This window comes from Streptomyces sp. NPDC037401 (assembly GCF_055602345.1).
The window spans coordinates 54,256-110,296 of record NZ_JBVJWO010000016.1; the positions used below are offsets into that span (position 1 = coordinate 54,256).

The 56,041-nt window shown below is 71.1% G+C and carries 51 protein-coding genes and 9 pseudogenes (2 of these 60 running past the window's edge); 30 read left to right on the forward strand and 30 right to left on the reverse strand.

What is annotated here, in order from left to right; genetic code table 11:
• Both ACZ7H1_RS19020 and ACZ7H1_RS19025 read right to left on the reverse strand, forming a co-directional pair.
• Positions 1-1,038 carry the 5' portion of a hypothetical protein gene (locus ACZ7H1_RS19020; protein ID WP_470788030.1) on the reverse strand. The gene continues 177 nt to the left of window position 1, outside the view, so 1,038 of the gene's 1,215 nt are visible here — the first part of the coding sequence; it begins with the start codon at positions 1,036-1,038; its stop codon lies beyond the left edge, outside the window.
• Positions 1,039-1,104: 66 nt separating this feature from the next.
• The gene (locus ACZ7H1_RS19025; protein WP_470788032.1) at positions 1,105-1,890 is read right to left on the reverse strand and encodes a hypothetical protein; all 786 of its coding nucleotides are present in this window, start codon (positions 1,888-1,890) and stop codon (positions 1,105-1,107) included.
• Between the two features lie 167 nt (positions 1,891-2,057).
• Between ACZ7H1_RS19025 and ACZ7H1_RS19030 the strand changes: the two genes are divergently transcribed.
• Positions 2,058-3,665: a hypothetical protein gene (locus ACZ7H1_RS19030; protein WP_470788034.1), complete on the forward strand. Its 1,608-nt coding sequence runs from the start codon at positions 2,058-2,060 to the stop codon at positions 3,663-3,665.
• Between the two features lie 292 nt (positions 3,666-3,957).
• Here ACZ7H1_RS19030 and ACZ7H1_RS19035 read toward each other — a convergent pair whose 3' ends face one another.
• Positions 3,958-4,257: a DUF6342 family protein gene (locus ACZ7H1_RS19035; RefSeq protein ID WP_319317860.1), complete on the reverse strand. Its 300-nt coding sequence runs from the start codon at positions 4,255-4,257 to the stop codon at positions 3,958-3,960.
• A gap of 431 nt (positions 4,258-4,688) precedes the next feature.
• On the opposite strand from ACZ7H1_RS19035, the gene ACZ7H1_RS19040 reads away from it, so the two are divergent.
• The 4 genes and pseudogenes from ACZ7H1_RS19040 to ACZ7H1_RS19055 all read left to right on the forward strand — a co-directional run bounded on the left by ACZ7H1_RS19040 (position 4,689) and on the right by ACZ7H1_RS19055 (position 9,503).
• A complete protein-coding gene (locus tag ACZ7H1_RS19040; RefSeq protein WP_470788036.1) occupies positions 4,689-4,832 on the forward strand; it encodes a hypothetical protein in 144 nt (47 codons plus the stop codon).
• Positions 4,833-5,096: 264 nt separating this feature from the next.
• A pseudogene (locus ACZ7H1_RS19045) lies at positions 5,097-5,574 on the forward strand (helix-turn-helix domain-containing protein); the annotation flags it as partial.
• A 636-nt stretch (positions 5,575-6,210) separates the two neighbouring features.
• On the forward strand, positions 6,211-8,508 hold the full coding sequence (locus ACZ7H1_RS19050; protein WP_470788038.1) for an alpha/beta fold hydrolase: 2,298 nt from the start codon (positions 6,211-6,213) through the stop codon (positions 8,506-8,508).
• Complete coding sequence (locus ACZ7H1_RS19055) at positions 8,508-9,503, forward strand: GDSL-type esterase/lipase family protein (RefSeq protein ID WP_470788040.1); 996 nt, start codon at positions 8,508-8,510, stop codon at positions 9,501-9,503. Before ACZ7H1_RS19050 ends, ACZ7H1_RS19055 begins: the two co-directional genes overlap by 1 nt.
• Positions 9,504-9,611: 108 nt before the next feature.
• Here the strand turns inward: ACZ7H1_RS19055 and ACZ7H1_RS19060 are convergent, their stop codons facing one another.
• Complete coding sequence (locus ACZ7H1_RS19060; protein ID WP_470788041.1) at positions 9,612-10,826, reverse strand: macrolide family glycosyltransferase; 1,215 nt, start codon at positions 10,824-10,826, stop codon at positions 9,612-9,614.
• A 275-nt stretch (positions 10,827-11,101) separates the two neighbouring features.
• On the opposite strand from ACZ7H1_RS19060, the gene ACZ7H1_RS19065 reads away from it, so the two are divergent.
• From ACZ7H1_RS19065 to ACZ7H1_RS19080, 4 genes are all read left to right on the forward strand, one after another.
• A complete protein-coding gene (locus tag ACZ7H1_RS19065) occupies positions 11,102-12,466 on the forward strand; it encodes a cytochrome P450 (protein WP_470788043.1) in 1,365 nt (454 codons plus the stop codon).
• 184 nt (positions 12,467-12,650) lie between these two features.
• Positions 12,651-12,815, forward strand: a complete 165-nt coding sequence (locus ACZ7H1_RS19070) for a SpoIIE family protein phosphatase (protein WP_470788044.1) — start codon at positions 12,651-12,653, stop codon at positions 12,813-12,815.
• A 121-nt stretch (positions 12,816-12,936) separates the two neighbouring features.
• Positions 12,937-13,128: a three-helix bundle dimerization domain-containing protein gene (locus ACZ7H1_RS19075; protein WP_470788045.1), complete on the forward strand. Its 192-nt coding sequence runs from the start codon at positions 12,937-12,939 to the stop codon at positions 13,126-13,128.
• Between the two features lie 788 nt (positions 13,129-13,916).
• Positions 13,917-14,246: a hypothetical protein gene (locus tag ACZ7H1_RS19080; RefSeq protein ID WP_470788046.1), complete on the forward strand. Its 330-nt coding sequence runs from the start codon at positions 13,917-13,919 to the stop codon at positions 14,244-14,246.
• On the opposite strand, the gene ACZ7H1_RS19085 is transcribed toward ACZ7H1_RS19080, so the two are convergent.
• From ACZ7H1_RS19085 to ACZ7H1_RS19100, 4 genes are all read right to left on the reverse strand, one after another.
• On the reverse strand, positions 14,243-14,692 hold the full coding sequence (locus ACZ7H1_RS19085) for a transposase (RefSeq protein WP_470788202.1): 450 nt from the start codon (positions 14,690-14,692) through the stop codon (positions 14,243-14,245). The genes ACZ7H1_RS19080 and ACZ7H1_RS19085 overlap by 4 nt on opposite strands.
• A gap of 184 nt (positions 14,693-14,876) precedes the next feature.
• The gene (locus ACZ7H1_RS19090) at positions 14,877-15,170 is read right to left on the reverse strand and encodes a hypothetical protein (protein WP_361763542.1); all 294 of its coding nucleotides are present in this window, start codon (positions 15,168-15,170) and stop codon (positions 14,877-14,879) included.
• Between the two features lie 34 nt (positions 15,171-15,204).
• Positions 15,205-15,549 carry a hypothetical protein gene (locus tag ACZ7H1_RS19095; RefSeq protein ID WP_361763539.1) on the reverse strand — a complete coding sequence of 115 codons (345 nt, stop codon included), beginning with the start codon at positions 15,547-15,549 and terminating at the stop codon, positions 15,205-15,207.
• Between the two features lie 249 nt (positions 15,550-15,798).
• Positions 15,799-16,149 carry a DoxX family protein gene (locus ACZ7H1_RS19100; RefSeq protein WP_470788047.1) on the reverse strand — a complete coding sequence of 117 codons (351 nt, stop codon included), beginning with the start codon at positions 16,147-16,149 and terminating at the stop codon, positions 15,799-15,801.
• A 112-nt stretch (positions 16,150-16,261) separates the two neighbouring features.
• On the opposite strand from ACZ7H1_RS19100, the gene ACZ7H1_RS19105 reads away from it, so the two are divergent.
• The 4 genes and pseudogenes from ACZ7H1_RS19105 to ACZ7H1_RS19120 all read left to right on the forward strand — a co-directional run bounded on the left by ACZ7H1_RS19105 (position 16,262) and on the right by ACZ7H1_RS19120 (position 21,330).
• Positions 16,262-17,161, forward strand: coding sequence for a LysR family transcriptional regulator (locus ACZ7H1_RS19105; RefSeq protein WP_470788048.1), 900 nt, complete (start codon positions 16,262-16,264; stop codon positions 17,159-17,161).
• Positions 17,162-17,456: 295 nt separating this feature from the next.
• Positions 17,457-17,645, forward strand: a pseudogene (locus tag ACZ7H1_RS19110) (SAM-dependent methyltransferase); the annotation flags it as partial.
• Between the two features lie 703 nt (positions 17,646-18,348).
• Positions 18,349-19,692, forward strand: a complete 1,344-nt coding sequence (locus ACZ7H1_RS19115; protein ID WP_470788050.1) for an alpha/beta fold hydrolase — start codon at positions 18,349-18,351, stop codon at positions 19,690-19,692.
• 15 nt (positions 19,693-19,707) lie between these two features.
• Complete coding sequence (locus ACZ7H1_RS19120) at positions 19,708-21,330, forward strand: alpha/beta fold hydrolase (protein WP_470788052.1); 1,623 nt, start codon at positions 19,708-19,710, stop codon at positions 21,328-21,330.
• Between the two features lie 240 nt (positions 21,331-21,570).
• Here the strand turns inward: ACZ7H1_RS19120 and ACZ7H1_RS19125 are convergent, their stop codons facing one another.
• Positions 21,571-22,062 carry a DUF4436 family protein gene (locus ACZ7H1_RS19125; protein WP_470788054.1) on the reverse strand — a complete coding sequence of 164 codons (492 nt, stop codon included), beginning with the start codon at positions 22,060-22,062 and terminating at the stop codon, positions 21,571-21,573.
• Positions 22,063-22,985: 923 nt separating this feature from the next.
• Positions 22,986-23,264: an NAD(P)H-binding protein gene (locus tag ACZ7H1_RS19130; protein WP_470788056.1), complete on the reverse strand. Its 279-nt coding sequence runs from the start codon at positions 23,262-23,264 to the stop codon at positions 22,986-22,988.
• A gap of 85 nt (positions 23,265-23,349) precedes the next feature.
• On the opposite strand from ACZ7H1_RS19130, the gene ACZ7H1_RS19135 reads away from it, so the two are divergent.
• From ACZ7H1_RS19135 to ACZ7H1_RS19150, 4 genes and pseudogenes are all read left to right on the forward strand, one after another.
• Complete coding sequence (locus ACZ7H1_RS19135; protein WP_470788058.1) at positions 23,350-23,763, forward strand: winged helix-turn-helix transcriptional regulator; 414 nt, start codon at positions 23,350-23,352, stop codon at positions 23,761-23,763.
• Between the two features lie 443 nt (positions 23,764-24,206).
• Entirely contained in the window at positions 24,207-24,818 is a 612-nt protein-coding gene (locus ACZ7H1_RS19140; protein ID WP_470788059.1) for an SGNH/GDSL hydrolase family protein, read from the forward strand.
• A pseudogene (locus ACZ7H1_RS19145) lies at positions 24,818-25,204 on the forward strand (transposase); the annotation flags it as partial. The gene ACZ7H1_RS19140 and the pseudogene ACZ7H1_RS19145, both read left to right, overlap by 1 nt.
• Positions 25,205-25,295: 91 nt before the next feature.
• Positions 25,296-26,771: a M1 family metallopeptidase gene (locus tag ACZ7H1_RS19150; protein WP_470788061.1), complete on the forward strand. Its 1,476-nt coding sequence runs from the start codon at positions 25,296-25,298 to the stop codon at positions 26,769-26,771.
• 16 nt (positions 26,772-26,787) lie between these two features.
• Here ACZ7H1_RS19150 and ACZ7H1_RS19155 read toward each other — a convergent pair whose 3' ends face one another.
• Together ACZ7H1_RS19155 and ACZ7H1_RS19160 are read right to left on the reverse strand one after the other, a co-directional pair.
• Complete coding sequence (locus ACZ7H1_RS19155; protein WP_470788063.1) at positions 26,788-27,480, reverse strand: N-acetylmuramoyl-L-alanine amidase; 693 nt, start codon at positions 27,478-27,480, stop codon at positions 26,788-26,790.
• Between the two features lie 693 nt (positions 27,481-28,173).
• Positions 28,174-28,422 carry a DUF6087 family protein gene (locus ACZ7H1_RS19160; RefSeq protein WP_470788064.1) on the reverse strand — a complete coding sequence of 83 codons (249 nt, stop codon included), beginning with the start codon at positions 28,420-28,422 and terminating at the stop codon, positions 28,174-28,176.
• A 316-nt stretch (positions 28,423-28,738) separates the two neighbouring features.
• Between ACZ7H1_RS19160 and ACZ7H1_RS19165 the strand changes: the two genes are divergently transcribed.
• Positions 28,739-29,212 carry a hypothetical protein gene (locus tag ACZ7H1_RS19165; protein ID WP_470788066.1) on the forward strand — a complete coding sequence of 158 codons (474 nt, stop codon included), beginning with the start codon at positions 28,739-28,741 and terminating at the stop codon, positions 29,210-29,212.
• Between the two features lie 38 nt (positions 29,213-29,250).
• A complete protein-coding gene (locus tag ACZ7H1_RS19170; RefSeq protein WP_470788068.1) occupies positions 29,251-29,808 on the forward strand; it encodes a transposase in 558 nt (185 codons plus the stop codon).
• Positions 29,809-29,837: 29 nt separating this feature from the next.
• Here the strand turns inward: ACZ7H1_RS19170 and ACZ7H1_RS19175 are convergent, their stop codons facing one another.
• The 5 genes from ACZ7H1_RS19175 to ACZ7H1_RS19195 form a co-directional block, all read right to left on the reverse strand.
• Entirely contained in the window at positions 29,838-32,462 is a 2,625-nt protein-coding gene (locus ACZ7H1_RS19175) for an FG-GAP-like repeat-containing protein (protein WP_470788070.1), read from the reverse strand.
• Between the two features lie 478 nt (positions 32,463-32,940).
• Positions 32,941-33,837 (reverse strand): AraC family transcriptional regulator, encoded by an 897-nt coding sequence (locus tag ACZ7H1_RS19180; protein ID WP_470788072.1) that lies wholly within the window; start codon positions 33,835-33,837, stop codon positions 32,941-32,943.
• A gap of 107 nt (positions 33,838-33,944) precedes the next feature.
• Positions 33,945-34,484, reverse strand: coding sequence for a YbhB/YbcL family Raf kinase inhibitor-like protein (locus tag ACZ7H1_RS19185; protein WP_470788074.1), 540 nt, complete (start codon positions 34,482-34,484; stop codon positions 33,945-33,947).
• 429 nt (positions 34,485-34,913) lie between these two features.
• Positions 34,914-35,447, reverse strand: a complete 534-nt coding sequence (locus tag ACZ7H1_RS19190; RefSeq protein WP_470788075.1) for a hypothetical protein — start codon at positions 35,445-35,447, stop codon at positions 34,914-34,916.
• A 426-nt stretch (positions 35,448-35,873) separates the two neighbouring features.
• Positions 35,874-36,269: a hypothetical protein gene (locus ACZ7H1_RS19195; protein ID WP_470788077.1), complete on the reverse strand. Its 396-nt coding sequence runs from the start codon at positions 36,267-36,269 to the stop codon at positions 35,874-35,876.
• A 691-nt stretch (positions 36,270-36,960) separates the two neighbouring features.
• Here ACZ7H1_RS19195 and ACZ7H1_RS19200 point away from each other — a divergent pair.
• The 3 genes from ACZ7H1_RS19200 (at position 36,961) to ACZ7H1_RS19210 (ending at position 39,592) form a co-directional block, all read left to right on the forward strand.
• Positions 36,961-37,650, forward strand: a complete 690-nt coding sequence (locus ACZ7H1_RS19200) for a hypothetical protein (RefSeq protein ID WP_470788079.1) — start codon at positions 36,961-36,963, stop codon at positions 37,648-37,650.
• Between the two features lie 348 nt (positions 37,651-37,998).
• A complete protein-coding gene (locus ACZ7H1_RS19205) occupies positions 37,999-38,808 on the forward strand; it encodes a TIGR02452 family protein (protein ID WP_470788081.1) in 810 nt (269 codons plus the stop codon).
• A 352-nt stretch (positions 38,809-39,160) separates the two neighbouring features.
• Entirely contained in the window at positions 39,161-39,592 is a 432-nt protein-coding gene (locus tag ACZ7H1_RS19210) for a hypothetical protein (RefSeq protein ID WP_470788083.1), read from the forward strand.
• Here the strand turns inward: ACZ7H1_RS19210 and ACZ7H1_RS19215 are convergent.
• Positions 39,563-40,225, reverse strand: a complete 663-nt coding sequence (locus ACZ7H1_RS19215) for a response regulator (RefSeq protein ID WP_470788084.1) — start codon at positions 40,223-40,225, stop codon at positions 39,563-39,565. The two genes, ACZ7H1_RS19210 and ACZ7H1_RS19215, sit on opposite strands and share 30 nt — an antisense overlap.
• Entirely contained in the window at positions 40,222-41,349 is a 1,128-nt protein-coding gene (locus tag ACZ7H1_RS19220; RefSeq protein WP_470788085.1) for a sensor histidine kinase, read from the reverse strand. The genes ACZ7H1_RS19215 and ACZ7H1_RS19220 overlap by 4 nt, the downstream gene beginning before the upstream one ends.
• Before the next feature lie 197 nt (positions 41,350-41,546).
• On the opposite strand from ACZ7H1_RS19220, the gene ACZ7H1_RS19225 reads away from it, so the two are divergent.
• Positions 41,547-41,969 carry a DUF6223 family protein gene (locus ACZ7H1_RS19225; RefSeq protein ID WP_470788203.1) on the forward strand — a complete coding sequence of 141 codons (423 nt, stop codon included), beginning with the start codon at positions 41,547-41,549 and terminating at the stop codon, positions 41,967-41,969.
• A gap of 89 nt (positions 41,970-42,058) precedes the next feature.
• Here ACZ7H1_RS19225 and ACZ7H1_RS19230 read toward each other — a convergent pair.
• Positions 42,059-42,244: pseudogene (locus ACZ7H1_RS19230) on the reverse strand (amino acid permease); the annotation flags it as partial.
• On the opposite strand from ACZ7H1_RS19230, the pseudogene ACZ7H1_RS19235 reads away from it, so the two are divergent.
• A pseudogene (locus tag ACZ7H1_RS19235) lies at positions 42,242-42,515 on the forward strand (TetR-like C-terminal domain-containing protein); the annotation flags it as partial. The pseudogenes ACZ7H1_RS19230 and ACZ7H1_RS19235 sit on opposite strands and share 3 nt — an antisense overlap.
• Before the next feature lie 182 nt (positions 42,516-42,697).
• Here the strand turns inward: ACZ7H1_RS19235 and ACZ7H1_RS19240 are convergent.
• The 3 genes from ACZ7H1_RS19240 to ACZ7H1_RS19250 are packed head-to-tail and all read right to left on the reverse strand — an operon-like array spanning position 42,698 to position 46,174.
• Positions 42,698-43,462 (reverse strand): hypothetical protein, encoded by a 765-nt coding sequence (locus ACZ7H1_RS19240; RefSeq protein ID WP_470788086.1) that lies wholly within the window; start codon positions 43,460-43,462, stop codon positions 42,698-42,700.
• Positions 43,446-45,050 (reverse strand): substrate-binding domain-containing protein, encoded by a 1,605-nt coding sequence (locus tag ACZ7H1_RS19245; RefSeq protein ID WP_470788087.1) that lies wholly within the window; start codon positions 45,048-45,050, stop codon positions 43,446-43,448. The genes ACZ7H1_RS19240 and ACZ7H1_RS19245 overlap by 17 nt, the downstream gene beginning before the upstream one ends.
• Positions 45,047-46,174, reverse strand: a complete 1,128-nt coding sequence (locus ACZ7H1_RS19250) for a hypothetical protein (protein WP_470788204.1) — start codon at positions 46,172-46,174, stop codon at positions 45,047-45,049. The genes ACZ7H1_RS19245 and ACZ7H1_RS19250 overlap by 4 nt, the downstream gene beginning before the upstream one ends.
• Positions 46,175-46,607: 433 nt before the next feature.
• Here ACZ7H1_RS19250 and ACZ7H1_RS19255 point away from each other — a divergent pair.
• Together ACZ7H1_RS19255 and ACZ7H1_RS19260 are read left to right on the forward strand one after the other, a co-directional pair.
• A pseudogene (locus ACZ7H1_RS19255) lies at positions 46,608-47,056 on the forward strand (IS5/IS1182 family transposase); the annotation flags it as partial.
• Positions 47,057-47,068: 12 nt separating this feature from the next.
• Positions 47,069-47,422, forward strand: coding sequence for a hypothetical protein (locus ACZ7H1_RS19260; protein WP_470788089.1), 354 nt, complete (start codon positions 47,069-47,071; stop codon positions 47,420-47,422).
• Positions 47,423-47,437: 15 nt separating this feature from the next.
• On the opposite strand, the gene ACZ7H1_RS19265 is transcribed toward ACZ7H1_RS19260, so the two are convergent.
• The 7 genes and pseudogenes from ACZ7H1_RS19265 to nhaA all read right to left on the reverse strand — a co-directional run bounded on the left by ACZ7H1_RS19265 (position 47,438) and on the right by nhaA (position 53,378).
• Entirely contained in the window at positions 47,438-47,854 is a 417-nt protein-coding gene (locus ACZ7H1_RS19265; RefSeq protein WP_470788091.1) for a PPOX class F420-dependent oxidoreductase, read from the reverse strand.
• 297 nt (positions 47,855-48,151) lie between these two features.
• Positions 48,152-49,015, reverse strand: coding sequence for an arylamine N-acetyltransferase family protein (locus ACZ7H1_RS19270; RefSeq protein ID WP_470788092.1), 864 nt, complete (start codon positions 49,013-49,015; stop codon positions 48,152-48,154).
• A gap of 73 nt (positions 49,016-49,088) precedes the next feature.
• A complete protein-coding gene (locus tag ACZ7H1_RS19275) occupies positions 49,089-49,382 on the reverse strand; it encodes a hypothetical protein (protein WP_470788094.1) in 294 nt (97 codons plus the stop codon).
• Positions 49,383-49,767: 385 nt separating this feature from the next.
• Positions 49,768-49,872: pseudogene (locus tag ACZ7H1_RS19280) on the reverse strand (transposase); the annotation flags it as partial.
• 209 nt (positions 49,873-50,081) lie between these two features.
• Positions 50,082-51,353, reverse strand: coding sequence for an APC family permease (locus tag ACZ7H1_RS19285; protein ID WP_470788096.1), 1,272 nt, complete (start codon positions 51,351-51,353; stop codon positions 50,082-50,084).
• Positions 51,354-51,782: 429 nt separating this feature from the next.
• On the reverse strand, positions 51,783-51,953 hold the full coding sequence (locus ACZ7H1_RS19290) for a PGPGW domain-containing protein (protein ID WP_470788098.1): 171 nt from the start codon (positions 51,951-51,953) through the stop codon (positions 51,783-51,785).
• A gap of 60 nt (positions 51,954-52,013) precedes the next feature.
• Positions 52,014-53,378 (reverse strand): Na+/H+ antiporter NhaA, encoded by a 1,365-nt coding sequence (nhaA, locus tag ACZ7H1_RS19295; RefSeq protein WP_470788100.1) that lies wholly within the window; start codon positions 53,376-53,378, stop codon positions 52,014-52,016.
• A gap of 527 nt (positions 53,379-53,905) precedes the next feature.
• Here nhaA and ACZ7H1_RS19300 point away from each other — a divergent pair.
• The 4 genes and pseudogenes from ACZ7H1_RS19300 to ACZ7H1_RS19315 form a co-directional block, all read left to right on the forward strand.
• A pseudogene (locus ACZ7H1_RS19300) lies at positions 53,906-54,120 on the forward strand (SulP family inorganic anion transporter); the annotation flags it as partial.
• Positions 54,121-54,234: 114 nt separating this feature from the next.
• Positions 54,235-54,930: a DUF2637 domain-containing protein gene (locus ACZ7H1_RS19305; RefSeq protein ID WP_470788101.1), complete on the forward strand. Its 696-nt coding sequence runs from the start codon at positions 54,235-54,237 to the stop codon at positions 54,928-54,930.
• A 384-nt stretch (positions 54,931-55,314) separates the two neighbouring features.
• Positions 55,315-55,785, forward strand: a complete 471-nt coding sequence (locus ACZ7H1_RS19310; RefSeq protein ID WP_470788102.1) for a plasmid mobilization protein — start codon at positions 55,315-55,317, stop codon at positions 55,783-55,785.
• A pseudogene (locus tag ACZ7H1_RS19315) lies at positions 55,782-56,041 on the forward strand (relaxase/mobilization nuclease domain-containing protein); it runs 1,440 nt beyond the window's last position. The gene ACZ7H1_RS19310 and the pseudogene ACZ7H1_RS19315 overlap by 4 nt, the downstream one beginning before the upstream one ends.

A 56,041-nucleotide genomic window follows, 5' to 3' on the forward strand; every position in this document is an offset into this window, starting at 1 on the left:
GTTGCGGGGGCTGGTGGCGAAGAGGCCGGCGCCCCCGGCGTACAGGTCGGTGGCCGGACCGCCGATGCGCTTCCACGTGGTGCCGCGGCCCGTCCACTGGTAGACGGCGTCGCCGCGCGGGGAGATCCCGTACACGCCGTTGCCGCTGACGGCGAAGGCCTTGCCGGGGCCGCCGACCCGCGTCCACGAGCCGGGACGGCCGTTGTAACGGTACAGGGCTCCGGTCTGCGGGTTCGTGGCGAACACCCCGGCCGCGCCGGCCTGGATCGTGGCGGCCGGACCGCCGATGCGGGTCCACGTGCTGCCGCGGCCCGTCCACTCGTACACAGCGGCGCGCTGGGGGGAAATGGCGTACAGCTTGTTCGCGTGGGTGACGGAGATGAGGCCGCGGGCGGTGTCACCCGCGGGCACGCCGGGCGCGGGTGTAGTGGGGCCGTCGGTGATGGCTCGGTAGCGCAGCGCCTTGTAGGTGCTGGTGGGGTGGTTGGCGAGGGTGCTGGCGTTGAGGTTTCCGTCGGTGTAGCGGCCGGTCGGCACCCGGCGGCTGCTCTCCTGGTAGTAGACGAAGGTTCCCTGGCGCTTGTCGATCCAGCCGCCGAAGAGGACCACGTGGTTGGTCGAGTTCAGGATGTCGCCGGGCTTGAGGTCCTGGGAGCTGATGGGGGTGGAGACGTTCGGCAGGCTGAGGGTGGTGAGGCTGTTGCGGAGCTGCCAGGCCATGGACACGTATCCGGAGCAGTCCTGGCGGTACGGTCCGCCGGTCGCCGGGTCGGTCCACCAGCTGTACGGGTACGCCAGCCCGTTGGTGCTGTACGGCACCTTGAGGTCGACCCAGACCTGGGCGCGGCGCATGACCTGGTCGCGGGTGACGGTGCCGCCGGGGGCCGCGCCGGCCCCGATGCTTCCGGTGGACGTGGCGGGCCGGTCGCCGCCCTGGACGCTGTCGGCCCGGGCGATGCCGGTGGCGAGGGAGCCAATGAGCGCGGCTCCCGCCAGGGCGGCTCCGCCGCGTATCAGGCGGGCACGGGTCAGGGACATGACAGTTCTCCTTCGGTGGTGGCTGGAGGCTTGCGATGTGGTGAGGCGGTGTGAGGTGCCGGCGGGTCAGCGGCCGGACGCGCCGTCGGCCTGGTGCAGCCGCTGCTCCAGGGCGGCCAGGACGGCACGGTCCTCGGTGTCCGTCGTCGCCTGATTCCGGGCCGCCGCCGGTTCGGTGGTCTGCAGGACGGAGACTCGGACGCCGGAGCGCACCGTGTAGATGCGGTGGGTCGCGCGGCCTGTCGGCAGGCCGGTCACCGGGGTCCAGGCGCGCGTCCACAGCGCACCCGCCGCCGTCGCCGCGCCGCGGGTGACTCGGGCGTCGACGGCACCGCCCTGGGACTTCTGGTACTGCTGCGACCGCTGCTCGCAGGAGGCCAGTGCCTTCGCCAGGGCGGCGTGGGCACGGGCCGCGCGCTCGGCCGAGGCGAAGCGGAAGGTGTCCTGGATCGCGACCGCGTCGCCTTTGCCGGTGTGGGCCTGCTGGCGCCACTCGCCGAATCCGCCGATGCCGGCGCATTCGTTGAGCGTGACCGCGGGCCCCGCAGCGCGGGTCTGGGGTGCTGCGGCGGGTTTCCAGGCGTGGGTACCGCGGCCCGGCAGCGCGTCGGACGCGAGGTCCGGTGCGGCGGCGGCCGCCGGGGTGCCGGACGCGCCGCCGCCGCGGTCCGCCGGGGCACCGGCGGCGCCGGCACTGACGGCCTGCCGGTCGGCCGCGACCTGAGCAGCCCTGCCCGGACTGCCGGAGTCCGCTGCGCAGGCCGACAGCAGTCCTGCCGCGAGGGCGACGGCGGCGACCTGCCGGACGAATGAACTCGCATACTGTGTACGGGAGTTCACATGCATCGACATCAGTACCTCCTGCGGCTCGGCCGGTTCGTCGGCGAGGTTCCGTCTTTCGTGGACAGCTCCACCGTCGGGCCCGTAGGAGTTCGTCACGGCCGACGGTGTGCAGAACCGCAGGTCAGTGAGTCCGTCATGGACGAACAACGAATGTTCACGAACAATGGGGGGCGGTTGTGAGAGGGAGAGCCGGGCGTCCGCTGGGCGAGCTCAAGGGGCGGACCGAGGAGGCAAACGCGCTCGCGCAGTTCCTGCGCGAGCTGACCCGGGGCACCACCGTGCAGGAGCTGGCGAAGCGGTCCGGGGGCAGCAAGGGGCAGTGGAGCGAGTACCGGTCGGGCGTGAAGCTCGTACCGCCGGACCGCCTCCTGCCGCTGATCGACCTGCTCTACGGACACGACCCGGGCCGCCGGGACGCACTGCGGCGCAAGGCGGTCCAGCTGTGCCGGGCAGCGTTCGAAGCGGACCGGGAATCGCGCCCGGCACCGCGGCCCGCGGAATCCGAGGCCCGCAAGCAGATCCAAGAGGACCTCGCACGCGCCGACGAGCACGTCGAGGCCCTCGCCGGCATCATCCCCTCACTGCGGCGCCTGATGCCGTGGCTGGCGGAAGCCGGTCCCGGGACGACCGCCTCGGCCGTGGCCGAGGTGCCGCCAGGCGCCCGCCGCCGACGCGCGGTCCAGCCCGGCAGGGTCGCGGCGCTGTCGGTGTGCGGGGCGGTACTCGTGACCGGCGGCCTGGTGGGCTCGGCGTACCTCGACGACCGGAACCTGGACCAGCAGGCCAACGCAGCGGCCGCCCATCCGCAGCCCGGCCCCACCACCACCGGGAACCCCGCAGGCGCCGGTGCCGGCACGGGCCTGGGCACGGCACCCGCACCGCCGACTACCGCCCTGCCGCCCCTGGGCGGGACCGCATCCGGCCCCGCGGCCGCCCTGCCGGAAGCCGGCTCCGCGCCTCCCCCGGATGGGCGCGGGCGCGAAGCGGCCGCCCCGGCGACAGGCCCCGCATACATGATTTCCGCCGACGGTCAGGCCGTGCTCCGCTGGAACGGCTCGGGCACGGGCTGGCAGCCGATCGGCGGCCCCGCCGGCAGCATCCATGCAGGCAAAGCCGGCCTGTTCGCCACCGACCCCGACAGCGGCTGGATTTTCCGGTACGGCGGAGCGCCAGGACGCTGGAGCCGGGTCGGCTCGCCCGGCGCCCAGTTCGCCGTCGCAGGCAACGGCCTGTACGCGCTCAAGCCCGAGCAGGACGCCGTCATGCGGTGGACCGGCCGGGCCGAAGAGTGGGAGCGGGTCGGCACGGCCGCCTCGAAGCTCTACGCCGGCGGCGCGGGCCTCTTCGCCACGAACCCCGACACCGGCCGCCTGTGGCGGTACGGGGGCAGCCCTGGGGTCTGGCAGGACGTCAGCGAGCCCGCCGCCGACTTCGCCGTCGGCCCCGGGCACCTGTACCGCCTCGCCACCGGACGGGACGGAGTGTGGGAGTGGAAGGGGAACGGTGACTCCTGGACCAGGATCGGCGGACCCGCCCACTCCATCCACGCCGGCGGCCCCGGTCTCTTCCTCGTCGAACGGCCCTCCGGGCGCATCCTCAAGTACGACGGCCGCCCCGGATCCTGGTCGCCCATCGGACGGGCCGGCGCCCAGCTCGCCATGGACGGCCAGTACCTCTACCGCCTCTCGGCCGACCGGAAGACCGTCTCCCGCTGGAACGGGTCCGGTGACCGATGGACGGTGATCGCAGGCCCCGCCCGCGCCATCGCCGCGATGGAGCCGTGATCAGCTCACCGAGACAGGCCAGACCGCATCCCCGCCGGGAGGCCGCACCCCTGCCAGGCTGAATCGAGCAGCTGTCCGCGTTCGGGATGAGATGGGCGTGATGAGCGTCGTCGCGATCGCGGCGGCTACTTGCTTGCCGGCTCCCTGATACCGGCCGGGGCGGTGTCAGTAACGAGGAGAGCCCGCCGACCTGATCGGTCGTGCGGGCCCTTGTGCTGCGCGGACGGAAGGCGGACAAGCTCACGTAATGACGCGGCCTGCCGCTCGCCGTGGGCTCCCCGGGAGGGATGTGCTAATAGCCGAGGTCCTTCTGCTCGGTTATCAGGCGTCCGGCGATGTGCAGGTTCCCGTCGGAGTCGAGCACCGCGATGATCTTCTTCGTCGAGCCGTGGTGGGTCGTGAAGTAGATCTTGTCCGCCTCCTGCGAGGTCGAGTGGTTCGTGTTCACCGACAGCTCGATGCTCACCGGGGAGCTGATGAGCACATCCTTCTTCGGCGAGCCCGGGTAGACCTGGTTCTCCCGCAGCTTGATACGGGCGTGGGTGTCTCCCTCGTCCCAGTCCGACGCCACTCCGAGATCGATGTCAGCCATGCGACTTCCCCCTTCAGATCCGGTGGATGGGCCTCCGGCCCGGGCCGTTACGGCCGCCCGAACCACGACAAAACCTATACGGACAGTCCATCAGGGGTAACGGAGAGTTCTTCACGTGACCGGATTTCTGTCCAAACAGTCCGGAATCGAAGTTCAAGCCACCAGAGAGTTGAAATGCCCTGAAATCGCCGTGACATCAACGACCCAACCGGCCTGCTGGGCAGACGCTTCGCCGCATCGAAAGGCGGTATGGCTGTTCCTCCTGGATTCACCAGCTACCTGACAAGGACGTCCTGGCGGCGGCGAATGGGTTCCCGTGGACCGTTGCTGCGCGAGGACGTCGCGGTCGATGTACGGGTCGACGGCGGCGCGGACCAGGTGTTCGCGCGCGGCCAGGTGCCGGTGGGGACGGCGGGGAAGAGGCTGGGCGCATGGCTGCCAAGCTGATCGTCTACCCGCCCGACGAGCAGGGCCGGCGCCGGGTGCGCTACGACGGCGTCGCCATCGGCGTCGCGCACCGGCCAGCCGACAGCAGGGTCGTCGTCTTCCGGGAGCGGCGGCAGGGCGGCTTGTAGGCGGGCGGGCACACGGGGCGCTGCGCCTCCAGTTCGGCGGCACGGCAATGTTTCTCGTGCGCGTCGACGCGGGCGGCCTGGTCGAGGACTCCGCCGTCGGGGGTTGTCGAGGGCGGCCGTCAGTGTCTGCTCGCCAGTCCGTCCCAGCCGCCACCACACCGCCGTGCTCCTGGAGCTGATCCAGGGTGGTACTGACTTCAGCTCGTTGGGGTGAATCGTCGTGAAGTCCCTGATGGGTGTGGGTGGGTGTCTGTTGCGTGGTGTGTGAGGTATGCGGATGGGGGTGGGCTGTCTCCTGCAAGGCGTCGGCGTCGCGAAACGTACGGATGCAGGCGGCCGAGCTGTTCGAGCAGCGGATCGCGGTGTCGGAAGTCGCACGCAGGCTGCGGGTGAGCGTGAAGTCGGCTTACCTGTGGCGCCAGTTGTGGCGGGACGGTGGTGTGGGGGCTCTGGGCTCCCTCGGTCCGAGCGGGTCACGGTGTCGTCTGTCCCCGCGGTGCCTGGACAAGCGGGCGGGGTTCCTGGAGGAGGGGCCGGCCGCGCATGGCTGGGTGGAGGATCAGGTGTGGACCGCGTCGAGGGTGGCCACGCTGACCGGCCGGAAGTTCCACATCGCCTACAGCGTCTCGGGTGCCACCCGGTTGATGCACCGGCTCGGCTTCTCCCCGCAGGTGCCCGCGCGGCGGGTCGCCGAACGCGACGAGCAGGCCGTCACCGTGTGGCGGGGGCGACCTGGGCGGAGTTTCCCCGAGCGTGGTGGTGGCACCGACGAGAGGGATTTCGCCTACGTGGCGGGGAAGGTGGAAATCGGGGTCGGGCTCCCAGACCGTACGCCGGTTCTGTCTGGTGACCGTGTACGTCAAGGTGGGCATCCGGCCGAGTCGTTCGGCGATCTGTTCACGTAGCCGACTCAGGCTCGGTGCCGTGCCCGTCGCGTGGAGGACCATGCCGATATAGGGCCGGATCTTCTCGTTCCGCCGTTCGTAGGTGAGGAAGCATCCGTCGATCGCGTTCGGGCGATGGGTCATGATCGTGATCACCAGGCGGGGTGAGGGTGTACCGCGGAACCCTACGCGTGCACCCATGGACAGTGATGAGCTAACCGACGGGGGTGCCGCCACGTTACGAGCCGTGCCGTGTGGTCGGGCGATGTTCGGCAGGACGGGCTGAGTCCCGCCTCCGCCATCGGGGTGGGGCTGGGGGGCGATCGCGTACTCCTGGCGGCCGGGCTCGTTGCTCCATGGGAAGGCGTACGCCCCCCACCTCGTGAGCAGGGAGCGTGCGGCGGTCCGTCGTTGACCCGCGCCCGGGGCGTGGCGGTGCCCGAGCTGGCGAACTCCGCCCTCCCGTGGCCGGCCGGATCAGAGAGGCAGCTGACATGCTCACCCGCCCCAGCGGATCTCGGGCCACACCGGACCAGGTGGACCGGCTGCTCGCTGCCGCGATCACCGCGGAAGACCCCTACCCCGTCTATCGGGAGCTGCGGGAGATGGGACCCGTACACACCACCGGCGAGGGCGAGCTCCTGGCAGTCAGCCACGCGGCGTGTGCTGAGGCGCTGCGGGACGACGCGCAGTGGAAGGCGGTGGGCTCCACTCGATTCGAGCACCGTGAGGTCAGCGACGGCATGGTCTACGGGTACCAGCAGCTGTACCGAACGTTCATCGCCCTGGACCCGCCCCATCACACCGCTCAACGCCGGGGGCTCACCCGGGCCCTGGCCGCCCGTGCCGTCGCGGCCGCCGAGCCGGGCATCCGCAGTCTGGCGGTCGCACGGGTCTCCGACCTGGCCCGGGCGATCCGCCGGCATGAACGGGCCGACTTCGTCGCCCTGCTCGCCGACCCCTACCCCTCGCAGGTTTTGTGCCACGTTCTGGGGCTTCCCGTCGAAGACGCCGCCGTACTGCTGCCACCCGCCACGGCGGCCTTCTGGATCCTGGAACCCGCGGCCACCCGTACACAGATGGTGGCCACCGGGTCGGCTTGCGCCGCCCTGATGCGTCATATGGAACGACGACTGGCCGAAAACAGTTTTGATCCCCATGGGCTACTCGCCGAACTCCAGCGGGCGGAGGCCTCATCGGATGGGCTGCTGCCCGCCGGGTACGCGGCGCGTACCGCCGGAATGCTCCTCATCGCGGGCAGCCAGTCCGTCTCGACCCACCTGGCGTCTGCCGTGCACACACTGCTGCGTCACCCCGAGCAGGCACAGCGGCTGCGGGACGACCCGGACGCATTGCCCGGCGCCATCGAGGAACTGCTGCGCTTCGACCCTCCGGTCCACTACGCCAAGCGCCGGGCGGCGTGCGACGGTGTCTTCCACGGCCACCCGGTCCGCGCCGGCCAGCTGCTCAACATCGCCATCGGCGCCGCCAGCCACGACCCCGCGCTCCTGGCGGATCCCGACCGTCTCAACCTGGACAACCCCCGTACTCCCGCGCTGACCTTCGGCGGTGGCATCCACTACTGCCTCGGTGCGGCACTCGCCCGTCTCGAGATCGGCGCCGTCCTCCCTGCCCTGGCCCGGGAGCTCCCCCGCCTGAGGGCTGCGGGTCCACCCCTGCGCCGGCCGGGCAGCATGCACCGCCAGATCAAGGAGTTTCCCGTCACCGCTTCGCACACTTCGCCGTCATTGCCGACATCGCCCTCACGGCTGCCCGCGGCTCGCTCCGGAATTCCTGGTGCGACGACGTCGGTCCAGGGGTCGCTCCCCTCCGTCGTCCGTCGCCGGTTCGCCACCGAGGCGGGGCCTTTGGCCGCCCTGTACAGCCCACCCGCCCCCGGTGTTCCCGAACGCGGAGCGGTGGTGCTGGTGAGCGGGTATCTGGGGTGGAAGGAGGACTTCCTGCCCGTGCTTCCGTTACTGTCGGAGGGCGGCTATCACGTGTACGCGTACGACCATCGGGGCCAGCACGAGTCCCCGGGCCCGGCCGGGCCCGGGGAGTACACCCTGGAGACGTTGGCAGCAGACCTGGTGCGGATCGTGCAGGAGGTCTCCTGCCAGGGGGTCCATCTGGTCGGTCTGTGCATGGGCGCCAGCGTGGCCCGTCTCGCCGCCGCCCGCTCCGCCGGGAAGGTCCGCACGGTGACGCTTGTCGGGGCCACGCTGGGCACGAGTCTCACGCAGCGCCTCCAGTTGCGAGCCGCCGCGCTCGCCGGGCGGTTCGTCGAGCCCAAGTCCGTGGCACGGGCCGTCCTGGCGGGCTGGGACCGTCCCGGCCCGCGGCAGGGCGCGGCCGCAGGTGCGGGTCAGTCCACCCTGACACGCCTGTCGGGGACGAGCTCCGACCACCTGCTGGGTCTGGCCCGGTCCTGGGCCGACGTGCAGCATGCCCAGCACCGGCGGCCCAAGCGGACCGACGGGCATCTCGAGCCGCGCGGGGCCGTGCTCCCCGGCGTCCCCGCCCTGCTCGTCCACGGGGCCAAAGACTCCCTCTACACCCGCGATCAGTACGCGCGTGCCGCCCTGGCCCTGGACGCGCCGGTCGTCGCGATCCCCCATGCCGGCCACTGTGTCCATCTGCACCAACCGCACGCCTTCACCCAGGCGCTGCTGGACTTCTGGACGGACCTGGAAGGGAGCGGCGGGCGGGCGCCCGTGAGTCGGCGTGTGCCGAACGGTCCGTCGACAGGTCCGGGCGTCGGCGAAGGAACGGGGAAAGGATGGAACCGCTGATGTCTCGAGCATCCAGGTGGCGCGATGCGCGGCGGCGGTCGGGTCGGCTGGCGATGAACGCCTTCGGCCGACTCGTGACCCGCAACCCGGTCTGGGACGGGCGGCAGGCGCCGCCTTGCCCCGCCCGCCGGCGCGGACTGCCCGCGGCGGACGCCGTGCCTTTCGTACTGCTGGGAGACTCGTGCGCCCTGTCCGTGGGCCTGCCGGCCGAGGGGGTATCCGTCGCCTCGGTCCTCGGCGAGGCCTTCGCCCGGGAGTACGCCGGGCCGGTGCAGGTGAAGGTGCTGGCACGGGCGGGTGCCACCACGGGTTCCATGGCGGCGCAGGTCCATGCCGCGGTCGGCTTCGGCCGTCCGGGCGTGGCCGTGGTCCTCGTCGGCGCGAACGACGTTCTCGCTCCGGGTTCGCTGAAGCGGCGGGCCGAGGTTCTGGGGACGTACGTCCAACAGCTGAAGGGGTGCGGCTGGCAGACGGTGGTGGCCACGTGCCCTGATGTCGGCGCCCCACCGGCTCTGCGCGCCTGGGTCCGGCCGATCGCCTCCCTGCGCTCCCGGCGCCTTGCCCGCGAGCAGGCCGCCGCGGCGCTGGGGGCCGGGGCCGTGGTGGTGTCGCTGGCCGTTCCCGAGTTCCGGGATCGCTCCGCGCCGCTGTACTGCCCCGATGGTTTCCACCCCTCCGCCGAGGGCTACGCCCTGTATGTGGCCCGGGTCGCGGTGGCGGTGCGGGCGCTGGGGCGCGCGGCCCGGTCGGCGGGACGTATCGCGGTGCGCGCCCCGGTGTTCCTGCCGCTCGAACAGGCGGCCGGGCACGTGCTGACGGAGCCCGGTGCCAGCCTGTTCCCCGTCCGCGAGCCGGCGGGCAGCGTGTTGTTGTGCCGGTTCGCGGGGGTGGACGGTGCCGGCCCGTTGGGAGCGGGCGACGGGGTGTGCGCGCGGGGGCCGGAGGGAGCGGGCGGCGCGCGGGAGGGTGTGGTGTCCGTCGCCCTCACCGGGTGAACGCCTGCGCGCGCCCGGCCTGCGCCTATCGGCCGTGGCCTTGCAGTCTCGGCTGAGCGGGGGTGCTCACCGTACCGCGGGGCCGAGAGCACCGCTCGCCCCGCGCCGTCATCGGACGGCCGGAGCCCGGCTCACGAGGAGCCCCTCCACGGCATCGGCTGCCGCACGGGCACCACCGGATTCCGTGATCTCGCGGCGCATCGCCGCGACCGCGGCGGCGATGTCCCGGTCGGCGGAGACGTGCCGTACGGCCTCCCGGAGGCTGGGGCCCGTTGCCTTTTCGCGTGGCAAGTGGACTCCCACTCCGAGGTGCTCGATCTGGGCCGCGTTGACCCGCTGCTCGGCCATCTGAGGGACGGCGACCAGCGGGACCCCATGGGCCAGCGCCTCCATGGCGCTGCCCATCCCCCCGTGCGTGACGAAGGCCGAGGCCTCGGCAAGCACCTCCAGCTGCGGGACGCTGGCGTGCACCTCGAAGTTGTCAGGCAGTTCGCCGAGTTCGGCCATCGGCACGTACGGACCGAGGGACATGACCACGTGCCAGTCGCTTTCCCCGAAGGCCTCAAGACACGCGCGGTAGAACGCGGGGCGGCGGGTGAACTGGGACCCGAGGGAAACGTAAAGCACGCGCCGGTCGGACGCGGGCCGGCGCCAGCGGCCCTGGAAAGCTCGGGGTGACAGGGCGGGGCCGACGTAGTGGCAGGCTCCGGCCACGACGGTCTGCGGCCTGCGCTGGAAGGAGCGGGGGAAGAAGGCCACCACGTGCCGGGGGGCCAGGGTCAGTTCGTGGACGCCGCAGGAGAATCCGTGGGATGCCAGCGCCGCCGCCAGCCGTGCGAATCCGGGGATCTGCGAGATGTCCTCCAGGCCGTACATCTCCTGTACGACCCCCTCGTAGGCAACGTGGGAGGGAGCCAGGTGCACCATCGGCACCCCCCAGCTGTTGGCCAGCAGGGCACCAGCCCACGCGTACACGTCGTACAGGACGATGTCCGGGCGGTCCCCTTCGAAGGCCGTGGCCAGTTCGCCGACGGCATCCAGGCTCAGCTGGACGGCCTGGGCGGCGCCGAGCACCATGTCCTCCGGCGCTTCCCCCTGGTGCGGGGCCCGGTGCACGACGGGCGTAGCGCCCGCGGCACGCACCTGCGGCTCGAATTCCTGCGTGACGGCGTAACTGACGCGGTATCCACGGTGTACCAGTTCCTCGACCAGCGCCAGGGTGGGCAGTACATGGCCGGGTTGCGGGACGTTGAAGACCGCCACATGGGGGACGGATCCGGTGCCGGGGCCGGACTGCTCCGGGATCGGGGTGTGTGAGGACATGGTCACTCTCCTGGCGGTCGGACGTCCGGGGTGCGCGGATGCGGGGGCGGGGCAGGTGGAGGCTGGCTCGCAGTGGGCAACGAGGCGCAGGGGCAGTGGGGTTGCCGTGGCGGGGAGGATCACCTGATCGGTGCAGCGAGCGCCGGACTACCAGGGCGGAGGTCCCTCGGCTGCGGTGCCGAGTCTCCGCCTATCGAACCCACCAGGTCGCGTCCGGGTGCCGTGCTGCTGTTACCGTGTCACCCGTGATCACGTTTGGTAGTCATGGAGAAGCTTTGCGTGATGCAGCGGGCGGGGCGGGGAGGGCCCGTGTCGGTGACACCGTCGCGGGCACGGTCGACGCCCTGTTGGCACAGGCATCCTCCGGCGAAGACCCCTACCCCGCCTACCGGGCCCTTCGGGAGATGGGCCCCGTGCTCCTCACCGGCCGCGGCGACCTGCTCGTCGTCGCCCACCAGGCCTGCGCGCAGGTGCTGCGCGACGGAGCACGGTGGCGGGCCCCGGGATCCGTGCACTACGAGAGCCGACGTCCGACGAACAGCGTGGCGTACGGGCTGCAGCAGCTCTACCGTACGTTTCTCACGCTGGACCCGCCCGCGCACACCGCCCAACGCGCACCTCTTGGAGGGCATCTGAACGCGAGGGCGGTGGCCGAGGCCGGACCGGTCATCGACCAGCTCGCCTCCCGGCACGTCGACGCGCTGTTCTCCTCGGCGTCCCGTCCCGGCGGGGGCGACTTCATGTCTGCGCTCGCCGGCCCCTACTCCATGCAGGTCCTCTGCCACACCCTCGGGCTGCCCCCCGAAGACGGGGACCTCCTGCGCGCCCCGGCCGCCACTGCCGCCCATCTGCAGGAGCCCACTCCCACACGGCACCAGCTGGCCGACGCCGGGCGGGCCATGGCCGTGCTGGTCAACCACATGGGAGACAGACTGGCCCAGGGCCGTGTCGGCCGGTCCGGGATGCTCTCCGCCCTGGCGCAGGCCGAGCAGCGGCCCAGCACCGGCACACCGCTGCCGGAGGGCTACGCGGCGCGCACGGCCTCGCTGCTCCTCATCGCCGGCAGCCCGATCGTCTCCACGTTCCTCACGTCGGCCGCCCATACCCTGCTCGGCCGTCCCGAGCAGGTCCGTCGGCTACTCGCCCGCCCCGACCGGATCGCCGACGCCGTGGAGGAACTCCTCCGCTTCGACCCGCCCATCCAGTTCCTCCAGCGCATCGCCGCCCATGACGGCATCTTCCACGGACGTACCGTTCACCGGGGACAGCGCGTACACGTGGCCATCGGGGCCGCCGCCCACGACCGGGCCGTGGTGCCAGACCCCGATCAACTACACCTGGACGGCCCGCGGCCGCGGCACCTCTCCTTCGGCTCCGGCATCCACTACTGCGCCGGGGCCGGCCTGGCACGCCGCGAGATCGCCGCGGTGCTGCGCGCCCTGCTACCGCGGATCGGCGAACTCTCGGCGGCCGGTCCGCCTGCCCGACGCAAGGGGAGCACGCAGCGGCACGTGGAGAAGTACTCCGTCACCGTCGCCCAAGCGTGCCCGGCGCACCGGCCCTTCCCGGTCCCCCGCCCGCCCCTGCCCGAGAGCGGCTCGTGGCAATCGAGCTGGAGGACCTCGAACGCCACGCAGTAGGCCGGCCGGCGCCGGGCCGCGGTCCACCCCGACGCCCCAGCCGGCGCGGAGCGCCATTCGAAGGTGCCGTAGACCACGCCGATCCGCGTGTCCGGATCCGCCCACGGCAAAGAGTCCACCGCAGTGAAACCGTCCGGAAGATGACCGAGGTCAGCTCCCGGTACGCCACGCCGGACGAGCTCGCGTGGGCCATTGTCTGGAGGCCGCCGTCGACATGAACGCCTACCGCTCGCTCCTGCGCGAGGCCGCCGCCACCGATCTCGCCCCGCACCACGTGCTGCGGCAGCTGGCCGCGGCGGACGAGAACCGGCGTCCGGCGACCTGCCTCATCGTCCGTAGGCGTCCGTGAGGTCCTGCAAAGTCGCCGCCGTGGTACCGCGGACCTCCAGGTGGCCGGTGAAGGTCTGCCTTGTGGCCGCGCGACTGGTGAAGGCTCACCCCCACCTGGACGCTGACGTGGGCACGGGGCGGTGCTGACGGCGTACGACGAGCTCAGGTACGCACGAGTGCGTACCTACCTGCCCGTCCTGATGGAGCGCCGGGCCCAGGACCTCCTGCCCTCCGATACACACGGCGAACGCACTGCCAGACCCGGCACGGATGCGGACACGCCTCGCCGGCCGAGAACCAGCCCGCCTCCAGACGGTGCCAGGAGGCAGTGAGCAGTGAGCAGGCAGGCAGGCAGGCAGGCAACAAGGCCTGCCTCGGCCGTACGCCCCCACCGCTGAATCTCGGGCGCTCGGCGGTCACGGTGCGGGCTCGATGTACCACAGGTGCGGGCGACGGAGGGGTGATGCCCAAGCGGCGCGTGCAGACCACCATGGCGTCCTGGCCGGCGCCGAGGCCAACGCCATGGCGGCAAGAACTCGGCTTGTCCCGGCCATCGCACGGGTTGGTACCGCAGAACATCGACAGCCCCATGAAACGCCGACGACGACGCAGCGCCCGCAGCAACCGTGCACGGCAGGCGAACGGCGGACTACCGCTCCCCGTGCGCCGGGCGAAGGACTCCCGCGCGGCCTGCCTCGTGCCGCGAGGCACCGCTAGCGTCAGCCGTGCAAGGCGACGGCGGGCACGTACTCCAGGGGGCACGATGCAACGACGTACACGAACCGGATGCCGGACTCTGGTCGTTGGCACTGCCGCGGCCGCGGTGCTGACCGCATGCTCCGCCACAGACGGTGCGCAGCAGGCCGACAGATCCAGGAAGCCGTCGGCCTCGGCGGGCGGAGGGCCGGGGCAGCGGAGCTCGGTGGCTCCGTCCGTTCTGCAGCAGCTTCGGCAGATGCTTCCTGCGGAAGGAGAGTTACCGGCAGGCTGGCACTCCGGACGCGGAAGGGCAGCAGGCTGGCGGGACACCGCGGACGCCATCGCGGAAGCAGGCCCGCGGCAGTGCCGAGTCCCGCCCCAGGACGTCGGCACACGCGCCCGCAGCACGGACGTGGTGACCTTGAGCGTGGGCAACGGCGGTGCCGGCGACGGCGCCCACATTCAGCTCACCGCACTGAACAAGCGGAGCGCCTCACGGAACCAGGCCGCGGGCCGGACCATGTGGAAGTGCTTTCGCCCGACGGATCCCGGCCCGGGAGACGAGAGCATCAGCTTCACCACCGGACGGTTCCGCCACGTTCTGATGCGCGTAGGCGGCACCGAAGCACTCGTCCACACACCGAAGGAAGGCAACAACCCCACAGCCGAGCAATGGGCCACCGTCCTGGAACAGCGCATCCGCTCAGTCCTCGCACGGCAACACCCCTCCGCCCGGATCATCCTCCCCTAGGCACTGTCTGATGGCCCTTTGATGAGGTCGCGGAGCCAGATGACGATGGCTGCTGTGGTCAGGGTGCTGTGGAAGATGTAGTCGCGTGTGTCGTAGGGGGTCGCGATTGCCCTGTGCTGTTTCAGCTTGCCGATGGTGCGTTCGACGGTGTTGCGCTGGCGGTACTGCTCGCGGTCGAAGGCGGGTGGGCGGCCGCCGGCCCGGCTGCAGTCGGCGGCGGTTGGCCGTTGGTCGTCCGGCTGTGCGATCGTGGCTTTGATCCCGCGTTTGCGCAGGTAGGCGCGGTTGGCTCGGCTGGAGTACGCCTTGTCGCCGCGGGCCCTGTTCGGTCGGGTGCGGGGCGCCCGGGCCCGGGCCGGGACACCTTGAGCACCTGCATGAGCGGGATGAACATCGGGCCGTCCCCGCGCTGGCCGGGCCAGGTGAGCCAGACCAGGGGCCGGCAGCGGTCGTCGGCCAGCAGGTGGACCTGCTGGTCAGCCCGCCCCGGGAGCGTCCCAGGGCCTCACGGCCCTCTTCGTGCACCTCGCTGGTCGGGAAGCCCTGACTGTCGGGCCGACCGCACCGCAGCCCGGTGGGTCCCGCTGAGGCGCACCGGTTCGCCTCAGCGGGATGTTCAGTGGTTCAGGTTCAGCGGGTGCAGCTGATCGCGGCGTTGGCCGAGTAGTAGCCGGGCGCGAGCCTGTAGGAGTTGGCGTAGAGGAGCACGCACTGCTCATTGGTGAATCCGCTGATCAGCGCGCGCTGACGGGCCATCTTCTCGGCTTCCTGCTTCGCTTCGTTGGGGCTGTTCTCGTACGCCCAGCCCGTGAACGGCTGTGTTTCCTGCGCGCCGGCAACTGCTGCGTGTGCGACGGTCGGCGTGAACGCCGCAAGGCCCGCGATAACGATGGCAGCGGCACCCCGGATGAGTATCTTGGTCATGCTGGAATCCCCTCTTGATGGAAATCGGTCTGATTCAGCGCTGGCAGAACAGGCTGGCGACCGCGGCATACACGCCACCGCCGACCGACTTGACGTCGGTGGCACGGACATGGCACTGGCTCGCCTGCCAGCCGGCCGACTGGGCGTTCGTGTAGGCCATTCGGACCGCGCCGTCCACCGCCTGGGACGGCGAGGTGCCGATCCCGTTGCCGGTGAACGTCCTCACCTCGGGCAGGACGGCGCTGCTGTACGTGTGCTCGGCTCCCTCGACGGCTCCGGCCGGAGCCGCCTGGGCGGACGTGACACCTCCAACGAGGCACGCCGCCGCGGCAAGGACTACGGCGATGGAACGCAGACGTAACGCGGACGAACGGCTCACTGGATCTCCTGGATGGTCGCTTCGATGGACACCGGAACGGTCAGCACACACGACAGGGGCCCATGTCATACGCCGTCCCATGGCACATGGCATCTGAGTCCGAACCGTTCCACTACGAAAAAGCCGGCTTACTCTCGATGTCGGACACGCCGTCACCGCGAGATGCTTTGCCTCACGGCCCGCGAGCGCGTTGGGTCGGTCGGCGGAAATGCCGAGCCCCGGACCGGCCGTGACCCGGCGTCCGACCGTTCACTGCGCGACGGCGAGGACGAGAGCCGCGCCGGCCAGTCCCAGGAAGGCACCGGGGAATGCGATGTTTCGGAGGACGCGGGCCCGGACGTGGAGGGCGACGGCACAGATCATGAAGAGCACGAGCCCGGTAGCAGCGGCGATCCCGATGGACCGGAAGCCCAGGAGCCCGAGCACGAGCCCCACGGCTCCGGCCCCTTTCAGCAAGCCGAGCACCGGGAGCCAGGAGTGCGGGACGCCCACTTCGGCCGCGTTGGCGAGGACGAACCGGGCTCTCGCGAAGTTGGCGACGGCCTCCCAGGCGTTGACCAGGACCGTGACGGCGGTGACGCACAGGTAAGCGATGAGCATGCCCGAGCTCCGTTCAGCACACCGGGGGTGGGCCGACGGTCGGCCTCCCCTGCGAAAACCCTCGCTCCGCTACCCTCTTGGCGTCCAATACCTGCATCGATAACCTGGCGGCATGGACGTCCACACCCGATTGCTGCGTTACTTCCTCGCAGTGGCCGAGGAGGGGAACCTCACCCGCGCGGCTGAACGGCTGTTCGTGTCCCAGCCGGCGTTGACCAAACAGATCAAGCAACTGGAAACCCTGCTCGGGCTGACGCTGTTCACCCGGTCCCGCGCCGGCATGGCACTCACCGGCCCGGGCCGCGCCCTGGCGGAGCGGATCCCCGTGCTCCTGTCCGACTGGGATCAGGTCCTGTGCGATACGAGGACCGCGGCCGGCCGGGCGGCCCGCGTCCTGCGGATCGGCTACCTCGCCAGCGCAGCCAACGAAACCACCCCGGGCATCATCGCGGCGTTCGCCCGCCGTCGGCCGGGGTGGCGGGCCGAGATGCGGCAGGCGTCGTGGTCGGACCCGACCGCCGGACTCGCCGACGGGGACGTCGACGTCGCCCTCCTGCGGCTGCCCTTCCCCGGCCAGGACGCCCTGCGCGTGGAGGTGCTGTTCACCGAGCCCCGCTGGGTCGCCCTGCCCGCCTCCCACCCGCTCGCCGCGTGCGAGCGGATCCCCTTCCGGGACCTGTGGGACGAGCCGTTCGTGGCAGCCCCGCCCGAAACCGGCGCGTGGCGGGAGTACTGGCTGGCCACCGACGAACGCGAAGGCCACCCGGTCCGGGTTGGGGCCGTCACCGACCAACCCGACGACTGGCTCAGCGCGATCGCCAACGGCTACGGCATCGCCCTCGCCCCCGAGTCCTCCGCCCGCTTCTACGCCCGCCCCGGTATCACCTACCGGCCCGTCAGCGGCCTCAGCCCCAGCCGGGTCGGCGTCGCTTGGGTTCCCTCGAACGACACCGCCCCCGAGGTCCAGGACTTCGTACGCTGCTGCCTCGATACCCGACCCGACCAGGGGTGACATGCTGATGGCTCGCAACCCGAGGAAGGCCCGGCGTCTCGTTGCCGACGATGACGCCTACAGGTCGTCGGCGCGTCACGCCCACCGTGCGGGGCGCCGACTGCCACCGGCTCGCCGTCGAGTCGGCACCATAACCCAGGACCTCAACCTGGCGCTCGACGATGACGCACTGGCCACGACGGGGTGCCGGTCGGCATCCTGACTCGTTCCACACGCAGTTCGGGTCCGAAGCAGCGGCCCGCGGTCTGACACCTCGCGGCGTGGACCAATGCCGCCAGATCCACGGCGAACCTGGGACGCCTCGGGCCATGTCGCCGACGATCCCGTTGGCATCACCGCCTGCACCGGCGCGACCGGGATCGGCCATGGCGTGGCGGGTACCGTCGAACTCCTGCGGCGCAGTCTCGTTCCCGGCGGCATGATGCTGATCGGCGAACCGTACCGGCGCCGCAAGGCCGAGGACCAAGCCACCGTCGAGGGCTGTCACATGGCCCGCAAGGACGATCTGAGAGCACATCAAGAAGGCATTCACAAAGTCGGCGGTGATCCTCCGAGGGCCGTACCGGCAGCCCCGCTGGGACCGCTCCGCCACGGGCCCGTAGCCGACGCGTCCCCGGCTCCGCGCCGGCCCGCGAATGGGGGATGCCCACCCATCGTGTCCGGTGTCCTGCCGTCGCGGGCCGGTACGGCCCAGCAGGCGGTGCTCCTGGCCGCGGACGGCGGTGCGCTCCCGGCTTGCTCCGAGTGGAGCCCACGAGTGGTGGGCGTCTCCCCTCGCCCGCAGGCTGACCTACGCAGTGCCCGCGCCGGCCACGCGGCAGCGGGCCGAGCCACGCGGTGTGCGCCCCCGCCGGGGTGGCCGCGGACGTGAGGAGAAGCGAGATCACATGACGGAAGAGGACATCAGCGCGGGCTGTCTGCCGCCCGTCCGAAGGAGCGGCAGGTCCGTACGGAGGAGGGAGCAGCCTCCGTACACACGGCGACGCTTCCGGGGCGCGCGCGAAGTGCGCACCGGGGCGGCGTTCGTCGCGGCAGGCCTGGCCTTCCTCGGTGCTGTCGCCCCGACAGCCAGCAGCGCCGTGCCGTCGGCCCTCCGCGAACCACCGCGGGAAACCGTGGCCCGGTTCGTGCCCGGTCCCTGCCCGGACACGCCCGACCCCATCCCCGGTCGGTGCGGGTTCCTGGAAGTGCCGGAGAACCGCGCCCGCCGCACCGGACGGACCATCCGGCTGACCGTCGCGATCATCCCCGCCACATCGTCCACGCCCGCCGCGGACCCGGTGGTGTTCATGGAAGGGGGACCCGGCGGTGACGCGATCGGGGCCATCCCCTTCCTGATCTCCTCCGGTGTGAACCGGGACCGCGATCTGATCGTCATGACCCAGCGCGGCGCCCTCTACTCGCAGCCGAACCTCGCCTGCCCGGAGATGGACCGGTTCAACGCGACCGCCGTTGGCCTGCCCTACGACGCGCCGTCCACCGGGCGAGGGCTGGTACGCGCGGCAAAGGAGTGCCGGGACCGCCTGACGGCCGAGGGAAACGACCTCACGGCCTACAACACCACTGAGAACGCCGCGGACTTCGCGGGCCTGCGCACGGCCCTGGGCATCAAGAAGTGGAACGTCTACGGCTACTCCTACGGTACCGACCTGGGTCTCACCTACCTGCGTCGGCACCCCCAGGGCATCCGCTCGCTGGCGATCGACTCGGTCGTTCCGCCGCAGATCGTGAGCCTGCCTTGGGCCTGGGACAGCGCCCAGGAGGGGATCAACGCGATCTTCTCGGCATGTGAGGCCCAGCCCGCCTGCAACGCACGCTACCCCGAACTCTCCCGCACGCTCACGGAGCAGGTCCGGCGACTGGAGGCGAACCCCCTGACGCTGACCGTGCCGCCGCCCGGTGGCGGAACCCCGGTGAGGGTCGTCCTCGACGGGGGCACGCTGGTGAACCTGCTGGTCACCAACGGCCGACTGGTCCCGGCCGCCGACGTCCCCGCCGCGCTCTACGAGCTCGCCAACGGCAATCCGGAACGTCTCGCGCGGGCCCAGGCCGCCGGCGCGACACCCGCCATCGGCGAGTTCGCCCACGGGCTGACGCACTCGGTGGCCTGCGCCGAGTGGGTCCCGGGCTTCTCGAAGCGCGACGTGCTGAAGGCGGGGCGCCGGGCCTTCCCCGGATGGCCGGACTCGGTGCTGGCCCACGCACCGCAGCTGCCCTTCGAGCACGACCTGTGCCGCGTATGGAACGTCCCGGACCGCACCGCGGTCCAGCGGGTGGCCACCCACAGCAAGGTGCCCGCGCTCATCATCACCGGGACCTTCGACGCGAAGACCGGGGCGAGCTGGGGGCCGTTCACCGGCCGTACGCTGCCCCGCTCGACCGCCGTGGTGGTTCCCGGAATCACCCACTGGGTGGTGCCGCAGGAGCCCTGCGCCGCGTCGGTACTGCTCTCCTTCCTGGCGCGGCCGACCGCGCCCGACACGCGCTGCGTGGCGGGGGTTCAGCCCAAGCCGTTCACCATCATCCCCTGACCCGGAGGACGCACGATGTCCCCTCGCACGACCCGTAGGCGCCCGGCGCGACGGCTCCCGGCAACGCTGGCCGGGGCCACGGCCGGTGCCCTCGTCGTCGGCCTCGCCGCGTTGCCCGCGCACGCCGATCCCGGCAAAGACGGCCCGATCGGCACGGTCGCCCGTACGGTGGGCGACGCCCACTTCGAACCGGGACCCTGCCCCAGGACGGCGGATCCGATCCCCGATCTCGCCCGCGCCCGCTGCGGCACCCTCACCGTGCCCGAGAAGCGCTTCTCTCCCAAGGGCCCCAGGGAGCCCCAGGGGCCCAGGGGCCACGAGGGACGCAAGATCACCCTCGCTGTTGCGATCATGCCCGCGGAGAGCAGCAGCCCGGCTCCCGACCCGATCGTGTGGCTCGCCGGCGGACCCGGCGACGACGCGGTGTCCGAGATCCCCATGGCGCTCGCCGGCAACCTGAACCGCGACCGCGACGTGGTCTTCATGTCGCAGCGCGGCACCTACTCGGCCGACCCTGAGCTCACCTGCCCGGACATCGACGAGTTCAACGCCCGCGCCCTCGGCCTCGTCTCCAACGCGCCGTCCACCGGACGCCTGCACGTCGAGGCGACCCGGGCCTGCCGCGACCGGGTGGATGCCAAGGGCGCCGACCGCAGCACCTACAACGACATCGAGAGCTCGGCCGACTACGACGCCCTGCGCAAGACGCTGGGCGTCAGGCACTGGAACGTCTTCGGCATCTCCTACGGCACCCACCTGGCGCTCAACTACATGCGCCTGCACCCCAAGGGCATCCGCTCGGTCGGCATCGACGGCGTCCTGCCGCCGTCCATCGCCGGCGGGGCCGTGACCTGGAAGGCCGCTCGCGAGGGCTTCGACGGTCTGTTCAAGGCCTGCGCGGAGCAGCCCGCCTGCAACACCCGGTACCCGAACCTGAAGGCCGCCTTCCTCCGGCTCGTCAGTGAGCTCGAGGCCCGACCGATCACCACCACCGTCACCGTCCCGGTGCACCCGGAGCCGGTCAAGGTAGTGCTGGACGGAGCCAACCTGGTCACCTGGCTGACCTCCGCCACTCACGTGCCGGCCGGGGTTCCCCGCTCCATCGACGAACTGGCCCACGGCAACCCGCAGCGGATCGCCGAGCAGCTCGCGGGCGGCAGGTACAGCCCGCAGGCCATCGGAAGGGTCGCCCACGGGCTGGTCTACGGCATCTTCTGCAGCCAGTGGACCCCGTACGAGAGCAGGGACGACGTGATCCGGGGCGGGCGCCGCGCGTTCCCCTCGTTCCCCCGTTCGATGCTGGCCAACGCCCCCCAGCTCGCCTGGCTCCACGACGACTGCCGCGCCTGGGACGTTCCCGCGGCACCGCCCTCCGTCCGGGACGTGACCCGCAGCGACATCCCGACCCTCCTGTTGTCCGGCGGGTTCGACGCCCAGACCGCGCCGAGCAACGGAGCGTACGCCGCCCGCACGCTGAGCCGGTCGACCGCCGTCACCGTCCCCTACGTCGCCCACGTGGTCTTCGCCGACTCGCGGTGTGCACAGACGATCACCACGTCGTTCTTCGAAACCCCGGCCAGGCCGGACACGGGATGCCTGGCGGGCCTCCAGCCACCGCAGTTCGAGATCGCGCCGTAGGCACGCTCGCGATCGTCCCCAGGCCCCCCCACGCGGCCCCGCCCTCCCAGGAGCGCGGGGCCGCCTCATAGCCCTCGCCTTTCCCCGCGGTCCTGCACCCGGCCGGCACCGGAGGCCCCTGTCAGGGCCCGCCGCTCTACGAGGCCCAGACCTTCCCTCCCCCACCTCGTCACCACTTGGCCCGGCGCCTCCCCCACCTGCCGCCGGCCCGCTGCGCCCTGCGAAACCAGCTGCCGTGCACTACCGGGCTGCGTCCTCCGAGTGCAGTGCCGTGCGAACCCCGTTGATGACCACCACGATCAGGCAGAGGGCGATGATCGTCTCGGCCCACAGGAAGGCGAACCAGTCCAGCACGCAGCCGATCGGGGGTGTGCCGGGCGCGATGTTGCGGAACGCCGCGAGAGCGATGGTGGCCCCGGAGGTCTGGAGGCGGAGATCGGCCACCCGGGCGCCCCCGTCCGCCTCGCCGACGGACCCGCGCGGCGTGACCCAGACCCGTAGTGTCAGCTCTCTGGCCGTAGCGTCGACGCGTTGCACGTTGGTCTCCACGTCCACCCGGTCGGCGGCTGCGGGGCCGACGGTGTGGACCGTGTCGACCGACTCCCGCTCGGTGAACTGCAGCCACGAGCCCACGGAAACCGCCACCACGATCAGGGCCAGGATGGGCAGCAGGACCGGCAGGATCGACGCCCCGGGGCGGCGTGGACGAGGTGGGTCCGGCAAGGGGTCCATGGTGACTCCGACAAGGCGGGGAAGGAAGCAGACTCGTCCGGCCCGACATGGGGAGCGGACCTCGCGCCGACGCGGTGCGGCCTCGGAGATCTCATGCGGGGCGGGCCGTATGACGCGGCCCGCCTCCCATGGTGTCTGACGGACAACAGGGTTACGGGTTGTCACCACGCCACGTGCACCCGAACGCACCACCCCGTGGCGTTGCAGCTACGCGCACCGCCCGAACCGTTGAGACCCGGCCTGTCAGGACCCACCGCCGATGTGGGCAGAGGAGCGAGCCTCGCACGCGCAGGCACAGCATCCACGCGGTGATCGCCGTGGCCGCGGCTACGAGATCGACCAGAGCGTTTCGCGTCGGCCAGAGCTGCCAGGCGCGGGTCCTGTGTTCTGGGGCTATGCGAGGGTTGCTGCGAGCGGGGATCGGGGTTCGCGGCCCAGGAGCTGACGAAGGTCACCACCGGTTCGGGACATGAATCCGGCAGCGATGGCGGAGTAGGTACCCACCAGCATCGGCACCTGGAACAGTTCGGCGCCGGAGGCGGCGATGCGCGCGCGGCCTGGCCGAGTGTCTCCGGGTCATGGGAGACGTGCGGTCCGTGTGCGCGGGCCAGGTCGGCGCCGCCGATCGCCTGCTCGCCGACGAGTTCATAGACGCGTCCTTCGTGAGCGGATGCCTCCACCGTCACCCGCACCGCAGCGTCGGCCAGATCCGCCCGCGCAACGGCTGCCAGACGGCCCTCACCGAGCGGGGCAGTGATCCGGCCGCCCTCCAACGGCGCGAGCCCGGCCAGCAACTCCGCGTAGGGGCCGTTGCGCAGGATCGTCCAGCCCATGGTGCTCTCCCGGAGCCGCCTCTCAGTCCAGCGGTGCGGCAGCGCGTAAGGGAGGTGATCGCCGTCGGCGGTCAGACTCGTATAGACGACTTACCCCACACCTGCCTTCTCGGCGGCCTCGATGGCAGCGCCGTGCCGGGCTGTGGCGGTGTCGTCCTCGCCCTGGCCCGCGGAGATCAGGACCAGCACATCCACACCGTCGAAGCCCCTGATGAGGGTGCTGCGATCGTCGAAGTCGATGCGGCGGACAGGCAGCACAGCCGGGCACTGCCGAGGATCGCGCGTTCCGAGGACCGTGTCGTCACGGTCGGCCAGCCGCTCGGCAATCAGCGCGCCCAAGGCACCGGCAGCTCCGGTAACCGGGATCATCGGGGTCTTCCCGTTCCGGTAGGTTCTCTTCAGTAACCGGGATCATCCTGCGGGTTTGCGTCACGAGGCGTAAGGAGGCACTTCCATGTCAGTAGGGCACACAGGGGTAACCACCGAACCCGTGGTCACTTGCGGCGACGAGCACGAGGATTGCGGGATCCGTGAGGTGCTCGACCGGATCGGGGACAAATGGTCGGTCCTGGTCGTGGTCGAACTGGCCCAGGGCGTACGTCGTTTCCGACAGCTGCAACGCGCCGTCCCCGGTATCTCGCAGCGGATGCTGACGCTCACTGTGCGTCGGCTGGAACGCGACGGGCTGATCACCCGGACCGTGCACCCGGCAGTGCCTCCGCAGGTCGAGTACGAGCTCACGACGATGGGCCACAGCCTCACACATCTGGTGCGAGCCCTTGCGGATTGGTCGGCCGACCACCGCGATGCCATCGCGCGAGCACGCCGAGAATGGGATGCCGTGCATCCCGACTCCGGTATCCGCTGACCGAATGGGCTCCAGCAGCCAGCCGACACCCTGCCGACTGCGACGCGGACGGCCTGATCAACCCCCTCCACGGACTTCTGCCTCCGCATGTGGATGATCCGGGGCAACGGACTCCGGCAGTTCGCTCCGCTGCGGCCGGACGAGGAGGACCAGGGATTCCACCCGGAGCGGTGAGCCGGGCCAGTGGCGTCACGCCGGCACCGCTGGCCGCAGGACACTCATGCGAATCGGGAGAGTGCCAGAAGCGGCCGGAGGGCAGCCTTTCGGGCTACGAGAGTCCGCTGCTCTCGAACCCGGCGAACGGCGACGGCGAGCCTGGTCACCCTGCGTGGCGAACTGCACTTTCTGGTTGTGGGAGCCGAGGGAGGACAAGGCCCGGCATGTTCCCGCGCTGTAGATTGATCTTGAACGCGGACGATGTGACCGCAACGGGAGGGAACACCGTGATCCAGCTTTCTGCTGCGCCCATGACATGGGTGGCGACTGGGGACAGCATCACCCAGGCCGTGCTGCACACCCATGGCGCACGGGGGTGGGTGGAACATCTGCAGGAACGAGTCCGGTGGCAGATGGACAGACTCACCGACGTCGTCATCAACACCGGCGTGTCCGGCTGGCGTGCTGTCGATGTGCTCGACGCCTACGACCATCTCGTCGGACGCTTCGATCCGGATGTCCTGTCGATATCACTCGGCACCAATGACGCCCGCGCCGGCCACGCCGGGCTGCCCGAGTTCCGTGACGCCATGCACCAGCTAGTCGGCCGGGCAGCCGGGCAGACCCAGATCGTGCTGCACACCCCGGTACTGGTCAGCATCGCCGGCCGCGAAGCCCGCGGCGCACTCCCCGCCTACGCCCAGGCCGTACGGGAGCTCGCCAAAGAGGCCGGCATTGCGCTGGTGGACCACGAGGCGCACTGGCTAGAGCACTTCGGCACTGCCGATCCGATCGCCTGGCTCGACGACCCCGCGCACCCCAACGCTGTCGGCCACCTCCGCATGGCCGAGCACACCCTGCGGACCCTGGGCCTCGGACCGATGGAGGACAGAACCTGATCGCCCGGGATCTCAAGCCGGTTTACACAGCCGTCGACGAAGCGCAGGCCTGGTGCCCGCTGACGAGTTCAAGGAGAAGTGGGGCAGCAGGTTTCCATCGATCAGTGGGATCTGGGAACGGTCCTGGAACGAGTTCGTCCGTTCCTTTCCCTGCCGCCGGCGATCCGCCAGGTCATCTGCACGACAAACGCGATCGAGAATCTGAACGCGCGCTACCGGAGGGCGGCACAGGCCTGCGGGCACTTCCCGAACGAGAGGCCCTCAAGCGGCTCTACCTGGCCACCCTCGCTCTCGATCCCACCGGCCGGGGCCGTTAGCTCTGGAGCAACCGCTTGAAAGCCGCTCTCGACGAATTCGACATCCTCTTCGACGGCCGCCTCACCTCCAGCGCAACCTGGTCGGCGGCATCCGGGGCCGTGCCCGCCGGAGAGGCCATGCGCACGGCGTGGCGAGGTCGGGGTGCTTGGGGGCTGGGTCATGATCGGCTGCGTGAAGACTTCCGGACGTCTGGCCGCCTTCGCGGTCGCGGCCCTGCTCGCCGCACTCCCCGCGTGCTCGGGGTCCGACGGCCGTGGCGGCGGTGGGACGGGTGCCCGTACGGGCGCGGACACCGCTCGGACGGGGGCTGCGGGCACGGTGTTCCGGGGCGGGCACCCCGCTGCCGCAGGTGCCGGTGACCCGTACTTCCCGGAGCTCGGCAACGATGGCTACGACGTCACCCACTACGCCCTGACCCTGGCCTACGACCCCGGCAGCGGCCGCCTCGAGGGCACTGCGGAGATCACCGCGAAGGCCACCGAGGACCTCAGCGCCTTCAATCTCGACCTCCTCGGCATGGAGGTGCTGAGCGCCACCGTCGACGGCCGCAGCTCACGGGTCCGGCGGGACGGGCAGGAGCTGACCCTGCAGCCGCGCGATCACCTCAGGAAGGGCGCCGCCTTCCGCAGCGTCGTGCACTACGCCGGCACGCCGGAGTCGATCACCCATGACCACGGGTGGCGCGAAGGCTGGTTGAGGACGGAAAACGGAGCGGTCGCGTTCGGTGAGCCGACGGGCTCGATGTCCTGGTTCCCGGGCAACCATCACCCCTCGGACAAGGCCTCGTACGACATCACCGTCACGGTCCCCAAGGGGGTGCAGGCGATCTCCAACGGGCGGCTGCGCGCCCGGCGCACCAGCGGCGACCGCGCCACCTTCCACTGGCACCAGGCCGAGCCCATGGCCAGCCATGTGGCGACCGTGGCCATCGGCAGCTACGACATCAGGACCTCCCGGACCCGATCGGGCGTCCCGGTCGTGTCGGCGATGGACACGACCGCGAGCGTGGACGAGGACGGAGCGGTCCTCGGCCGGTTCCCCGAGATCATGGATTGGGCCGAGGGGAGGTTCGGTCCCTACCCCTTCTCCGCCGCCGGGGTGATCGTCGATCAGGCGGCCGATGTGCCCTACGCCTTGGAGACCCAGACCAGGCCGACCATTCCGGCCGGCATCTTCCACACCATCAACGTGGTGCACGAACTGGCCCACCAGTGGTTCGGCAACTCCGTCACCCCGCGAACTTGGCGGGACATGTGGCTCAACGAGGGCTTCGCGACCTATGCGGAGTGGCTGTGGACCGAGGACCACGGTGGGGCCAGCGCCCAGGAGCACTTCAACCGCAACCACGCCAAGGCCGCGGACGACGACGAGTGGGACTTCCCGCCCGCCGAGCCGCCGAGCGCCTCCGACATCTCCGGCCAGCCTGTGTACGTGCGCGGCGCGATGGTGATCCACAGGATCCGCCAGACGGTAGGCGACGAGGGCTTCCGTGCCCTGGTGCGGGGCTGGACCCTGCGCCACCGCCACGGCCACGCCTCCACGGACGACTTCACCGCGTACGCGGAGGCCAAGGCCGGCCGGGACCTCGACTCGATCTGGGCCTCGTGGCTCTACGGCGACGGCAAGCCCGCGTGATGGGGTCGACGCGGTGTCAGGTCCTGATGCGCCGGTGGGCGGTCTCGACGAGCTTCATGTACTTGTTCCAGTTCCACGCCGTCCCGGGGTCCTCGTGAGTTGACAGCGGGACCTCGACGTGGCCCAGAATGTGGTCCCGGTCGACCGGCACGTCGTACTTCGCGCAGATCGTGGCCGTGAGGACGGCGGATGCCTCGTACATCTCGTCGGTGTAAACAGGCTGATCGATCCAGCCTTCGTGCTCGATACCGATGCTCCGGTGGTTGTACCAAACGCTCCCGGAGTGCCAGGCAACGTCGCGCTCGCGCACGCACTGGGCGATCCGCGTGCCGGTTGCGCTGATCACGTAGTGCGCGGACACCCTCTCGGCGGGGTCGTTGAACAGGGCGAGCATGGTCGGCAAGCGGTCCGTCGTCAGGTGAATGACGACGTATTCGATGGGATACGCCTCGGGGCGGTCGGAGGGCGTGTAGTTGGACTCGGAGGCGTCTACCCAGACGGCGGGGGCGTAGTCCACCGAGGTGTCCCGACGCAGGGTCGCAGGCGGCCCGGCGGCGACGGGGGCCTTGCGTACGGGGCTCGGCAGCGCAGCCTTCCCCTTCTCCTCGGGCCCCATCAGCTGGGGCAGCCCGACAGCGGCCAGAGCCGCACCCGCGGCGCCGGCAGCACCCCACAACAGCCGTCGACGGCTAAGCGGGCTGTCTTCCATGGCCACTCCTCATGAGGTCGAGCAGGCACGCAGAGGACGACACGCCATGAATCGCGGCATCACGACATATAGGCGGTACGTCACGTAATCTGATCCTTCACCAGTGCCCGCACCCCAGCAAGCCGATCCCCCACCAATCGGCGCACACCCTCACCCCTGACCGGGCCCGTCCCGCCGGCAGGCGCCACCCCGTTCCACTGCCATGCGGTCCACCATGCCACCGGTCCAGGTCCCCCTCGTTCGGGGCCCGTCGGCCGATTCCCGCGCGCGGCGACAACACGAGGGTCACCGCGCCCCGTGGCGGGGGCTTGTCGATGAGGTCGTCACGACTGGGGAAGTCGCCGTGTCGGCAGGACGCGGCGGGTGAGCGCGGAGAGTCCACACTTTCGCCGAGTTGCTCATCCCGACCCCTGGCAACGCCGCTGCACTGATCGACCGGATCACCCGGTCCCGCGCGGCCGGCCTGCCGTTTCTGCCTTCTTCACGACAGGGCTCGAACGCGACCGCTCCGCAGTCGACGCCGCAGTCACCCTGCCCCACCACAACGGCCGCGCCGAGGGGTGCGAACTGCAAGATCAAATTCTTGAAACGCCAGCTTTACGGCCGAGCCGGACACCGCCTCCTCCGCCGGCGAGCTGGGGCGGCCGCCCCAGCTCGCGTGGGAAGGTGCTCGCCGTCAGCGGAGTTCGTCGTTTAGAAACCCGGCAGCCTCCGCGTGGTCGGCGGCGACACCAACTGGGACCACCGGCCGTCGGAGTTCCGTTCAAGTAGCAATCGCGGGGCGTCGGGGGCCATACGAGCAGCGCGGGCGCCCGGGGCGAGGGGGACGGCGCGGCGGGTGCCGGTGAGCCAGTGATCCGTATGCCTGCGCCGCTCACGGCGGGCAGCCCATGCTTCCAGGCTGTTTCGGCGCGGAGCCTCGGGGGTTTCGCTGCTGTCCACTGCTTCTCCTTACCGCTGGCGCGCTGAGGGCACGCCGTTGTGCGGGTCGTCCACCCATGGTGTAGCACTGCCGGGGGTGATGGTGAGGCCGAACCGGGTAGGGCCCGGGCGGCCGGCTCACCCGTGATCGCCATGCGCATGAAAGCATTGCCGGCGTCGCACGAGGGCGTGCGGCGGCGTACGGAGATCAATGCCGGAGGTACTCATGGGGCCCAACATCGATGAACGCGGCCGACCCTGGACGGCTTCGGGTGGCGGACCGGTCATCGTGGTCCCGGCAGAGACGGCTGAGCACTGGCGGGGGACTCTGCCTCCCGTGGGCCTTGCGGTTCCTGAGGGCTGGGCCTGGGGTGATCCGGACGGCCCGGAGTGCGACTATGACCGGGCGTGCAATCCGCCGGTTTCCGAGGGGACGCCCTTCGGGGGCTTCGGGTGGGTCGATGTGCAGGGGCGGCCCGTCCTGATCCTTGACGGCGAGACCCTCACGTGGTTCGCAGCGGACCACGAGGGCGGGTTCATCGTGCGCTATCCGATCGACGAAGCCGACCACGATCCCGAGAAGATCCCCGCAAGTGCCTGGCACTCTGTCGGAGTGGACGTCATCTCGCTGGCCGATGGCCGCCTTTACATGTTCGATTCGGCCTACGACGGGGCCGCCCACCCGGGAGAGATCCAAGCGTATGACGGGGTAGGCGTCATCGAACTCGGTTCTGGGCACTGGCGAGTCGATTTCGCCACCAACGCCAGCGAGGTCGATTTCGTGCGCTTCCGCCGTGCCCGAGGTGAGTAGGACCGCGTCCTATGTGGTGAGACCTCGTCGGTGTCGGTATGGGGCGGGGTACATGGAGTTGGATTGTTCCGGACGGGCTGTGGGAGATCGCGGAGCCGTTGATCCGGCAGTCGAGGGTTCGGCCACAGGGCGGCGGGACGCAGGACACCCCTGATGAGACGCTGTTCGCCGCGATCGTCTATGTCCTGATGAGTGGCTGTGCCCGGCGGGCACTGCCACCCTGCTTCGGGACATCGAAGTCGACTGCCCACCGCCGGTTCCTGATCTGGTCGCGAGCAGGAGTCCGGGGCCGACTGCACGAGGAGATACTGCACCGGCTCGACGACGCCGGCCTCCTCGATCTCTCCCGCGCCGTCCTCGACCTGCGGAAATGGCTCCGCGGGAAACGGATCGGCGTCCGCATCGCCCGCAAAGGCATCGAGTCATCGGAACGACTCGGGCGCCGCAGGCGGGTGATCGAACGGACCATGTCCTGGCTGACCGGGTATCGCCGCCTCAACCACCGCTACAAACGCCATCCCCGCAACTACCTGGCCTTTCTCGGCCTCGCCGCAGCAATCTGCTGCTACAGACGCCTCATCCGCCTCACCACATAGGACACGGTCTTGGTGCTCCGCCGTCCGCGTCAGTGCACGCCGTTGTAGACCTGCCAGCCGGTGGCGATCTTCGTCTTGGCGGTGAAGGTGCCCTTGCGGGTGCCGCTCCAGCGCCAGAGGCTTCCGGCGGTGTCGCGGGCCAGCAGGTCGGGCCGGCCGTCGCCGGTGAGGTCCCCGGCGCCGACGACGGCGTTGTACGAGGCCCCCCAGTTCTCGGTGAGCAGGGTGCGGGCGCCGAAGGTGCTCTTGCCGGTTCCGTACATGCGCCAGAGCTTGTTGCCCTTGTCCTGGAGGAGGAGGTCGCCGAAGCCGTCGCCGTTGAGGTCCCCGGCGCCGACGATCTTCTTGTAGTCCTTGAAGCCCGTGCCGAGCAGGGTGCGCGGGGTCAGCCAGCCCGCGGGGGTGCCGTGGTAGAGGTACAGGCTGCCGGTCTTGGGGTCGCGGGCGAGCAGGTCCGGGCGCCAGTCGCCGTTGATGTCGCCGACCGGGGCGATGACGTCGTACGCGTTCCAGCCCTTGCCCAGGACCCGGTACGGGCTGGTGGGCTTGAGGGCGGCCCCGCAGGCGGGGGTGTACATGCGCATCTCGCCGGTGGCGAGGCGGACCAGGGTGTCGTTGCAGCGGTCGCGGTCCCCGTCGCCGAAGGGGATCGGCAGGAAGCCCTTGGGCCAGCCGGTGGAGGTGCTGCTGCCGCTGAAGTTGCCCGTGGCCGGGTTGCCGTACGCGATGCGCAGGGAGCCGGAGGCGGTGGTCTGGAAGAAGTCCGCGGTGCCGTCGGGGACGCCCGCCCGCGAGCCGAAGTCCCGGTGCACGGCGTTTCCGCCGGTGACGGTGAGCGTGCCGGTGGCCAGGACCGTGCCGGTGGGGGATTCCGGCGGCGTGGCCTTGAGCTCCCAGCGGACGGGCCCGTTCGGGGCGATGGTCTCGCCGGGCGCCCGGCCGTTCCACCGGAAGGCGAACGTCGGGTCCGCTACCTGCTCGTCGAAGACCGCGGACCACCGTCCTCCGGGGGACGACATGCTCAGGGTGATCCGGGCCGGCTGGTTGAGGGTCCACGTCGGGGCCCAGACCACGGCGTCGAACGGGACCCTGCCGTACAGCTTCGCCGTCGCGGGCACCCTCGAGGAGACCACGCCGACCGGGGGCAGGCTGCTGGTGCGCTGCGACATCATGTCGCCCTGCCAGCTCGAGTCCTGCAGCTCGAAGAGGGTCGTGGCGGAGCCGTCCGGGCCGGCCGCGATCTGGTCCGCTTCCTCTGCCGCCAGGAGTGTCTTGCGGTGCGTGGGCAGGGCTGCGGGCGCGTTCCAGGAGCCGTCCGCGGGGTTGCGCGCGGCCGTGGTCAGTCGGCCGTCCTGGACCCACAGGACGCGCAGGACGCCATCGGGGCCCATCGACACGTCGTGGTCCGAGTAGAGGGAGCGCTTGGCTGGTGTGCTGAGCCGGGTGGGTGCGGGCCAGTGCGCGTCGGTCTTGGCAAGGGTGCTGCTGAAGAAGCCCAGGCCCTCGTAGGTACCGGACGTCTTCGCCTCCCACCAGACCAGGGTCACGCCGCCGTCTGGGCCGACGAGCGGCCGCGGGCTGGGCAGGCCGTCGCGGTGCGCGTCGGGCCGCCATGGCAGTGGGGCTGCGGTCCAGTCCGGGCTGCCCGGCCGCCGGACCGCCGCGTGGTGGGACGTGTCGGCCCAACTGGCGTTCACCGCCCAGGCCACGGCCAGGGTGCCGTCGGGCCCGGAGCCCAGCTCGGGGCGGCCGGTGCCCCTGGCGGGTGCGGACAGGGCCCGGGCGGCGCCCCAGCGGGCGGCGCCGGCGGGGCGGGTCGCGGTCTCGATGCGGTACGTGTGCGCAGCCGTCCTGAGGCGCCAGGCGGCCACCGCTGCGCCGTCCGCGGTGACGGTCACGGCGGGGTCGCCCGCGTACCCGCCCTGCGGGGCGGTGGCCAGGGGCTCCGGTACGCCCCAGGTGCCGTCCGCCGCCTTGGTGGCCGCCATCACGGTCGTGATTCCCGGGTCGAACTCCGGGTCGGTGACGGGCTTGGTGTGCGTCTCCTTCGTCTGCTCCGACCAGACCGCGGTGTACGTGCCTCCCGGCCCGGCGGCCAGCCGTATGTCCGCGAACAGACGGCCGTCCGCGGTGTCCATCAGGATCTGCGGTTTCGTCCAGGTGTCAGCGCCGACGGGCAGGACGGCGGTCATGACCCGGGTGGCCAGCGCGGCCGGCTGGTCGGCGGTCCAGTCCCCCGGGCCCTCGCCCCACAGTGCGGTGACCGAGCCGTCCGTCCCGACCGCGAGCTGGAGGTTCCCGCGCGTGGCCGGATCCATGGACAGCACCCGGCGCGGCCCCCAGGTGCCGCTGTCGGCGGGGCGCACGGCGGTGTGGAGCCGCTTCGTCCAGCGGCTGTGGGAGTTCCACAGGGCCACCGCCCGGCCGTCCGGCGTGACGACCAGTTCCTTCTCCGCGATCTGGATCTTGTCTTTCGTCACCTCCTGCGGGAGGTTCCACGGCGGCAGCGGTGCCGATGCGGATCCGGCTGCGGGTGCCGGTGCGGCGGCGGCCGGGCTCGCGAGGAGCGGCGGGACGGTGCCCCCGGCTGCGGCCAGTGCTGCGGTGGCCACCGCGACGGCCAGTCGGCCGCGCGTGCAGATGTGTGGGCCCATGGAGCGGATTCCTCTTCTCCGTGCTGTGACGATCACCAGGTTTGACTGGCGACCCGCTCCGAAGGTTGTACGGCGTCCCTCTGAGAACTTGGCCAGGGCGGTCGGCTGAGAACTTGGCCAAGGTGGTAGGCGGGCCGGGTCCGTACCCTGCCGACCAGCCGATGCCTGCGGTGCGGCAGGCACCAAACTCGGTGGACGCGGTACGAACCGACCGGAAGGAACACCCGACGATGAGCGGCACGCGCGCCGGCAGCACCCGCGCCAAGCCGGGTGATTTCAGCCCGGCCGAACGCAAGGCCGCCCGCGTGCTGCCGGCCGGATACCCCAACAAGGCGGGCAGCTCGGCATCGGATGACGGCCGCGCAGCCTTGAGCGTGGCCGGTCGGCGGCTGCCCCGTGCTGCCGAGGCGGCTCTCGAAGAGGCCGGCCCTGACCGTCGGCGTCGGCGTCGGCGTCGGGCAGGATGGCAGGCTCTTCGCTACCCGCCTGGCGCGGCCGCCACGAGAGCGGTGCGGGCTCGCATACGTGTCGCGTCTGCGCGCGGCGGCGCGCCGAACTGCCTTTTGTACTCACGGCTGAACTGCGAGGGGCTGTCGTATCCCACGCTGGAGGCGACACCGGTCACGTCGTACGGGCGACGGGCCAACAGCAGCCGGGCCGCCTGCAGGCGGATCTGCTTCTGGAACTGGATCGGGCTCATCGCGGTGACCGACTGGAAGTTCCGGTGGAACGCGGAGACGCTCATCCCGGAGGACTGCGCCAGGTCCTCGACCCGGAAGCCCTCGGCGTAGTGCTCGCGGATCCAGCCCACAGCCCGGGTGATGTGAGTCAGGCCACTGTCCGCGAGGCCCAGCTGCCGGACCGTTTCTCCCTGCTCCCCTGTCATCAGCCGCCAGAGAATCTCGCGCTTGATCAGAGGGACCATTACCCGGCGGTCGCGCGGCCGGTCCAGCAGGCGCAACAGCCGCACGACGGCGTCGATCAGTTCGGCCGGTGCGTCGCTGACCATGATCCCGGGCCGGGCCGACCGGGACGACGGCGGCAGGTCGCCGGGCCCCGCCTGAAGCATCAGCTCCGCAATGACGGCGGGATCCAGCGTCATGCCGAATCCGAGTTCGGGCCCCTGTGCGATGCGTCCCACCACCGGCAGATCAGCCGAGGCGACCAGGTACTGGCCGACGCCGTACTCGTACACCCTGTCTCCGAGCGCGAGCCGCTTGGTCCCCTGGGCGATGACCGCCAGCACCACGCCGGACATCGCGTACTCCGGCTCGGCGCCCGGTTCGGCCCGGCAGATCCGGACGCCGTCGATGGCCGTGCCCAGATCGGGCCGCGCATGGCGGCCCAGCAGGTCGCGGAGCTCGTCGAGAGACATGCCCCCATCTCATCACGCGCCCCGCAGAATCCCCCTGCCAGGAAGAGGATCGTGCAAGAACGTGCGAGAACCGGGCGGGCCCCTGCGCGCCGGACCGGCCGGGGCGCTTACTCCCCCACGTCCTCGTAGTGCGCAATGATCCGGCCGCGGGCGCTGGCGTGAAAGCGCAGGTGGAAGCCGACCAGGGCCGGCGACGCGTCCGCGTCCGGGCCAAGCTTCTCCCGGTCGACGGCGTACACAGTGAACACGTACCGATGCGGGCCGTCCCCTGCCGGGGGCGCGGCTCCCCCGAAGTCCCTGCTGCCGTAGTCGTTCCGTACCTGGACGGCACCGGGCGGCAGCCCTGCGAAGTCCCCGGTTCCGGCCCCGGCCGGCAGCCCGGTGACGTCCGCCGGAATGTCGAAGACCGTCCAGTGCCAGAACCCGCTGCCGGTCGGCGCATCCGGGTCGTAGCACGTGACCGCGTAGCTGCCGGTGCCCTCAGGCCCGGCCGACCAGCCGATCTGCGGCGAGGAATTCCCCTTCGCGTACACGTGTGCGTCCGGGAGGGTCCCGCCGTCGGTCACATCCGTGCTGCTCACCGACAACTCGGGCACCGGCGGGTGGAAGTCGTGCGGCAGAGGAGGCCGTTGCACCTGATCACTCAACTTCTTGATCCTTCATCGTGTCTACGAGGGCCGCTGCCCTGGGCGTGTCCCCATCGGAGCACGAATCCGGCGGGAGAGGCTTATGCCCGGGAGGATCGTGCAAGAAGTTGCGATCTTTGCCCGGCCCGAGGCGCCGGTGTCGCGTCGGAGGTACCCGGCGCTGGAGCAAGGCATGGGAAGACCGTCCGGCCAGGGCACACGTCGAGGGCCACCCGGGACTTGCGGCCCAAGATCAGACCAGGTCAGCGCCACTGGGACCGGCGGACCCGCTGGACGGGCCGATCGTCCCGGAGCGGCGGTGGCGAGGGCGCCGTGGTCACCTCCTGCCCGCCCGCGAGCGGGCCGAGGACGGCTCCGCCCGCGCCTGGCCACGGAACGCGTCGTACCGGCCGGTGACAGACGTCTGTCAAGCGTCCGGCGCGCGGCCGGTCAGGCGCTCACGAGGTACCAGGCACCCTGGCCGTTGCAGAGGTTGCGGTTGTAGCTGGTGGTGCGGTAGCCGGGCGGGATGGGTGAGCCCGAGCAGGCCCATATGCCGTCGTGGGCAACTCGGTGGTACCACGCACCCTGGCCGTTACAGAAGTTGCGGTTGTAGTCGGTGATGACGTACCCGGGCGCGATGGGTGAGCCCGAGCAGGCCCATATGCCGTCATGGGCAACTCGGTGGTACCACGCACCCTGGCCGTTACAGAAGTTGCGGTTGTAGTCGGTGATGACGTACCCGGGCGCGATGGGCGAGCCCGAGCAGGCCCAAATGCCGTCATGAGCCAGTTGGTGGTACCACGCACCCTGGCCGTTACAGAAGTTGCGGTTGTAGTCGGTGATCACGTACCCGGGCTCGATGGGCGACCCGGAGCAAGCCCACCCGGCTGCCGCGACCTGCGCCCCCCGTTCCGCGGCGGCGGCCGTGCCCGCCGTACCGGCGAGCATCGCGGTGGCGATCAGCGCGATCGCTCCGATCACCGCCGCGATTCTGCCTCTGGCGACCGCCACCCCCGTACGTCTTCTCCCCACCCCGCGGAAGGGGCCGGCCGATTCACTGCTCTGCGCCAGCCCTGGCATACCGCGCCGCCTCGACTGCCGTTCCCGGATGCTCATGCATACCCTCCCTGCAAGGACGGCGGCTCATGCCGCTGTCACGACGGGCAGAACGTAGCAACGGAATTGCACGCATGACCGGCAGCGGCTGATTTGCCAGGAATAAAGGCTCAAGGCCACTTCTTGACAGTGTTCGCACGCATGAACCACTACCAAGCGTGCGCCTTGAGAGGGCCCCGGCCCCGGCCCCGCCGATGACGCACGGCGGGAGCGCGGTGCGCGCTACCGCAACTCACCGTCGCAGTCCGGCAACCTGAGGGTCCGCTCGGCGTGGCCGCCCACCAGTGATCGTCACCCCGGCGCCACCGCCCGGCTGACGATCGTCGACCGCTTAGAGCGCCCAACACAATGAGGTTGATGCCTACATGCAGGCGATGGAGCGGGTGAGATCCTCCGTGAGGAAGATGGTGAACCGCCCTGCGATCCGGTGATCGTCGCCAGGTAGATCCGTGCTGTTCCTGCGGCATGGAGTCGGTCGACGGCTTCGGCCAGCCCGGGTCGACGGGTGACGCCGGTGTCGAGCATGACCTGATGCCGGTGGGACCAGATGTCCCGGAGCTGGTGTGCAGAGGCGGTCTGGCTCTGGAAGAGCTCGAAGTCGGAACCTGCCTGGAGCTCGGCCAGGGCGGCACGTGCGGAGGTGCTGTCGTCCCGATCGAGCGCGGCTTGCAGGTCGTCGCGGTTCATGCGATCAGTCTGCCGGACCCGTCTTCCGGCAAGGGCGGTTGCCGGTCAGGTAAGCGACACGGCCTCCTGCACCTGCCGACACGTCTGCGATCCGGACAGCCTGGGGTGCAGCTGCCCGGGCAGGATGTGCGATCGGACGGCGGGCTTCAAGGTCGACCAGCGGTGTCGCGTCGTTGTGGTTCTTCTGCAGGGCGAACTCGTCCACCCGCAGCACCCGCACCGCACGGGGTTCCTCAAGGTCGGAGGCACGCAGAGGGCGCAACAGGGGTGTCCTTCGACCGGCCTTCCCGTCCCCGGGTGAGCCGGGCGGCGGCCAGGGCCTTGGCGACCCGCGCCGGCAACTTGCGCCGGACTGGGGCGTGTCGGGCGTGGGGGCTGGTGAGGCCCCGCCACCTGCTCCGCGGAAGTCACAGTTGGGCATCCGGGGCTGAGGCACTTGAACCGGCGGACCATCAGTCGGATGACGACCGGCGGCGTCCGCCAGACGGCGTTCGTATCGGCCGTGGACCCGCCGCGGCAGCCATCCGCACCGCGGGCATCGTAGTCTTCCGCCTCCTCCCGCCGTCCGCCGCCCAACCCCTGCCGTTGCGGATCCGCCCCGGCGCTGTTCTACGATCACGGTTCGACGATCATCCAGGACGCCCTACGAGGACTGGACGCCGTACGAGGACTGGACGGACTGGGAGACGGAATGGCGATCGACAGGCCCGGGCGGCCGGAGGATCTGCCGGCGGCCGAAGTGCTGTGGGCGCGCTGGGCCCTGGTCGCCGTACTGGAGACCACGGCTGCGGCGGAGGCCCTGGGCGGCCGCCGCGGCGGCACCTGGATCGACGCCCAGGGCCTTCACCTCGACGACCGCGGCTGCACCTGGTGGACGTTCCAGCAGGTGGGAGAGGGCCGCTTCCTGTTGTACGGCGAGGACGAGTCCAGTGCCGTGAAGTGGCACGAACCCGCGATCGACATGCTGGCGCAGGCGCCGGACTGGCTGCCGTTCGAGCGGCTGCGGGAGCTGCTGGAGGGCTGGGAGCTGGGCTGCGTGTACTGGTACGAGAACGGTGCCTGGGCACGCGCGCCCTACCCGGACGGGCTCGACGACGACGGCCTCGACTGCGGAATGAGCCGTTTCGCGGTGCGCGAGGAGGCGCTGCACGACCTGATCGCCTCGGAACGCGGCCTGCCCCGGGGGCGGGCGGACGGCCTGCTGGCCGCGGCCGAGGCGCGCAGCCTCACGGCCTCCGAGATCCGGGAGGTGCTGGACGCAGCCGCCGCCGCGGGCGAGTACGTGCCGGCGGACCGGGAGGCGATGCTGCGGTCCCTGGAGCTCGCGGCCCTGACGGCCCCCACTTCCGTCACTCCGGCCCCGTCCAACCAACCCGGCTGACGCCCCGGAGTCCGTCCTGCCGGCCCCCGTACCGCAAAGGCACCGGCGGGAGTACGGGAGGGGCGCAGGCGAGATGGCCGGGGACACCAGGCCGTTTCCAGCCTCGATCCATGATCACGATTCGTCGCCCCGTCGTGCTCCAACTCGTCCGCGAGGAGCGGCTGTCGCTCGACCAGACAGCGGAGTTCGGGCACTGTGTGGGCGCTCCTCCCGGACCTGTCACGGAACAAGGCGTGTACGCCTCGCCGTGGTCTGCGAGGCCGCAATCTCACCGGCCGCGCCGGTGCCGCTCTGCGCACTCCGAAAAATAGTCACCATGACAATAATTCATCGCTACGATCGCCCCTCATGAGCAACCGTCTGAGGAACCTAGCCACCGAGAACGAGCGCGTCGCGACCACCGGCATATACACGACCTCCACCGGCACCCGGGTCTCCATCGCCTCTGCTCTCGCCGCCGCCCGCTCCGGGACCGTCTCCTACTCCCCCGCCTTCGCCCCTGCGCCCACCGGCCCCTTCACCGGTGGGGCCGAGGTGACCGACGAGGACAGCCTGCGCGCCGCCCGCCGCCTCACCGACGAAGGCGTCGAGCACCTCGCCGTCCTCAACTTCGCTTCGGCCCGGAACCCGGGTGGCGGGTACCTGCGCGGGGCCAAGGCCCAGGAGGAGGACCTCTGCCGCACCGCCCTCCTCTACCAGTGCCTGCTCGAAGCCCCCGACTACTACGCAGCCCACCGGGCGTCCGCCGACCTCAACTACAGCCACCGCGTGATCTTCTCCCCGCACGTCCCGGTGATCCGCGACGGTTTCCGCGCTCTGCTCGACCAGCCGTACCAGGTCTCCTTCCTGACCTCCCCTGCTCCCAACGCCGGCCAGCTGGCGCTGCACTCGCCGGGTGAGAAGGTCGATGTCAAGGGCACCCTCACCGAACGCGCCCGCCGCGTCCTCGGGGTGGCCGCCCGCCACGGGGTGCGCGAGCTCGTCCTCGGCGCCTGGGGCTGCGGCGTGTTCGGCAACGACCCGGCCGAGGTGGCGGACGCGTTCGCCGAAGCCCTCGACACCCACGGCGCCCCGTTCGAACGCGTCACCTTCGCCGTCTGGGACCGCTCGGCCGACTCCCCCAACCGCGCCGCCTTCCGGGCCAGGTTCGCCCGTTGACGATGTTCCGCGGCACCGGGACCGGCGAGCACCCCAGCCGGCGCACCGACATCGCCCGTAGCTAAAGCCGGGGAGGCCGGGCAGGCGAGGGGACCGCCTCGGGACGGGCCGGAGCGGCGTAGGCCTGGATCACTCGGGCCTGCGTACGCGGAAGGTCTTCCGGACGTGCTGTTCGCGCGACGGATCGGAGCCCCGGACAACCCGGATGCCGTTCGGGACGTCTCACTCGCCGCAAGCAACGCATCCCCCGCGGACCGGCCGACCCGAGGCAGGTGCGGCGAACCGTCGTCAACCTGCTGCGGTCGGCCGCGGGCCCGGTGCCCGGACCGACGCGCAGTCCGAGAGGTACCGCATGCCCCTGCTCCCACCCGGTTTCGGCGTCCTGACCGACGGATTCGCCACCGACCCGTACCGCTGTTTCGCCGGGCTGCGGGAGGAGGCTCCGCTGCACTACGAGCCCTCGATCGACAGCTGGTCCCTCTCCCGCCACGAGGACGTGAAGCGGGTGCTGACCGATCACGAGGCCTTCACCACCGAGACGTTGCAGGTGCGCGCCGAACCGGTGATGCGCGGCGGCCGGGTCCTCGCCCGGATGACCGGCGCCCAGCACACCGCGAAGCGGAAGATAGTCGTCCGCAGAGCACCGACCACCGGCCACCGGCCACCGGCCACCGGCCACCGACCCCAGAATTTCGGGCCGCGCAGGTACATGAGACCGTCACTGTGCGCCCCGAACCGGGCCACTGAGTGGATGTCAGGAGCTGCGCGGCGTTACCAGGCCTGATTCGTAGGCGAGGACCACGAGCTGGGCGCGGTCGCGGGCGTGGAGCTTGGTCATGGCCCGGTTGACGTGGGTCTTCGCGGTCAGCGGGCTGATCACCATGCGTTCCGCGATCTCGTCGTTGGACAGGCCCTGCGCGACCAGTACGACGGCTTCACGTTCGCGGCTGGTCAGTTCTTGCAGCGTCGACCCCGTGGTGCTGGGGAGCGGCGCGCTGACGTACCGGTCGATGAGCTTGCGGGTGATCGAGGGCGCGAGCAGGGCGTCGCCGCGCGCGGCAACGCGTACGGCGTGCAGGAAGTCCTCCGGCACGATGTCCTTGACGAGGAATCCTGCGGCGCCTGCGCGCAGGGCGTTGAAGACGTATTCGTCCAGGCCGTAGTTGGTGAGGATGACGACGTGCACCCCGGCCAGGGCGGGGTCGGCTGCGATGCGCCGGGTCGCCTCGATGCCGTCCATGACCGGCATCTGGATGTCGATGAGCGCGATGTCGGGCACGTGCTCCCTGGCGAGTTCCAGCCCTTCGTTGCCGTTGGCGGCCTCGGCCACCACCTCGATGTCGTCCTCCAGGTCGAGGAGCGCACGGAATCCGCTGCGGATGAGCGGTTGATCGTCGACCAGCAGAACCCGGATCACGAGGCTCGCTCCACGGGGAGTTCGGCCTGGACGGTGAAGCCGCCCCCGCCGCGCGGTGCTGCCCGGAGGCGGCCTCCGAGGGCGGTGACGCGTTCACGCATCCCGAGGAGTCCCATGCCGGGGATCGGCGCGGCGTCCGGCGTGGCCTTGCCGTCGTCATCGACCTGGAGGGCGACGGCGTCCGGGCGGTAGTCGATGCGAACCGATGCCTTGGTCGCGTCCGCATGGCGGGCGATGTTGGTGAGCGACTCCTGGACGATCCGGTAGACGGTACGGCCCACCGCGGCCGGGACGTCGTGCCGCTGCCCCTCGATCGTCAGCGTGGCCTGAAGACCCGTCCCGCCGGCCCGCTCCACCAGTTCCGGCAGGTGGTCGAGACCGTGCGGCGGGGTCGTGTCGTCGTCGCGCAGGGCCTCCAGGGTTGCCCGGAGCTCCCGGGCCGCCTCACGGCCGGCCTCCCGGATCGCCAGCAGGGCCTCCGGTACGTGTTCGCCGCGCTTTCGGGCCACGTGGACGGCCACCTCGGACTGCACCTTGATGACCGAGATCTGGTGGGTGAGGGAATCGTGCAGCTCCCGCGCGATGTGCAGCCGCTCCTCGTCGGCGCGGCGCCGCGCGGTCTCCTCCCGGGTGCGCTCGGCCTCGTCCGCACGCCGCTCGGCCTGCCGCAGGGCTTCACCGGCCGCCGCGGCCGCGATCAGCCAGGCAATCTCAAGGGCGCCGCGGGCCTGCGCGAACGCCTCGCCCGTGTCGTGCAGACCCGAGACCAGGGCCGCGAGGGGAAGAACCGCCAGCACGGCCACGCTCGCCGCCACCGTGACGATGCGGTGTCCGGCCCGCACCGCCGCGTACACCGCGAAGAGGAACGCGACGGCAGCCACGTCGAACCCTGCCGCCTGGTACCCCACAGCGCACAGCCCGGTGACGGCCAGCACGGCAACCGGAGCCCGGCGGCCGGCCGCCAGCGCCAGGCCGCCGAACACCAGCAACGCGTAGCCGAGCAGGTCAAGGCCGGTGGCGGAATGCTGCCCGGACAGCCCGGTGGCCAGCAGCGCCCCCGCCACACCGATGGCGACCAGCCAGTCTCTGACACCGGCCCGAACGCGGAACCGTCGATTGCTCATGCACGCACCGTAGCCGGAGGCCGTCGCGGGCGAATCCCGCTCGCGGACGAGCGGCCGACTACCACGCACGCAGTAGCCGGCCGGCACCTGCCGCGTCCGTGGTAGCGCAAAGTGCCTGCGCCTGCCGGACGACCGGCCAGGGGCCCGGCCGACATGCTCGATCCACATCCAGCCGTGAGAAGAGAAGGAGCACCATGATGTCCGCTTGTCGCCTGATCGCCACCGCCCCGGCCGCCCTGCTCGCAAGCCTCGGGCTCGCCACACCAGCGGCAGCTCACGCCTCGGTCCAGCCCGTCGCCGCCAGTGTCACCGACTTCAGCCTCGGGCGGCTCGGCGCCACCACCGGTGGGCTGCTGGGACTGGCCGCCGTCATCATCGCCGTGCTCGCGCTGACCCGACCCGCCAGTCGCCTCGGCACCGCCAACGGGTCGCTCGGGGCCACAGCGGCCGTCGCTGCGGGGCTGATCGCCATGGCCCTCGGCGGGCTGGTCGCGGCCACCGCCGACGGTGGACTCGGCACCGGCAACGGGCTGGGCGGCGCATACGTGGCCCTGCTGCTCGGGCTGACCGGCACCGCACTGGGCGGGCGCGCTCTGAACCGCGCCCGCCGCACCTGTTGACCACAGCGGATCCGTGTTCTGCCACGGTGACGCCTGAGGGCGGTCACCACGGCAGGCCCCGCGTACGCAGCTGCTCCGGCGGCGCCGACCACGGCGGCCGGTGCATGCCGGAGGTGGTGGTCGCGGGCCATCGCCAGGGTCGTGCGCGCGACCCCGGCCATCAGGGCGAGGAACGAGCCGAGCACGGCCACCGCGGCGCCCACCCGTGCGACCGGCGCCGGCCAGTCCGCGCCCGCGGCCCGTGCGGCCTCCGACAGCGGTGCGGTGGCGTCCGCCGGCACGTCAGCTACGACGCCATGTTCCAGCTCGACGGCGGCCTGGGCGTTCGCACACGAGGACACCCCGGAACCTCTCAAGGACGCCTTCGCCGCGCTGCTGGAGAGCCTGAGCGAGGTCGCCGGGGACGGCATCGACCCGGGGCTGTTCACCGAGGTGTTCTGGGCGGCCCTGCACGGGCTGGCGACGCTGACCCGGGCGGGACGGCTGCCGCCGCAGGACACCGAGCCGAGGGTGGAGCTGCTGGTGGACCGGCTCGCCATGGTCTGACACACCATCCCGGCGGGCACGCAGCCGGGCCCCTCGGGCCCGCCGCTGCCTGCCTGCGGCATCGCTTTTGGTCACTGCCACTCACCCGGGATCCGCCGGACAAGGCCGCGATGTCTCGTTCGAGGGCCTGGACGGAGCGGTGGACTGCGTTTGAGCTCCCGGTCAGGGCGGCGGTGTCCGGATCAGCGGAAGATGGCCATCGCCTGGACCTCCAGGACCCCCTGCTCCGCGTTCCATTCCTGGACCTTGCCCAGGCAGCGGGCCAGGAAGGTGCCCTGGGGGACCTGGGTGCGCAGCCCTTCCGTGGCGCACGTGACCCGGACCCGGGGGCCTCGGGACGGATCGGACGGATCTCCGTACGGTGCGAGGAACACGGTGGAGCCGGGTCGGTCCGGGCCCTCGCCGGTCGTACGGAACCGGCCCCGGATCAGCACGAAGCCCTCGATGTCGCGCAACCGGACGGCACCCCGCGCACCGGAGGCCGTGCGCAGCAGCGCCGGACTGCGGATGGCGGACTGGCTCGGGAGGTCGACGTGCACGATGACGCGCTTCTCCTCCAGCACCTTCATGATCAGGCCGATGACCGAGATCGGCTCCGCGACCTCCATGTAGCGGCTGACGATCTCGGTGTTCTCCTTGCGGCCGCCATCCGCGCCGACGCCGAAGACCTTCGCGCGGACGGTGCCGTCCTTGCTGTCGCTGGTGCGCTGTTCGACCTCCTTGCGCAGGGCGGCCGTATACCCCCGCATCTGGTAGTGGTCCATGACCGTCTTGTCGTGCAGATAGAAGCAGATGCCGTCCGTGAGGTCCTGGGCGGCGGCCCGCCGGGCGCGGACCAGCACCAGCACAGCCGCCGTCAGCAGGGACGCGAGTCCCGCCGCGGTGACCGCCCACAGCAGCATCCAGGGCCACCACGCGGCCCACCACGCTTCACTCGTGACACCCACGGATCTCCTTGAAGGCATTGAGAAGGGACTGCCCGGTGGCATCGGCCATGTGCCCGCCGGTGGCCCGGGCCGCCCGGTCGAGCTCGCGCGGATCGGCCTCGCCGTAGCGAACGGTGTACGTACGGACCGCGCGTACGGCCGACGGCAGGGCCTCGTACCGGGCGAGGAACTCGTCGAAGCCGATCCCCGCGTTGTTCTCCCCGTCCGTCATGAGCACGATGGAGACGCGCTGCGCGGGATCCTCGGCCACGGCGTCGGCTGCGGCCCGGTAGCCGTGGGCGAGGGCCGACCACACGGCGGTGCTCGCGTCGAAGGTGTCGTCCGCGACCATGCGGCGCAGCCGCTCCAGGTCGGGCGCACCCCTGTACGTCACGCTGCCCTCCTCCAGGACGCGGCCGCCGAAGCGCACCACCGTGAGGGTCTCGCCCCGGTGGAACCGGGCGAACTTGCCGGAACGCGAGCCGTCCGCGCCGCTGAGCCCGTCGAACGTGGCGCGGAGGTTTGCGATCCGCTCGCCGCGCATGGACGTGGAGAAGTCGAGCAGGAAGATCACCCTCGCCGGGGGGCCGTTCCGCGCAGCGGCGTAGTCGGCCAGCAGCCGGTCGACGACCGCCTGGCTGTCCGGGAAGTACAGGGCGTTGCCGAGCGGGGCTCGCAGGCCGGGCAGGCGGACGAGGCCGGGGTCGACCGGCCGCCGCAGGGTGCGTTCCATGATCTTCCGCTGTACCGGCTCGCTCCGGATCCACGCCGTCAGCCGGTCGTACGCGGCCCGCTTGGCCGGGTCGAGCAGCATCAGCGGATAGTCGGACAGCACGATGCCGTCCTTCGGGTAGACAATCTCGAGAGGAGTGCGCAGGGTGCCCGCGCGGTTGAGGGAGAGCAGCTCGGACTCGTACGTGATCAGCGCGTCGAGTCCGTCCTGGGTACGGCGGTACGCCTCGGTGAGACGGCCGGTGGAGTTCTCGGTCACCGCGTGCCCGGCGAAGAAGCCGCGCAGCCGGTCGCAGGAGACGTCCTCGGGGCGCAGGGCGCCGCCGGTACCCGCGGCGGCGGTCGCGACGCCCACCAGCGCGGCGAGCCCGCTGTTCGAGCTGCGGGGGTCGGCCATGGCGTACTTCAGCGTGCCGGCCGCCGCGGCGTCCGCCAGGTCCGCCCACGACAGCTGCCCGTCGGGGGCGGCGTTCCGCAGCCGCTGCGCCACCTCGGGTTTCAGGCCGACGACCACGGGCGAGCGCATGGTGCTCGTCAAGAGCGGGCCTTCCGCCTGGCGTCCGCGTTCCTTCAGCAGGAGCTGGAAGGGGCGGGACGAGGAGAGCCAGGCGAGGTCGTGGCGGTAGTGGCCGGCAGCAAGTGAGGAAGCGGCCTCGACGGTGCCCTGGTAGTCCATCGTCAGCGTGATGCCGGTCTCGTGGCGCAGGTCGTCGAGCAGGGGCTGCATGTCGGCGAGTTCGGAGCTGGCGAGCACCCGGAGGGTGACCGGATCCCCCCGGCCGCCGGAGCAGCCGGGGAGCGTGGCCAGCACGCACAGGCACGCCAGGGCGAGCGCGGCCAGCGTCCGGCGTCGGCCGGGGGTGCCGCGGGCCGTCACGGCGTCCCGTCCGGCAGCTGGGCGGGCGGGCAGTCCCCGATGATGGAGATCATCCGCTCCAGGTACCGGATCCTGGGCATGGGAGAGCGGGTGTTGTTGCTGCGCAGGACCGGCGCCGGGACGCTCCGTTCGGCCAGGAACTGCGCCAGCTGGTCGCCGGCGACCTCGCCGGCCGGGTCCAGGATCCGGAAGCCCAGCTCCGTCGCACGCCGACGCAGCTCCGGTTCGGTCGAGATCAGTTCGCCGAGGCGCTCGCCCCTGCCGTTGAGCGCGATGAACTGCGGCTGGGTGACGAACTGGCTGGACGGGTACAGCAGCACCCGCTCCGGGTCGAGCCGCCCGGTTTCGGTGCGGTGGCGGACCTGGTGGGTGAGGTACTGGTGCTCGTACGCCACGACCACCGGGGCGATCCCCTTGCCCTCCGGCGCGATGTACGTCTTGAACACGTCGGCTGCGGGCAGGCCTTGCTCCATGAGGTGCCTGACGGACTGCGCCCGGCTGCGCGCCTCCTGATCGGTGGAGGGCACATCCGGCCCGTTGCCCCGCCAGGTGAAGGAGACCAGTGCCAGGTAGGTGCCGGCCGAGTTGGAGCCGCACACGTCGGGGCTCTGGGCGACGATCCGGTTGGCGTTGGAGATTCCGTACCGCCGGATGCCGAGGTCGTTCCAGCGCCGTCCCCGGTCTATGGCCTGGAGGAACTTCCGCATGTCCAGCGAGTAGTAGAGCGGCCGGCCCGCCCCCTCGGCGGGCAGCGGGGCGGCGATGCCGGCGTCGTGCAGCGTCTCGGCGTACTCCCGGTAGGTTGCGAGCACGATGGGGCTCACGAACGGGCGGTGCACCTTGGCGTACTGCCCGGCCGCCGCGCGCACGCCGGTGATCAGGTCGCCGGCCGGCTGGCCCGAGGGGAAGACGAAGTCGAAGGAGGCGAGGTCCCGCAGGGCCACTTCGCGCGATCCCGAGCTGGTGATGTGGACCTTGACACGGTGCTTGAGCAGGATCCGCTGGACCTCTTCGTCCTCGAAGAAGTCGCGCTTGGAGGCCATCTTGCCCTCGAGGACGACGATGCTCTCGAAGGGAAGCAGCAGGTTGCCCGACACGGCCAGCGTGCCGAGCCCCGTCAGCACGGTGGCCAAAACGGGCAGGAAGAACTGCAGCAGGCCCCGCCGCGACCATGCGCCGGAGGACCTGCGCCGGACGTCCAGGCGAGGCTCCTCGACGACGGGTCTCTCCCCTGAAGCCCTCTCCCCGACCGCCACTCATGCCCCCCAGCACGTCCGTGTCACGCCCCGGCGGGCAGCATCCACCGCCCGGTGGACCGTTCGTTTGCGCTACGGCCAATTCCGTGTGAACAACTGCCTTGAATTCCAGGAGGGTTGACGTACGGGCCGTCGCTGCCGGAGATGCCGGGGACGCCGGAGGACAGCCACCGGGCGCCCGAACTGGCGGACGCCGTCCGGGCCGCTCTGGGCGGGTGAGCCGCGCATGCTCGGCCACGCCGACACCAGGACCGCGGGTACCCGAGCCCCATGCTGATCGGCGCGCGCACCACGACTCGCCCTGTTCGCGTGGGAGCCTGGTCCGGCGGGCGGGTGCACCGGTCGCCACCGGTGCACGGTTTCGTCGCCTGAGACCCGGCGCCCGGCGGGCCGGGCGGTCAGAGGACCGCGGGGCGTCCAGTCCCAGAGACCGGATGAGGTCGAGCATGTCGGCCTCGTACAACGGATCCTGCGTGCCGTCCAGGCCGCGCCGACCTCGCGGGCTGGATCGACTGGAGCAGGGTCGGCGTTGACTCGACGTCCTGCCGGGCCCATCAGCACGCGGCCGGGCCCGGAAGAGAAAGCCACGCGTCCCGAAAAATGGGACAACGCCCCGGCACCACCACCCCGACGAAGGACTCGGCCGGTCCCGGGGCCGGTTTGACCAGCAAGATCCATTTCGCAGGCGAAGGCGGATGCCGGCCGCTGGCCTTCCCGGTCACGGCCGGACAGTGGGGCGACGCACCGCAGATGATCGAGGTCTTGAAGCGCATTCGCGTTCCCCGCCCGCAGGGCGGTCACCCTCGCACCCGGCCGGACCACCTCGGCGGCGTCAAGGCGTACAGCGCACGGCGCAACCGCTGCTACCTGCGAAGACGCCCGATCAAGCACACCATCCCCGAACCGAAGGACCGGCGGGCCAACCGCAAACGGCGCGGCAGCAAGGGCGGCCGGCCCACCGGCTTCGACAGCGAGATCACAAACGCCGCAACGAGGTCGAGCGCACGATCAACCGGCTCAAGAACTCCCGGCCGTCGCCACCCGCTACGACAAGAGGGCTACGTCTTCCAGGGCACCGTCACGGTCGCGGCGATCCGCTCATGGCTCCGCCCATGACTCGCCGGACAGAATCTAGGCGGTCTTGGTGGCGTTGCCGAGGATCTTGGTCGGGGTGATGCGGACGACCACTCGAACCTCTTCCGGCGGGGCCTCCAGGTACTCCTTGCCGCCGCCCGGGCCGAGGTATTCCTCGGCGATGCGGACGGCCACCGCGCGGTCGGCGTCCTCGGTGACGGTGGCCGTGCCGCGGATCTCGACGTACAGGTAGGGGTTGGCGAGGTCGAAGACGGTCAGGCCGACGCGTGGGTCGCGGAGTATGTTCCGTTCCTTGCGCCGGCCCTGTTCGGTGGAGATCAGCAGGTCGCCGCCGTCACGGCTCACCCAGACCACCGAACTCTGCGGGCTGCCATCAGGGTTGAGGGTGGACAAGACGGCGGGGTGCGGTACGTCAAGCAAGCTGCGCACGGTGTCGTTCATCTCAATGGGCATGTCAGGGAGGCTAATCGGCTCTCTGGTGTGGCGCACCGGAATACATTCCCGCCGTGCCAGATCGCCCAGGTCGGGCCCTCAGGCCACCCTGCCCGCGCCCAGACCGGTGACCCGAGCGCGAGGCAGTCACGTGATCCGCCGGACTCCGCCTAACTGCCTGGCCGGCTGCTCTTCGAGTTCGTCCAGTTCCGCGCGCCGCGCAGTGATCCGTTCCAGCAGCTCGGGATCCAGCATGCACAGGATCGTAGAAGACCGCCCGGCCACAGCGGGCAGGAAACCGGCGTACCGACCGTCCCGTCAGAGCGTTGCCGCACGCTGCCCTGCAGCCTCCCACTCCTGGTGCGCGGTGTGGACGCGGTGCCACAGCGCTGCCCGCGCGGGGGCGGCGACGTCGGTCAGGTTCAGGTGGAACACGTCGGCCAGTACGTCGTACCAGTCGTCGGCCGAGTCGATGGTCCGCTCGTACGTGCCTTCGGCGTCGATCCGGCGCAGCACACAGCCGCGCAACATGTCCACGCCCTTGGCGTCGCGGAGCTGCGCTTGGAGGACCCGGACGAATCCGGACTCGGGGGAAGTGGACAGCCGCTCGTGCTCCGCGGCGAAGGAGGACAGCTCCACGGGCTCCGGCGCGAAGACCATCGCCGTGAACGCGCCGCGGGGGTCATGGGCGAACCGCCAGCCGCCGGGCACCACCACCGACGGCGCCATCGCGTAGCTGAACGGCCCCTGGGTATAGGTGCCCTCGCGCAGCGGCAGGGGCTCGTACATTCCGCCGGCGAGCCCGGTGTCGACCAGCCACCGCTCGCCGTCGAGCCCCACCGTGAGCGCGAGATGGTCGCCGCCCGGGCCCTCGGGGTCCTCGACCTCGTCCTGCACCCCGGCCCGGTGCAGGGTCACGTCGTAGCCGAGGGCCGTCAGCAGCGCTGCGAAGGCTCCGTTGAGGTGGAAGCAGTAGCCGCCGCGCCCGCGCAGGATCCGGGCCACGGATTCCGCGGCGCCGATGCCCGACGGCCGTCCCAGTTGGTTGTCGAGGGTCTCGTAGGCGACCCGCTCCACCTGCGCCCGGTGCAGCGCCCACAGCGCCTCGGCGGTCGGGCCCGCCGGCCGCTCCACCCCCAGCACGGCCAAATACCCGTCGACGTCGATCGTGCTCCCCCTCACCGTTCGAACGTGCGATCAGCCTAAGGGTACGTGATCTGGGATGGGTGACGGTGCGTAAGCGGTCAGGAGCGGTTCAGCTGGTGCGCAGCCGGTCGCCTGGCATCGGGAGGCGGGGAGGGGTGTAGCCGTCGTGGTCCTTGGGGTCATGTGCTCGCCCGTCGTCAAGTAGCTGGTCGGGGAGGAGAACGACGCGGGCGGTGTCGGAGAGGTTCAGATCGGAGCCGGGGCCAATCCAGGAGTCACGGTCTTCCACGGGTGTCCATGGGTATTGGTGCACGTAGAAGGTGTCGCACAGCAACACGACGTCCGCTGAGTCCACCGCGCACGCCGCGAGTTGCACCATGGTTTCCGGCAGCGTGTCGGTCATGGCCAACCGGTAGGTGTAGTGCACCGCACTTCCCCGCTCGGGCACCTGAGGGTGTGGCCCTACCTCCCAGTGTGTGATCTTGGCGGTCAGTGGGTACGTCCTGTCGCCGCGGACCACAGTGACGTCAACTCCCGCAGGGCCGGGTGCGCTTCGCCCCTGATCTCCTTCCCCTGAGATGCAGCCGGCGAGGGCGGTAGCCACACAGGCGACCATCGCCGCCCGCACTGCCGCATCGACACGCCTTCTAGTCAGCCGCTCCACTTCCCGCTCCGCCCCTCGTCCGAGCCCTCTCGGCCCGCTCTGAAGATCAGAGACGCGCCCCACCGTCACCTGGTTCCGGGCCAAGGGTTCCTGTAACTGCTGGTCACAGGCGAGATGATCATGTTCCCTTGCCCGCGCGACGGGTCCGCAGACGGTGACACAGCCGGGTCCTGGAACCCGGCCGCATCGCGATCAGCCCAGCCACCGACAGCCGGAACTTCTGGATGCCCTCGAAGAGGAAGACCGCGCCGACGTACAGGCGGATGAGAACCGTCGCGGCGGGCGCGTCGGTGAAGATCAGCTTCGCCTGCCAGGTGCTGAGGTGTGCCATGCGGGGATGCCCCTCTCCGACGGAGACGTACCAGGTGCCGAGATCGTCTTGCGAGACAGAGGGGCAGCCACGGCAATCCACGCCGGGGAGAGCGCGTCGTGGCGCGGTTACGCCTTGCGGGCGGTCACCGCGCGGCGTACCCCGTAGGCGGCGGCGCCGACGGCCAGAACTGCGGCGCCGGACATCACCGACGAGGCCGGCAGGGCGAACGCGAGGACGAGGCAGCCTGCCAGCCCGACGACCGGAATGATCCGCGCCGGTCGACCCTCGTCCGGGGCGAGCGTCCAGGCGGAGGCGTTGGCGATGGCGTAGTAGGCGAGCACCCCGAAGGAGGAGAAGCCGATCGCCCCGCGCAGGTCGGCGGTCGCGGCGAGTACGGCCACGACGGCGCCGACCACGAGTTCGGCGCGGTGCGGCACCTGGAACTTCGGGTGGACGGCGGCCAGGGCGTGCGGCAGGTGCCGGTCGCGGGCCATGGCCAGGGTCGTGCGCGAGACGCCGAGGATGAGGGCGAGCAGCGAGCCGAGTGCTGCCACCGCGGCGCCCACACGTACGACCGGTACCAGCCAGTCCGCGCCTGCGGCCCGTACGGCATCCGACAGCGGGGCCGTGGCGTCCGCCAGGCGCTGCGGGCCCAGCACGAGCAGGACGGCGACGGCGACAGCTGCGTAGACGACGAGCGCGATGCCGAGTGCGAGCGGGATGGCCCGCGGGATGGTGCGGGAGGGGTCGCGGACTTCCTCGCCGAGAGTGGCGATGCGGGCGTAGCCGGCGAAGGCGAAGAACAGCAGGCCCGCTGCTTGGAGCACCCCGCCGAAGGTGGCTTCGTCACCGATGTCCAGCCGGGCGGTGTCCGCATTACCGGCGGTCGAGGTCGCGACCACCACAGCGGCCAGCACGGCAAGGACCACGGCGACGATGACGCGGGTGAGCCAGGCGGACTTCTGCACTCCGGCGTAGTTGACGGCGGTCAGCGCCACCACGGCCGCGACGGCGACGGCGTGGGCCTGGTCCGGCCACACGTAGGAGCCGACGACCAGTGCCATGGCCGCGCAGGAGGCGGTCTTGCCGACCACGAATCCCCAGCCGGCCAGGTAGCCCCAGAACTCGCCCAGCCGCTCCCGCCCGTAGACGTAAGTACCGCCGGAGGCGGGGTACCGGGCTGCCAGGCGCGCCGAGGACATCGCGTTGCAGTACGCCACCACCGCCGCCAGCGCCAGGCCGAGCAGCAGACCCGACCCGGCCGCACCGGCCGCCGGAGCCAGGGCCGCGAAGATCCCCGCACCGATCATCGACCCCAGGCCGATCACCACGGCGTCGAACACACCCAGGTGCCGCTTCAACTCGTCCGTGCCCGCAGACCCCGGCGCTGCACCCATCACTCGCTCCCCCACCACACTCCGGCAGATGTACCGGCGCACCGTATAGGAACAAGGTGACGAGACGGGGGCAGCCACCGGATGGTCGAGGACGGCGCCGTACCGCCCTCCGGCGGCGATGGGCAGGGCGACGGCGTTCAAGCCGACGGCTCAGCCGAGGTTCCGGCAGATCTTGCGCAGGGTTCCCCGGCCGGTGCGCAGAGCGGTGGAGACGTCCAGGGGCGGAGCGCATCAGGACGAGGTCGGCGCTCTCGATGGCGACGTCGCTGCCGGCTCCGATCGCGATGCCCAGGCCGACCTGAGCGAGGGCTCGTCGTTGACTCCGTCACCGACCATGGCGGCCGTGTCTCCGGGGAGGACCTCGCCGATGACGGTGTCGATGGCCAGGTGCGTTCGCCGCCGGAGTGCTGGAACCGGCACCTGCCCAGGTCAGGGGCGGGGGTGTCCTGCGGCGGTCATGACGAGTCCGGTGGTGAGCAGGGCCAGGCCGATGGTCACGACGGTGAAACCGGGGCCGGGCAGGAAGTACAGCGCGATTCCGATCAGGGTGATCGGGGCTCCGGCGGCGGTCAGGGCGAGGCCGATGCGTCTTTCCGACAAGGGTGGGCTGCTCTCTGTCCAGGGCTGGTTGCTGGTGGGGTTGTGCGGGCAGCGGACGTTTCACCCCTCGGTGCGGCCAGCGTCGGCCGGGCCGCCTGCCAGGGTGTTGGGCTGACCCTGCTGGTAGATGTCGGGGATGCCGTCGGCGTCGGCGTCGAGATTCTCCGCCTCGTACAGGCGCCGGTAGAGGGTGTTGCGGCGCCGGACCAGCGCGGTGGCTAGGGCGGCGGCGATGAGGGAGCCGACGAGGACGGCGGCCTTGATGTGTGCGGTGGCGGCGGGATCGGTGAAGGCGAGTTCGCCGATAAGGAGGGCGACCGTGAAGCCGATCCCGGCGAGGACGGCGAGCGCGAGGATGTCGGCCCAGGCCAGGTCGGGGTTGAGGCGGGCCCGGGTGAACCGCGCGGTGAGGTAGGTGCCGGCGAACACCCCGGCTGTCTTGCCGACGACGAGGCCGAGGACGACACCGAGTGGCTCGGGCTGGGTGAACACCGCGCCGAGCGCGGGCCCGGAGAGGCTCACCCCGGCAGCGAAGAGCGCGAACAGGGGGACAGCTATCCCGGCCGAGACCGGCCGCAGCAGGTGCGCCACCCGTTCTCCGGGAGAGGCGGTCTCAGCCGGGCGGCTGCCTCGTGCCGTGTCGCGTTGGGCGCGCAGGATGAGGCCCATGGCGACGCCGGCCACGGTGGCGTGGACGCCGCTGTTGTACATCAGCGCCCAGATGGCCAGCCCGAGGGGGACGTACCACCACCAGCCGCGGACCCGGTACCGCTGGAGCAGGTAGAAGGCGGCGAGCCCGGCGAACGCAGCGGCGAGGGCCCAGAGGTTGAGGTCGGCGGTGAAGAACACGGCGATCACCAGGATCGCGCCGAGGTCGTCGACGACGGCCAGGGTGAGGAGAAATGCCCTCAGCGCGGCTGGCAGGTGGGTGGAGATGACGGCGAGGACCGCGAGGGCGAAGGCGATGTCGGTGGCCATCGGCACCGCCCACCCGCCCGGGTCGCCGCCGCCGCCCGAGACGGTGGCGAGGTAGACGGCTGCGGGGACGGCCATGCCGCAGAACGCGGCGACGACCGGGAGTACGGCGGTGGCCGGGGTACGCAGCTCGCCGACGACGAGCTCGCGTTTCAGCTCGATCCCCGCGACGAGGAAGAAGACGGCGAGGAGGCCGTCGGCCGTCCAGTGCTGCACGGACAGGTCCAGGCCGAGGGCGGGGATCCCGAAATGGAAGTCCCGCAGCGATTCGTAGACGCCGGACAGAGGTGTGTTGGCCCAGATCAGGGCCAGGAGGGCGGCGGCGAGGAGGACCAGGCCGCCGACGGTCTCGGTCCGCAGAGCCCCCGCGATGGCTGTGCGCTCAGGCCAGGGCAGAACACCGAAGAGCGGCGACCGGGAAGACGAGGACTCGCGCGGGTCGGCTGGCATGGCGGTGGCCTTCGGTGTCGGCGGCGAAGAGGGCGCACTGCCCCCAGGACGCCGACCAGACTTCCCGGCACACCGCGCGTCGAACTCGAACTCTTGACGCGTTCCTTACACCGTATCCACCGTGCGGGCCGCTGTCTGCCCCGCACCCTTGGCATGATCACATCGGTGCGGGGTTGTGATCAGCTCTGTCGGGAGCGCACCACCAGGCCGCGATGGCAGCCAGCACGAGTGCGCCAGCGGCGAGGAGCCCCGGCCGCTCGCCAGGCATCGTGTAGAGGGCTGCGCCGGTGATGGTCAGGACCGTGCCCATCACCAGGAGCGGTGAAGCCGGGCAGCGCAGGGGCCGGCGGGTCACCGTCGGGATCCAAGCGGTGCGGCCGCTACGGCGCGGTTCATGCGGGGCTCCTGTCGGGGAGGGCTCTCGACGGGCACAGCGTCCCACGGTCCGTCCCGTCCGTCCGGTGGTTGTGTCCGGCCTCTCATCCACACCTCCCGGATCAGGACTGCGCGGGAGCCGTCTGGGGCAGGCGCGTGTCACCGCCGTCACCGACCCCGACGGTGCCAGCGTCGTCTACTCCGTGACCGGCGGGCTGTTCTTCTCCTCCTCCAACGGCGCGTCGCCGCCCTGGACGCCATCGAGACCAAATACGCCCAGCGCGGCAAGACCCTTGAGATCATCAGCCTCAACGACCCCAGCGCCGACCTCCACGGCAAGCTCACCGGCGAACTCGCCAGCCACTGATCTGCCTCACTCCGTACGAAGGGCCCCGTCCACTGGACGGGGCCCTTCGTCGCCACCTCGGCCGGTTGTTGCCCCGGCGATGCGAACGCCGGCCTCATCCGGCCGTCCGCACGGGTGAAGTCAGGCTTCCCGCACGAGTCGCGGGCTCGGCTTCGCAGCATCGACGGCTTCATCGCCTACGGCGTCCGCGCGCTGCTCGTCCTCCACGAAGCGCCCTTCCGCGCCCGCCTCTACGTGTGGACGCTCTTCGGCACCGCGACCACCGCGAGCATCTGGGCCAACTCCCTCCACGCCATACGCCTCAACCAGCAGACCAGCAACGCCACCGGCCTTCGCCTCGGCGACACCACCGTCGGTGTCCTCTCCACCATCGCTCCACTCGCCCTCGGCGGCGCGGTCCACCTCCACATCCTCATCACGCGCAGGCCCCGGCAGGCGGAACCTGCCGAGTTCGGCGCGGGGCTGCCGGCGTACACGACCCAGCCGGAGGCGTCGGCCCCAGCCGCACCGGAGGCAGTCCCGCCGAGCACCGCACCGCAGGCAAGCACCGGGGACCAGGGAGGTGATCCTCCCGCGCACGAACCCACCAGCAGGACTCCCTCCCGCCGAGTCGGCCGCCCGGCTTCCGCCGAGGTGGACCAGCTGATCGCCATCGGCAGGCAGGTCGACGGGAAGCGGACGCGCGAAACCGTCGCCGCAGCCATCCGGGCCGACGGCCATACCGTCAGCGACAAGCGCCTCACCCAGGTCATGGCCGCCCTCAAGGCAGAGCCGCTGTTCGACCCCGCGCAATACGAGATCACTGACTGAGCGGTAATCCCCGCAGGTCAGCGCAGTACCGGTGAGCCGTGGTCGCCTCTTGCGCCAGCCGCGACCAGGGCCGGATCAGGCCGTAGGCCCGAGTTCTGGCCGGTACCGCGCAACCGGCGGTACCCATCCCACGGCCCTGCGGACAGCCACCGTCGGACATCCGCGCGCCTGTACGCCGGCACCAACCGTCCCCGCCTCGCACACCCGTAAGCACCGCCCCGAATCCACACGGAACCCCACGCAGAGGAGCAGCACGTGCACGACCAGAGCGCCCCCACCCCCACTGACCAACAGAGGACCCCTTCCCCAGCCGACAGCGCAGCAAGTTGGAGGTTCGGACACTCCCCCGTCGGGGGTGCGTCCGAACCGGAGCCCGCCCCGGGGGTGGCGGGTCCCGTCCCGCGCCAGGGGGCACGGGACGGGGAGGCTGCGGCCGAGGGCGGACCGGAGCCTGGCAGGCACCGGGGCAAGCCCCGTACCCGCGCCGCCGAGCAGCGATCTCCGGTCAGCGTTCGTCTCAGCGAAGCAGAGCGCGCACTCGCCAAGGCCGGCGCCAAGGCCGTCGGCATGAGCGAGGCCGGCTTCATCGCCCACAGCACGCTGGCCGCTGCCCGCGACCTGAACCGGACCGCTGCCGTCATCGCCACCGAGCAGGACGTCCTCATCGCCCTGTTCCGGCTGCGCCGCGAGGTCGCCTTCGTAGGCAACAACCTCAACCAGGTGGCCAAGGCCCTGAACAGCGGCACCTCCCCCGAAGAGCTCGACGACACCATCGCCGCCGTCCTACGCGCCGCCCAGGACATCCACCGCGTCACCAGCCGCATGGCCAACCCCGAAGGAACCCAGAGCGTTTGATCCCCTCCATCCATCCGCAGGGCAGGAGCACCGCCGGCCTGCTCGCCTACCTCTACGGTTCCGGCCGAAGCGAGGAGCACATCGACCCGCACCTGGTCGCCTCCTTCGACGACCTCGCCCCTGACCCTGGCCGCGACCCCGGCACCACCGAGGCGGACCTCCAGCAGCTCCTCGACGAACCCCTCCACCTCCTCCCCGAGGACACCCGCCCGGACAAGCACGTCTGGCACGCCTCCGTCCGCAGCGCCCCCGGCGA

Bases quoted from the DNA above. Each gene is read 5' to 3' on its own strand.
- ACZ7H1_RS19025 (WP_470788032.1), bottom strand. From the start codon at position 1,890: ATGTCGATGCATGTGAACTCCCGTACACAGTATGCGAGTTCATTCGTC.
- ACZ7H1_RS19035 (WP_319317860.1), bottom strand. From the start codon at position 4,257: ATGGCTGACATCGATCTCGGAGTGGCGTCGGACTGGGACGAGGGAGAC.
- ACZ7H1_RS19040 (WP_470788036.1), top strand. From the start codon at position 4,689: ATGGCTGCCAAGCTGATCGTCTACCCGCCCGACGAGCAGGGCCGGCGC.
- ACZ7H1_RS19050 (WP_470788038.1), top strand. From the start codon at position 6,211: ATGCTCACCCGCCCCAGCGGATCTCGGGCCACACCGGACCAGGTGGAC.
- ACZ7H1_RS19055 (WP_470788040.1), top strand. From the start codon at position 8,508: ATGTCTCGAGCATCCAGGTGGCGCGATGCGCGGCGGCGGTCGGGTCGG.
- ACZ7H1_RS19060 (WP_470788041.1), bottom strand. From the start codon at position 10,826: ATGTCCTCACACACCCCGATCCCGGAGCAGTCCGGCCCCGGCACCGGA.
- ACZ7H1_RS19090 (WP_361763542.1), bottom strand. From the start codon at position 15,170: ATGACCAAGATACTCATCCGGGGTGCCGCTGCCATCGTTATCGCGGGC.
- ACZ7H1_RS19100 (WP_470788047.1), bottom strand. From the start codon at position 16,149: ATGCTCATCGCTTACCTGTGCGTCACCGCCGTCACGGTCCTGGTCAAC.
- ACZ7H1_RS19105 (WP_470788048.1), top strand. From the start codon at position 16,262: ATGGACGTCCACACCCGATTGCTGCGTTACTTCCTCGCAGTGGCCGAG.
- ACZ7H1_RS19120 (WP_470788052.1), top strand. From the start codon at position 19,708: ATGTCCCCTCGCACGACCCGTAGGCGCCCGGCGCGACGGCTCCCGGCA.
- ACZ7H1_RS19125 (WP_470788054.1), bottom strand. From the start codon at position 22,062: ATGGACCCCTTGCCGGACCCACCTCGTCCACGCCGCCCCGGGGCGTCG.
- ACZ7H1_RS19130 (WP_470788056.1), bottom strand. From the start codon at position 23,264: ATGATCCCGGTTACCGGAGCTGCCGGTGCCTTGGGCGCGCTGATTGCC.
- ACZ7H1_RS19135 (WP_470788058.1), top strand. From the start codon at position 23,350: ATGTCAGTAGGGCACACAGGGGTAACCACCGAACCCGTGGTCACTTGC.
- ACZ7H1_RS19150 (WP_470788061.1), top strand. From the start codon at position 25,296: ATGATCGGCTGCGTGAAGACTTCCGGACGTCTGGCCGCCTTCGCGGTC.
- ACZ7H1_RS19155 (WP_470788063.1), bottom strand. From the start codon at position 27,480: ATGGAAGACAGCCCGCTTAGCCGTCGACGGCTGTTGTGGGGTGCTGCC.
- ACZ7H1_RS19170 (WP_470788068.1), top strand. From the start codon at position 29,251: ATGGGGCGGGGTACATGGAGTTGGATTGTTCCGGACGGGCTGTGGGAG.
- ACZ7H1_RS19175 (WP_470788070.1), bottom strand. From the start codon at position 32,462: ATGGGCCCACACATCTGCACGCGCGGCCGACTGGCCGTCGCGGTGGCC.
- ACZ7H1_RS19180 (WP_470788072.1), bottom strand. From the start codon at position 33,837: ATGTCTCTCGACGAGCTCCGCGACCTGCTGGGCCGCCATGCGCGGCCC.
- ACZ7H1_RS19195 (WP_470788077.1), bottom strand. From the start codon at position 36,269: ATGAACCGCGACGACCTGCAAGCCGCGCTCGATCGGGACGACAGCACC.
- ACZ7H1_RS19200 (WP_470788079.1), top strand. From the start codon at position 36,961: ATGGCGATCGACAGGCCCGGGCGGCCGGAGGATCTGCCGGCGGCCGAA.
- ACZ7H1_RS19205 (WP_470788081.1), top strand. From the start codon at position 37,999: ATGAGCAACCGTCTGAGGAACCTAGCCACCGAGAACGAGCGCGTCGCG.
- ACZ7H1_RS19210 (WP_470788083.1), top strand. From the start codon at position 39,161: ATGCCCCTGCTCCCACCCGGTTTCGGCGTCCTGACCGACGGATTCGCC.
- ACZ7H1_RS19220 (WP_470788085.1), bottom strand. From the start codon at position 41,349: ATGAGCAATCGACGGTTCCGCGTTCGGGCCGGTGTCAGAGACTGGCTG.
- ACZ7H1_RS19225 (WP_470788203.1), top strand. From the start codon at position 41,547: ATGTCCGCTTGTCGCCTGATCGCCACCGCCCCGGCCGCCCTGCTCGCA.
- ACZ7H1_RS19265 (WP_470788091.1), bottom strand. From the start codon at position 47,854: ATGCCCATTGAGATGAACGACACCGTGCGCAGCTTGCTTGACGTACCG.
- ACZ7H1_RS19275 (WP_470788094.1), bottom strand. From the start codon at position 49,382: ATGACCGACACGCTGCCGGAAACCATGGTGCAACTCGCGGCGTGCGCG.
- ACZ7H1_RS19285 (WP_470788096.1), bottom strand. From the start codon at position 51,353: ATGGGTGCAGCGCCGGGGTCTGCGGGCACGGACGAGTTGAAGCGGCAC.
- nhaA (WP_470788100.1), bottom strand. From the start codon at position 53,378: ATGCCAGCCGACCCGCGCGAGTCCTCGTCTTCCCGGTCGCCGCTCTTC.